This window comes from Streptomyces sp. NPDC001933 (assembly GCF_042890955.1).
In the GTDB taxonomy this organism is placed as follows: Bacteria; Actinomycetota; Actinomycetes; order Streptomycetales; family Streptomycetaceae; genus Streptomyces.
This window is the reverse complement of record NZ_JBIASS010000001.1, coordinates 1-56,392: the sequence shown is the minus strand read 5'-3', so window position 1 is coordinate 56,392 and position 56,392 is coordinate 1. Positions and strand designations below refer to the sequence as shown.

Annotated in this window: 49 protein-coding genes, 3 tRNA genes and 2 pseudogenes (1 of these 54 cut by a window edge); 21 read left to right on the top strand and 33 right to left on the bottom strand. The window is 71.8% G+C overall.

Annotated elements, in window-relative coordinates; genetic code table 11:
• Together ACFYY7_RS00270 and ACFYY7_RS00265 are read right to left on the bottom strand one after the other, a co-directional pair.
• Positions 1-546 carry the 5' portion of a spermidine synthase gene (locus ACFYY7_RS00270; RefSeq protein ID WP_388655321.1) on the bottom strand. 414 nt of this gene lie to the left of the window's left edge, so the window shows 546 of its 960 coding nt (coding positions 1-546); the start codon lies at positions 544-546; the stop codon falls past the left edge of the window.
• Between the two features lie 179 nt (positions 547-725).
• Positions 726-1,169 (bottom strand): hypothetical protein, encoded by a 444-nt coding sequence (locus ACFYY7_RS00265; RefSeq protein ID WP_266732777.1) that lies wholly within the window; start codon positions 1,167-1,169, stop codon positions 726-728.
• 244 nt (positions 1,170-1,413) lie between these two features.
• On the opposite strand from ACFYY7_RS00265, the gene ACFYY7_RS00260 reads away from it, so the two are divergent.
• Positions 1,414-2,772: a tetratricopeptide repeat protein gene (locus ACFYY7_RS00260; protein WP_388655319.1), complete on the top strand. Its 1,359-nt coding sequence runs from the start codon at positions 1,414-1,416 to the stop codon at positions 2,770-2,772.
• A gap of 3 nt (positions 2,773-2,775) precedes the next feature.
• Here ACFYY7_RS00260 and ACFYY7_RS00255 read toward each other — a convergent pair whose 3' ends face one another.
• Complete coding sequence (locus ACFYY7_RS00255; RefSeq protein ID WP_376307050.1) at positions 2,776-3,372, bottom strand: histidine phosphatase family protein; 597 nt, start codon at positions 3,370-3,372, stop codon at positions 2,776-2,778.
• A gap of 245 nt (positions 3,373-3,617) precedes the next feature.
• Between ACFYY7_RS00255 and ACFYY7_RS00250 the strand changes: the two genes are divergently transcribed.
• The 7 genes from ACFYY7_RS00250 (at position 3,618) to ACFYY7_RS00220 (ending at position 10,140) form a co-directional block, all read left to right on the top strand.
• On the top strand, positions 3,618-4,610 hold the full coding sequence (locus ACFYY7_RS00250) for a phosphatase PAP2 family protein (protein WP_388655317.1): 993 nt from the start codon (positions 3,618-3,620) through the stop codon (positions 4,608-4,610).
• On the top strand, positions 4,495-5,682 hold the full coding sequence (locus ACFYY7_RS00245) for a hypothetical protein (RefSeq protein WP_388655316.1): 1,188 nt from the start codon (positions 4,495-4,497) through the stop codon (positions 5,680-5,682). Before ACFYY7_RS00250 ends, ACFYY7_RS00245 begins: the two co-directional genes overlap by 116 nt.
• The gene (locus ACFYY7_RS00240) at positions 5,673-7,283 is read left to right on the top strand and encodes a hypothetical protein (RefSeq protein ID WP_388655314.1); all 1,611 of its coding nucleotides are present in this window, start codon (positions 5,673-5,675) and stop codon (positions 7,281-7,283) included. The genes ACFYY7_RS00245 and ACFYY7_RS00240 overlap by 10 nt, the downstream gene beginning before the upstream one ends.
• Positions 7,280-8,614 (top strand): AAA domain-containing protein, encoded by a 1,335-nt coding sequence (locus tag ACFYY7_RS00235; protein ID WP_388655312.1) that lies wholly within the window; start codon positions 7,280-7,282, stop codon positions 8,612-8,614. Before ACFYY7_RS00240 ends, ACFYY7_RS00235 begins: the two co-directional genes overlap by 4 nt.
• Before the next feature lie 246 nt (positions 8,615-8,860).
• Positions 8,861-9,202: a hypothetical protein gene (locus ACFYY7_RS00230; RefSeq protein WP_266732767.1), complete on the top strand. Its 342-nt coding sequence runs from the start codon at positions 8,861-8,863 to the stop codon at positions 9,200-9,202.
• A gap of 145 nt (positions 9,203-9,347) precedes the next feature.
• Positions 9,348-10,076 (top strand): hypothetical protein, encoded by a 729-nt coding sequence (locus ACFYY7_RS00225; RefSeq protein ID WP_388655310.1) that lies wholly within the window; start codon positions 9,348-9,350, stop codon positions 10,074-10,076.
• Positions 10,067-10,140: transfer RNA gene (locus ACFYY7_RS00220), tRNA-Lys, on the top strand. Before ACFYY7_RS00225 ends, ACFYY7_RS00220 begins: the two co-directional genes overlap by 10 nt.
• Positions 10,141-10,202: 62 nt before the next feature.
• On the opposite strand, the gene ACFYY7_RS00215 is transcribed toward ACFYY7_RS00220, so the two are convergent.
• The gene (locus ACFYY7_RS00215) at positions 10,203-11,417 is read right to left on the bottom strand and encodes a M6 family metalloprotease domain-containing protein (protein WP_388655308.1); all 1,215 of its coding nucleotides are present in this window, start codon (positions 11,415-11,417) and stop codon (positions 10,203-10,205) included.
• Between the two features lie 409 nt (positions 11,418-11,826).
• Between ACFYY7_RS00215 and ACFYY7_RS00210 the strand changes: the two genes are divergently transcribed.
• On the top strand, positions 11,827-13,695 hold the full coding sequence (locus ACFYY7_RS00210) for a putative bifunctional diguanylate cyclase/phosphodiesterase (protein ID WP_388655306.1): 1,869 nt from the start codon (positions 11,827-11,829) through the stop codon (positions 13,693-13,695).
• Positions 13,696-13,711: 16 nt separating this feature from the next.
• On the opposite strand, the gene ACFYY7_RS00205 is transcribed toward ACFYY7_RS00210, so the two are convergent.
• Positions 13,712-14,815, bottom strand: a complete 1,104-nt coding sequence (locus tag ACFYY7_RS00205; protein ID WP_388655304.1) for an LLM class flavin-dependent oxidoreductase — start codon at positions 14,813-14,815, stop codon at positions 13,712-13,714.
• Positions 14,816-14,973: 158 nt separating this feature from the next.
• Positions 14,974-15,777, bottom strand: coding sequence for a decarboxylase (locus ACFYY7_RS00200; RefSeq protein ID WP_388655303.1), 804 nt, complete (start codon positions 15,775-15,777; stop codon positions 14,974-14,976).
• A gap of 230 nt (positions 15,778-16,007) precedes the next feature.
• On the opposite strand from ACFYY7_RS00200, the gene ACFYY7_RS00195 reads away from it, so the two are divergent.
• The 8 genes from ACFYY7_RS00195 to ACFYY7_RS00160 all read left to right on the top strand — a co-directional run bounded on the left by ACFYY7_RS00195 (position 16,008) and on the right by ACFYY7_RS00160 (position 23,099).
• On the top strand, positions 16,008-16,967 hold the full coding sequence (locus ACFYY7_RS00195) for a D-2-hydroxyacid dehydrogenase (protein ID WP_388655301.1): 960 nt from the start codon (positions 16,008-16,010) through the stop codon (positions 16,965-16,967).
• Positions 16,968-17,159: 192 nt separating this feature from the next.
• Entirely contained in the window at positions 17,160-18,062 is a 903-nt protein-coding gene (gene ehuB, locus ACFYY7_RS00190) for an ectoine/hydroxyectoine ABC transporter substrate-binding protein EhuB (protein WP_388655299.1), read from the top strand.
• 49 nt (positions 18,063-18,111) lie between these two features.
• Entirely contained in the window at positions 18,112-18,852 is a 741-nt protein-coding gene (ehuC, locus tag ACFYY7_RS00185; RefSeq protein ID WP_388655297.1) for an ectoine/hydroxyectoine ABC transporter permease subunit EhuC, read from the top strand.
• Positions 18,849-19,493, top strand: coding sequence for an ectoine/hydroxyectoine ABC transporter permease subunit EhuD (gene ehuD / locus ACFYY7_RS00180; RefSeq protein ID WP_388655295.1), 645 nt, complete (start codon positions 18,849-18,851; stop codon positions 19,491-19,493). The genes ehuC and ehuD overlap by 4 nt, the downstream gene beginning before the upstream one ends.
• Complete coding sequence (gene ehuA, locus ACFYY7_RS00175; protein WP_388655293.1) at positions 19,483-20,361, top strand: ectoine/hydroxyectoine ABC transporter ATP-binding protein EhuA; 879 nt, start codon at positions 19,483-19,485, stop codon at positions 20,359-20,361. The genes ehuD and ehuA overlap by 11 nt, the downstream gene beginning before the upstream one ends.
• A gap of 166 nt (positions 20,362-20,527) precedes the next feature.
• Positions 20,528-21,286: an IclR family transcriptional regulator gene (locus tag ACFYY7_RS00170; RefSeq protein WP_388655291.1), complete on the top strand. Its 759-nt coding sequence runs from the start codon at positions 20,528-20,530 to the stop codon at positions 21,284-21,286.
• A gap of 75 nt (positions 21,287-21,361) precedes the next feature.
• Positions 21,362-21,435 (top strand) — tRNA-Lys (locus ACFYY7_RS00165).
• 131 nt (positions 21,436-21,566) lie between these two features.
• Complete coding sequence (locus ACFYY7_RS00160) at positions 21,567-23,099, top strand: MFS transporter (RefSeq protein ID WP_388655289.1); 1,533 nt, start codon at positions 21,567-21,569, stop codon at positions 23,097-23,099.
• On the opposite strand, the gene ACFYY7_RS00155 is transcribed toward ACFYY7_RS00160, so the two are convergent.
• The 4 genes from ACFYY7_RS00155 to ACFYY7_RS00140 all read right to left on the bottom strand — a co-directional run bounded on the left by ACFYY7_RS00155 (position 23,096) and on the right by ACFYY7_RS00140 (position 28,608).
• A complete protein-coding gene (locus tag ACFYY7_RS00155) occupies positions 23,096-24,847 on the bottom strand; it encodes an AMP-binding protein (protein WP_388655287.1) in 1,752 nt (583 codons plus the stop codon). The two genes, ACFYY7_RS00160 and ACFYY7_RS00155, sit on opposite strands and share 4 nt — an antisense overlap.
• Before the next feature lie 26 nt (positions 24,848-24,873).
• On the bottom strand, positions 24,874-25,464 hold the full coding sequence (locus ACFYY7_RS00150) for a lytic polysaccharide monooxygenase (RefSeq protein WP_388655286.1): 591 nt from the start codon (positions 25,462-25,464) through the stop codon (positions 24,874-24,876).
• 164 nt (positions 25,465-25,628) lie between these two features.
• Positions 25,629-27,227: an SPFH domain-containing protein gene (locus tag ACFYY7_RS00145; RefSeq protein ID WP_388655284.1), complete on the bottom strand. Its 1,599-nt coding sequence runs from the start codon at positions 27,225-27,227 to the stop codon at positions 25,629-25,631.
• Positions 27,228-27,252: 25 nt separating this feature from the next.
• A complete protein-coding gene (locus ACFYY7_RS00140) occupies positions 27,253-28,608 on the bottom strand; it encodes a peptidoglycan-binding protein (protein ID WP_388655282.1) in 1,356 nt (451 codons plus the stop codon).
• Positions 28,609-28,792: 184 nt separating this feature from the next.
• Here ACFYY7_RS00140 and ACFYY7_RS00135 point away from each other — a divergent pair.
• Positions 28,793-28,866: transfer RNA gene (locus ACFYY7_RS00135), tRNA-Lys, on the top strand.
• Positions 28,867-29,456: 590 nt separating this feature from the next.
• Positions 29,457-29,653: pseudogene (locus ACFYY7_RS00130) on the top strand (glycosyl transferase); the annotation flags it as partial.
• On the opposite strand, the pseudogene ACFYY7_RS00125 reads toward ACFYY7_RS00130, so the two are convergent.
• The 14 genes and pseudogenes from ACFYY7_RS00125 to ACFYY7_RS00060 all read right to left on the bottom strand — a co-directional run.
• Positions 29,653-30,066, bottom strand: a pseudogene (locus tag ACFYY7_RS00125) (glycoside hydrolase family 6 protein); the annotation flags it as partial. The pseudogenes ACFYY7_RS00130 and ACFYY7_RS00125 overlap by 1 nt on opposite strands.
• Positions 30,067-30,141: 75 nt before the next feature.
• Positions 30,142-30,822 carry a class F sortase gene (locus tag ACFYY7_RS00120; RefSeq protein WP_388655280.1) on the bottom strand — a complete coding sequence of 227 codons (681 nt, stop codon included), beginning with the start codon at positions 30,820-30,822 and terminating at the stop codon, positions 30,142-30,144.
• Between the two features lies 1 nt (position 30,823).
• Positions 30,824-31,417: a hypothetical protein gene (locus ACFYY7_RS00115; RefSeq protein ID WP_388655279.1), complete on the bottom strand. Its 594-nt coding sequence runs from the start codon at positions 31,415-31,417 to the stop codon at positions 30,824-30,826.
• A 127-nt stretch (positions 31,418-31,544) separates the two neighbouring features.
• Complete coding sequence (locus ACFYY7_RS00110; RefSeq protein ID WP_388655277.1) at positions 31,545-32,333, bottom strand: HAD-IIA family hydrolase; 789 nt, start codon at positions 32,331-32,333, stop codon at positions 31,545-31,547.
• Positions 32,334-32,443: 110 nt separating this feature from the next.
• Positions 32,444-33,931 (bottom strand): alkaline phosphatase family protein, encoded by a 1,488-nt coding sequence (locus tag ACFYY7_RS00105; RefSeq protein ID WP_388657045.1) that lies wholly within the window; start codon positions 33,929-33,931, stop codon positions 32,444-32,446.
• Positions 33,932-34,083: 152 nt separating this feature from the next.
• Positions 34,084-35,145, bottom strand: a complete 1,062-nt coding sequence (locus ACFYY7_RS00100; protein WP_388655275.1) for a 2-aminoethylphosphonate ABC transporter substrate-binding protein — start codon at positions 35,143-35,145, stop codon at positions 34,084-34,086.
• Between the two features lie 67 nt (positions 35,146-35,212).
• Positions 35,213-36,010 carry an ABC transporter permease gene (locus ACFYY7_RS00095; RefSeq protein WP_266732734.1) on the bottom strand — a complete coding sequence of 266 codons (798 nt, stop codon included), beginning with the start codon at positions 36,008-36,010 and terminating at the stop codon, positions 35,213-35,215.
• Positions 35,997-36,938, bottom strand: a complete 942-nt coding sequence (locus ACFYY7_RS00090; protein WP_388655273.1) for a 2-aminoethylphosphonate ABC transporter permease subunit — start codon at positions 36,936-36,938, stop codon at positions 35,997-35,999. Before ACFYY7_RS00090 ends, ACFYY7_RS00095 begins: the two co-directional genes overlap by 14 nt.
• A complete protein-coding gene (locus tag ACFYY7_RS00085; protein WP_388655271.1) occupies positions 36,931-38,031 on the bottom strand; it encodes an ABC transporter ATP-binding protein in 1,101 nt (366 codons plus the stop codon). The genes ACFYY7_RS00090 and ACFYY7_RS00085 overlap by 8 nt, the downstream gene beginning before the upstream one ends.
• Positions 38,028-38,702 carry a phosphonatase-like hydrolase gene (locus ACFYY7_RS00080; protein ID WP_388657042.1) on the bottom strand — a complete coding sequence of 225 codons (675 nt, stop codon included), beginning with the start codon at positions 38,700-38,702 and terminating at the stop codon, positions 38,028-38,030. Before ACFYY7_RS00080 ends, ACFYY7_RS00085 begins: the two co-directional genes overlap by 4 nt.
• Positions 38,703-38,809: 107 nt before the next feature.
• A complete protein-coding gene (locus tag ACFYY7_RS00075; RefSeq protein WP_388655269.1) occupies positions 38,810-39,934 on the bottom strand; it encodes a TIGR03364 family FAD-dependent oxidoreductase in 1,125 nt (374 codons plus the stop codon).
• 158 nt (positions 39,935-40,092) lie between these two features.
• Entirely contained in the window at positions 40,093-40,863 is a 771-nt protein-coding gene (locus ACFYY7_RS00070; protein ID WP_351260765.1) for a GntR family transcriptional regulator, read from the bottom strand.
• 156 nt (positions 40,864-41,019) lie between these two features.
• Positions 41,020-42,246 (bottom strand): hypothetical protein, encoded by a 1,227-nt coding sequence (locus tag ACFYY7_RS00065; RefSeq protein WP_388655266.1) that lies wholly within the window; start codon positions 42,244-42,246, stop codon positions 41,020-41,022.
• A gap of 229 nt (positions 42,247-42,475) precedes the next feature.
• Positions 42,476-43,588 carry an ROK family protein gene (locus tag ACFYY7_RS00060; RefSeq protein ID WP_388655265.1) on the bottom strand — a complete coding sequence of 371 codons (1,113 nt, stop codon included), beginning with the start codon at positions 43,586-43,588 and terminating at the stop codon, positions 42,476-42,478.
• 56 nt (positions 43,589-43,644) lie between these two features.
• On the opposite strand from ACFYY7_RS00060, the gene ACFYY7_RS00055 reads away from it, so the two are divergent.
• A complete protein-coding gene (locus tag ACFYY7_RS00055) occupies positions 43,645-44,787 on the top strand; it encodes a Gfo/Idh/MocA family oxidoreductase (protein WP_388655263.1) in 1,143 nt (380 codons plus the stop codon).
• A 160-nt stretch (positions 44,788-44,947) separates the two neighbouring features.
• Here ACFYY7_RS00055 and ACFYY7_RS00050 read toward each other — a convergent pair whose 3' ends face one another.
• The 6 genes from ACFYY7_RS00050 to ACFYY7_RS00025 all read right to left on the bottom strand — a co-directional run bounded on the left by ACFYY7_RS00050 (position 44,948) and on the right by ACFYY7_RS00025 (position 49,865).
• On the bottom strand, positions 44,948-45,808 hold the full coding sequence (locus tag ACFYY7_RS00050) for a fumarylacetoacetate hydrolase family protein (RefSeq protein WP_266732721.1): 861 nt from the start codon (positions 45,806-45,808) through the stop codon (positions 44,948-44,950).
• 136 nt (positions 45,809-45,944) lie between these two features.
• On the bottom strand, positions 45,945-46,715 hold the full coding sequence (locus tag ACFYY7_RS00045) for a YidC/Oxa1 family membrane protein insertase (RefSeq protein ID WP_388655261.1): 771 nt from the start codon (positions 46,713-46,715) through the stop codon (positions 45,945-45,947).
• A 114-nt stretch (positions 46,716-46,829) separates the two neighbouring features.
• Entirely contained in the window at positions 46,830-47,162 is a 333-nt protein-coding gene (locus ACFYY7_RS00040) for a DUF6412 domain-containing protein (protein WP_356483912.1), read from the bottom strand.
• A 165-nt stretch (positions 47,163-47,327) separates the two neighbouring features.
• Positions 47,328-48,863, bottom strand: coding sequence for a sodium:solute symporter (locus ACFYY7_RS00035; protein WP_388655259.1), 1,536 nt, complete (start codon positions 48,861-48,863; stop codon positions 47,328-47,330).
• Complete coding sequence (locus ACFYY7_RS00030; RefSeq protein ID WP_124723383.1) at positions 48,860-49,018, bottom strand: DUF3311 domain-containing protein; 159 nt, start codon at positions 49,016-49,018, stop codon at positions 48,860-48,862. The genes ACFYY7_RS00035 and ACFYY7_RS00030 overlap by 4 nt, the downstream gene beginning before the upstream one ends.
• Before the next feature lie 55 nt (positions 49,019-49,073).
• On the bottom strand, positions 49,074-49,865 hold the full coding sequence (locus tag ACFYY7_RS00025; protein ID WP_388655257.1) for a class E sortase: 792 nt from the start codon (positions 49,863-49,865) through the stop codon (positions 49,074-49,076).
• 86 nt (positions 49,866-49,951) lie between these two features.
• On the opposite strand from ACFYY7_RS00025, the gene ACFYY7_RS00020 reads away from it, so the two are divergent.
• A complete protein-coding gene (locus ACFYY7_RS00020) occupies positions 49,952-50,959 on the top strand; it encodes an SEC-C metal-binding domain-containing protein (protein ID WP_388655255.1) in 1,008 nt (335 codons plus the stop codon).
• Positions 50,960-51,055: 96 nt separating this feature from the next.
• Here ACFYY7_RS00020 and ACFYY7_RS00015 read toward each other — a convergent pair whose 3' ends face one another.
• The 3 genes from ACFYY7_RS00015 to ACFYY7_RS00005 all read right to left on the bottom strand — a co-directional run.
• Positions 51,056-51,433 (bottom strand): hypothetical protein, encoded by a 378-nt coding sequence (locus ACFYY7_RS00015; protein WP_388655253.1) that lies wholly within the window; start codon positions 51,431-51,433, stop codon positions 51,056-51,058.
• Positions 51,434-51,444: 11 nt separating this feature from the next.
• The gene (locus ACFYY7_RS00010; RefSeq protein ID WP_388655251.1) at positions 51,445-54,987 is read right to left on the bottom strand and encodes a hypothetical protein; all 3,543 of its coding nucleotides are present in this window, start codon (positions 54,985-54,987) and stop codon (positions 51,445-51,447) included.
• A 568-nt stretch (positions 54,988-55,555) separates the two neighbouring features.
• Positions 55,556-56,392, bottom strand: an 837-nt coding sequence (locus ACFYY7_RS00005) for an IS701 family transposase (protein WP_388655249.1), incomplete at its 5' end; no start/stop codon positions are given.

The following is a 56,392-nucleotide window of genomic DNA, read 5'->3' as shown; positions in this document are numbered from 1 at the left end:
GACGAGATCCGCCCAGCCGTCCTGGATCTTCCCGAGCCCGGCGCGGGCGTCGGTGGCCCTGACCCTGATCCTGGCCTGCGGGTCCAGCGGCAGTTCCCGGCGCACCAGTTGGACGAGGGCGGCGTCCACCTCGATGACCTGCTGGGTGGACCGGGGCCGGGTCGCGGCGATGTAGCGGGCGAGCGTGAAGGCGCCGCCGCCCAGGTGCACCACGTGCAGGGGCTGTCCGGGGGGTGCGACGAGATCGGCGATGTGGCCGATCCTGCGCTGGTACTCGAAGGACAGGAACGTGGGGTCGTCGAGATCCACATGGGACTGCGGGGCGCCGTCGAGCGTCAGCGTCCAGGCGTGCGGCCGCTCCCGGTCGGGCACCAGCTCGGCGAGGGAGCCGTCCACCGGTTCGGCGAGGGGCTCCGTCCTGCGCCCGGCGCGCCCGGCACCGCGTTCGGTCCTGCGCTCGGTCCTGCCATCGGCCTTGCCGTCGTCCTTGCGGTCGGACCGCTTACGGGCGCCCGCACCCCCGCCCGACGCTCCTCGACGTGCCACCGCTGCTCGTGCCTGCTCACTGCTCTTCGCTCCGGACCGGTACGGAACCGGCCGTGCCGGGGAAACCCGCCCACCTGCCCATTATGAGTGCGCGGCCGGTGGACCGGCGGTCAGCGCATGATCGCTGGACCAGGCGGACCGGCGGTCGGCTCCTGGGCACGCGGCCGGGGAGCCTGCGGTCAGCGGCAGCTGTCGGCCGCCTCGATCAGCCGGGCCGCCTGGTCGAGTGCGGCCCGCAGCACGGCCGGGTCGGTGACCGGGGCGTCGCCCTCGGGCGGCAGCAGCCAGCCGCTGCCGGTGACCGGCGGCTCGGCGGGGATGCGCAGCCCGCGGCCGGCGGTCTGCGTACAGGCGCTGCCCGGTACGTCCCACCCCTCGGCGGTCCCCGGCGGCACGAGGAAGCCGAGGGTGTCGCAGGTGCCGTCGTGCAGGACCGGGCCGATGTCCCGCTCGGCGTCCCGGCGCAGGATGTCCACGGCCTCCAGGCCCTGGCGGGCCGGGACGGTCACCAGGTCGCAGGGCTCGGCCCCGTGGCCCTCCGCGGACGCGGGTGCCGCGGCACCCGTCGCGGCCGGGGGCGTCGCAGTCGTCCGTGCGTCGGTCTCCGTGCCGGGATGCAACAAGGGACCTCTCCTCTCATCGCCGGGCGGAGTCGGATTCCGTCTCCGCATGGACCAACGCGCCGACCGCGTCAAGGGCTACGGTGCCACGCCGCCGCAAAGGGTGGCAGTTCATGGCGGATCGCGGGCGAGATGCCCGACTTCGCCCGCAAACGCCCTGTGTGCGTCCCGTCACAGCGGGTACGTTCTTGCTCCGCCGGGGACACCGGAAGCAGGAACCCCGGCTGCGGAAGAGAGGTTCCGGTCCATGGTGTCGACAGGGGCAGTTCCCAACCTCGCCTTCCGGCGGCTGCGCGGACAGCGCTCCGCCGGGGAGTTCGCTGCCGCGGTACGCAGGTCCGCCCGTGAGATCGGCGAGCAGGTCGCGTGCGACGCCCGGTACATCGGACGCGTGGAGTCCGGGGAGATCCGCTGCCCGAACTACGCGTACGAACGGGTCTTCCTGCACATGTTCCCCGGGAGGACCCTGGCGGACCTGGGCTTCTCGCCGCGCGAAACCGTGCGCGGCCGGGCGGCGCGGGCCACCGCCGAGCCCCCACCGCCCCCTGCGCTCCACAGCGACACCGACGAGGAGAGCGACGTGCTGCGTCGCGTATTCATGACGAGCGGCACCACCACGATGGCGGCCGCGACCCTGGGCCTGGGCCTGGGCGGCACGCCCGCCGCTGCCGCCGTCCTGCCCGACCCGCGCCGGGTCGGCGAGAGAGAGGTCGGCGCCGTCGAGAAGGCGGTGCGGCAGATCCGGCTGCTCGACGACCGGCACGGCGGCGACGGCCTGTACCGCAGGGCGTCCCGGCCGCTGCGGGCGGCGTACGCGCTGCTCGACTCCGGGACGGCCGCCAAGCGCTCCACCGCCGACCGGCTGCATGCCGGAGCGGGCGAACTGGCCATCTCGGTGGGCTGGCTGGCCCATGACTCGGGCCGGTACGAGGACGCCCGCTCGCACTACGCGGAGGCGCTCGCCACGGCACGGGTGGCCGGTGACGCGGCGCTGGAGGCGCACGCGTTCTGCAACACGTCGTTCCTGGCCCGGGACACCGGGCGGCCCCGCGAGTCCGTGCGCGCGGCGGAGGCCGGGCAGCGGGCGGCGCAGCCGCTGGGCTCGCCCCGGCTGCTGGCGCTGCTCGCGCTGCGCGAGGCGGGGGGCCGGGCTGGGCTCGGGGACCGCTCGGGCTGCGAGCGGGCGATCGGCCGGGCGCACACCGCGTTCGGGCGCGGGCCCCGCGACGCCGATCCGGAGTGGATGACGTTCTTCCGGGAGGCGGAGCTGGAGATGCTCCAGGCGCAGTGCTGGTCGGCGCTGGGCGACTGGTCCCGGGCGGCCGGGCACGCGCTGCGGGCCACCCGGCTCCAGGACCCGCACTTCACCCGGAACCTGGCGCTGTACCGGGCCGAGCTGACCTGGGATCTCGCGCGGGCGGGCCGGGCCGCGGAGGCCGCGTCGGCGGGCCATCAGGTGCTGGACCTGCTGGACCGCGTCCGGTCGACCCGCATCCGGGCCATGCTGGCCCAGGCGGCGGGGGTGCTGGTGCCGCAGCGGGGCGTGGCGGAGGTAAAGGAGTTCCTGGAGCGGTACGCAGAGGTGGCGGAGGCCGCCACCTCGTAGGCTTCAGCCGTCCAGGTGGCCGGTGTCGTTCCAGCGCTCGATCGCGGGTGCCCCGTACGCCCATCCCAGCACCGACAGCGACGTCGGGTCGAGCCGGATCCGCGCCGCGAACGACACGTCCTCGCCGAGCCACCGCGCCCCCAGCGCCCGCAGGATGTGGCCGTGGGCGAAGACCAGCACATCGCGGTCGGCCGAGCGGGCCCAGTCCACGATCTCGTCGGCGCGGGCGGACAGCTCGGCCAGGGTCTCCCCCTCCGGCACCCCGTCGCGCCAGATGAACCAGTCCGGGCGGATCGCCTTGATCTCGGCCGGGGTCATCCCCTCGTACGCCCCGTAGTCCCACTCCATGAGCGCGTCCCACGGCTCGGCCCGGTCCGCGAATCCCGCGATCTCGCAGGTCTCCCTGGCCCGTACCAGCGGGCTGGTGCGCACCTCCAGGCCCGGCAGGTCCGCCCACGGACCGCGCCGCAGCCGCTCGCCGAGGAGCTTGGCCCCCGCACGGCCGGTGTCGAGCAGCGGGATGTCCGTCCTGCCGGTGTGATTGCCCCTGACGGACCATTCCGTCTGGCCGTGGCGGGCGAGCAGGATACGCGGTGCCATGACGGCTCTCCCTGGACTGAGGTCTGAGGCCGGAGATCGGGACGCGGCGGATCATCCGGTTTTCCCATCATCTCGCACATGATCGCGAGGCAACCTCCGGGGCCCGGCCGACGTCCCACTCTGCGCGGAGAAATGTTTACGCGCACGGGGCTCCGGAGCGGACCCCCGGGGAACCCCGACCGACCCACGCCGTACGGTTGAACGCCCGCCGTCGGTCGCATGAACACATGATGGAGAGCTTCCGGATGCAGCATGCCAGCACCGCACCCGTGCCGCGCCCGAGGCTTCGCTGGTGGACCGAGCTGCCACTGCTCGCCCTGGTGTACGGGGCCTACTCGGCGGGACGGCTGGTGGCGCGCGGTGACGTGTCCACCGCCATCGACCACGGCCTGAGCATCCTGCGCCTGGAGCAGACGCTCCACATCAACCTAGAACATCCGCTCAACCGGCTGTTCACCGCGCACCCCTCGATAGGCATACCCGCCGACTTCGCGTACGCGTCCCTGCACTACCTCGTCACCCCCGCCGTCCTGGTCTGGCTCTTCCGCCGCCGCCAGGAGGTGTACCGCCGGGCCCGCACCTGGCTGATGACCTCCACGCTGTTCGGCCTGATCGGCTTCACGCTGCTGCCGACCTGCCCGCCCCGGCTGCTGGAGGCCCGGTACGGCTTCGTCGACACGATGGCGCAGTACAGCTCGTACGGCTGGTGGGGCGCGGAGGCCAGCGCCCCGCGCGGCATGGGCGGGATGACCAACCAGTACGCGGCGATGCCGAGCCTGCACGTCGGCTGGGCACTCTGGTGCGGCATCCTGCTGTGGCGCCACAGCAAGAACCCGTACGTCCGGGCCGCGGGCGTCGCCTACCCACTGATCACCACTTTCATAGTGATGGGCACGGCCAACCACTACCTCCTCGACGCGGTCGCGGGCGCCGCCGTGATGGGCGTCGGAGCCCTGCTGGCGCGGCCCGTGATGCGGCTCGCGGACCGGATCAAGGACCGGGTCCAGGCCCGCTTCCCGCGGGTCGCCCCGGTCGCGGAGTCCCCGATTGTCAGTGCCGGATGCAAGACTTCCGCGGGTGAGCGAATCCCTGGCCAGCGGACCACCTCCGCAGACTCCCCCGATGCCGCGGCATCGGCCGACGCAGACGCCTCGGCCGGTCGCGCACCCCGGACCGATCCCGGCGCCCGCGCAGGAGCGGGAGCGGCCGGCGACGACGCTCCGGCAGCGGCTCGCTGAGCTGCGGGGACCAGCCGTCCCACCGCGTCCGCTGGACGCCCGCGCGCTGGCCGCCCTCGCCGCCAACCCCGGCTGCCGGCGCCGCGCCCTGCTGGACGGCGCCGGGGTGGACAAGGCCGCGCTGGCCTCGGCGCTCGGTTCGCCGGCCCCCTTCGGGCAGTCGCAGTTCGCCTTCGTCCGGGGCAACGCCTTCGAGGCCAGGGTCAAGGCCGACGGCGGTACGGAGCTGATGCGGCTGCTGCACGAACGCCTCGGCGGCCCCGGCGCGGAGCCGGGCGAGGTCTCGGTGCCCGATCTGACGGCGGCGGGCCCCGAGGGCCGCGCCGCGCGTACGGCGCTCGCGCTGCGGGAGGCGACCGAGGCGGGCGGCTGGGCGCTGCTGGACCACCCGATGCTGGCCCTGGAGGTGGCGGGCTCCCCCGCCTATCTGGAGCCGGACGCGGTGGCGGTGCACCCCGACGGCACGTGGACGGTCGTCGAGATCAAGTCCTTCCCCATGATCGACGGCTCGGCCGACGCGGCGAAGGTCGGCGCGGCGGCCCGGCAGTCCGCCGTCTACGTGCTGGCACTGGAGCGGATCGCGGAGCTGACCGAGGGCGCCGAGGTCGACCACCGGGTGCTGCTGGTCTGCCCGAAGGACTTCTCCAACCTGCCCACCGCCTCGGTCGTCGACGTACGCAAGCAGCGCGCGGTCACCCGCCGCCAGCTCACCCGGCTGACCCGGATCGAGGACATCGCGGCGGCCCTGCCCGAGGGCACCACCTTCGACCCCGAGTGCCCCCGGCAGCAGCTCGACGCCGCGGTCGAAGCGGTCGGCGCGGCGTACGCCCCGGAGTGCCTGGCCGCCTGCGAGCTGGCCTTCCACTGCCGGGCGAAGGCGCGCGAGGCCGGTGCGGTGGAGGCGCTGGGGCGGAGTGTGCGCGGTGAGCTCGGCGGGCTGACCACGGTGGGCGAGGTGCTCGCGGCCGCCGCGGGCAAGGAGGGCGACCCGGCGGACCCGACGGTCGCGGCGCTGCGGCGCGCGGCGGCCCTGCGCGCCGAGGCGCTGACGGGCGGTCCGGCATGTCGCTGATCAGCACCCTGGCCCGGCTGGAGGCGGTGGAGAGCGGCCGGGCCCAGCCGATGGCCACGGTCCGGCACCGCCATCTCACCGACCGGCCGCTGGTCCTGGTCCCGCTGACCACGGCCGGCGAGGCGGGCGCCCCGCTGGGCGCGCTCGTCGGGACGGACCGGGAGGCGCCCCGGCTGCTGGCGGTCTCGCAGCCGCGCGACCGGGATCTGCGGTTCGCGTTCCTCGCCGAGCTGGCCGAGGCGGTGCTGCCGCACATCGAGTCGTACGAGGACGTCGTCGAGCCGGCCGAGCGCAACGAGACCGATCCGGAGACCGGGAAGAAGGTCAAGGTCGAGGTCGAGCTGTGCGCGGACGCGCCGCAGCTGGTCGTGCCGAGCCGGGCCGGCATCGAGTTCGTACGGCTGCTGGGCCGCTCGATGCGGTTCCGCCGCACCGCCGAGGACGATCCCGACACCCCGTACCCCGCCCCGGCCCGGGTCCCGCTGCTGGGCCGCTGGCTGACGCACTACGGGGAGCGGGCCAGGGTGCCCGGCTCCTCGCTGCTGCTCGCCGCGACCGATCTCCTCAACCGGCACTGGGCGACCGGGCAGAGCAGCCTGGAGGATCAGCATCTGGGCGCGCTGCTGGCCTGGATCGACGCCCCGGCGGGCGAGTCGGGGGCCGCGGCGGCGCTCCGTGCGGAGCTGGAGCGGGACGGCGGCGGGCAGCTGCTGTGCCCGCCGGCCGGTCCGGCCACGGACCCGGCGTTCGACAACCGGCTGCTGGCGCCCGCCATCGAGAAGTACGACCGGGCGCGCACCTCGCTCGCGGCCGCCGAGGACGGTCTGGCGGCCGATGCCCGGCTCGGCGAGCTGACCGCCGCCGAGCGGGAGATCAGGGCGCTGCTGGCCGGCGTGATGCGGCCGACGTGGGACGCGGTGTGGCGCGGGCTCGACCTGCTGCGGGAACTCCCCGAGGGGGCCAGGTCCGAGGACCGCTGGACCAGGGACCGCTGGTCGTTCACCGGTCACCGGGACCGGGTGCGCTCGGGCGAGCCGCCGCAGCCGCGCCGGGACGACGCGGTGACGGCGGCGCAGAAGCTGGCCTCGCGCGAGACGGCGCAGGCGCAGTTGGAGGCCCAGGAGGCGCTGGACGATCCGCTGGTGCTGGCCGGCCGGCGGCTGGCCGGTGAGGCGTTCGTCTCCGAGGTGGCGGAGGTGGAGATGGCGTACAGCGAGTCGAAGCGCCCCTCCCCGCGCCCACTGGTGACGGTCCGTACGGACGAGTACCCGCATCTCGGCGAGCGCACCAAGGTGTACCGCTCGCTGGACGGCAAGCCGCAGACCGCCGAGTTCGTGGCGTACGCCGAGCCGGCGGACGGGGGCGCGCCCCCGCTGGTGCTGCGGATCCTCGACCGGATGGGCCGCGGCAAGGAGCCCGCCCCGGGTTCGGTGCCGGAGCCGGGTGACCGGATCGCCTGGACGCTCTTCGAGCACGATCAGCGCGGCGGCCCGAAGCTGCCGGACCCGGAGGAGACGCCCTGGACGCACGGCGGCCCGCCGGGTTCCGCTGCCGGACATGCCGAGAGCCCCGATCCCGTGACCGCGGAGGACCTGTTGTGACGGCCGTATTCGACCCGGGCGCCCAGGCCGCGCGGGCGACCGAAGCGATCCTCGCCGACACCCTGGGCGGTACGTCGCGCGGGATCGTGGTGGACTCCCCGCCGGGCGCGGGGAAGTCGACGCTCGTGGTGCGCGCCGCGCTCGAACTCGCGGCGGCCGGGCATCCGTTGATGGTGGTCGCGCAGACCAACGCCCAGGTCGACGACCTGGTGGTGCGGCTGGCCGAGAAGGACCCGGGGCTGCCGGTCGGCCGGCTGCACAGCAACGACACCGACCCGTACGACAAGGTGCTGGACGGCCTGGCCAACGTACGGAAGTCGGCGAAGGCCTCCGATCTCGCCGGGCTCGACGTGGTCATCTCGACGGCCGCGAAGTGGGCGCATGTGAAGAACGTCGAGCCGTGGGGCCACGCGATCGTGGACGAGGCGTACCAGATGCGTTCGGACGCGCTGCTGGCCGTCGCGGGGCTCTTCGAGCGGGCGCTGTTCGTGGGCGACCCGGGCCAGTTGGACCCGTTCTCGATCGTCGGCGCGGACCAGTGGGCGGGGCTCTCGTACGACCCGTCCGCGAGCGCCGTCTCCACGCTGCTCGCGCACAATCCCCAACTGCCCCAGCACCGGCTTCCGGTGTCGTGGCGGCTGCCCGCGTCCGCCGCGCCGCTGGTCTCGGACGCGTTCTACCCGTACACCCCGTTCCGCAGCGGTACGGACCACGGCGACCGGCGGCTGTCGTTCGGCGTGGCCTCCGACGGCTCGGCCCCGGACCGGGTGCTGGACGAGGCGGCGGAGTCCGGCTGGGGCCTGCTGGAGCTCCCGGCCCGGCACACCCCGCGCACCGACCCGGAGGCGGTACGCGCGGTGGCCCTGGTGGTCCGCCGGCTGCTGGACCGGGGCGGCGCGGCGACCAGCGAGCGCTCGCCGGACCCGGTGCCGGTGACGGCGGACCGGATCGCGGTCGGCACCGCCCACCGCGACCAGGCCGCGGCGGTACGGGCGGCGCTCGCGGAGCTGGGCGTGAGCGGCGTCGCGGTGGACACGGCCAACCGGCTCCAGGGCCGCGAGTTCGATGTGACGGTGGTCCTGCACCCGCTCTCCGGCCGCCCGGACGCCACCGCCTTCCACCTGGAGACGGGCCGGCTCTGCGTACTGGCCTCGCGCCACCGGCACGCCTGCATCGTGGTGTGCCGGGCGGGCGTCACCGAGCTGCTGGACGAGCACCCGTCCACGGAGCCGGTCCAGCTGGGTGTCACGGTGAAGTTCCCGGACGGCTGGGAGGCGAACCATTCGGTGCTGGCACACCTGGCCGAGCACCGGGTGGCCTGGCGGCCGTGACCGCCGGACGGAGTCCGGCACGCCGCCGGAGGCGGCCAACAGTCGCAGCCCCGGACGGTTGGGAGGCGAACCATTCGGTGCTGGCACACCTGGCCGAGCACCGGGTGGCCTGGCGGCCGTGACCGCCGCCCCGGCTCGTGCCCCACGGGTTCACGAGCCGGGGCGCGCGGCCGGGTGCCGGGCCCTCTTGCGGGACGTTGGACAATGGAGGGTGGCCATCGGGCCGACCCGAGGAGGAAACACCACATGCCACAACCCGAGCGGAACGAGCGGCAGCGGCTGCGCCCCGCACCCCTGCTCTTCGAGCCGTCGGCGGCCGTCGCCGATCCCGAGCACTTCTTCGATCTGGAGTCGATGGACGATCCGAGGGAGTTGCTGTCCCGTGCCACCGAGCTGACCGTGGCGTTCCGTGCCGCGACCGACCGCGCGGTCGAGTTCCAGGCGATCGCCGCCGCCCAGCTCGCCGATCCGCGCCGGTTCGACCGGCTCACGACCGCGGACATCGCGCGGCGTGCGGAGTGGACCGAGGACTACGCCAAGAAGATGGTCGAGTTCGGCCGGAGCCTGCTGGGCGGTTCCACGCCCTGACGCCCCGGCCCCGGGGGCCAGGTCCTGACTCCGGGTAGAACCGCTGGCATATGCCCGAGCGCAAGATACTCCTCCCCACCCCGGCCTGTCCCAATTTCCGGCAACTCTCGGAATCCGCTCGATCACTCCCGGTAGACATGCCCGTATGACCGCATGGCTGCCCGACAACTCGTCCCTGCACCACGGCGACGCCTCCCACCACCGCGCCGACGCCTTCACCGTTCTGCGGAACCAGGCCGCGAACCAGACGGCACACGTCACGGCGGCCGGTGCCGCCTGGCTGGCCGGGGCCGCCGCGTATCCCCGCTCCACACTGGCCCAGTGGGAGGCCCATCCCTCCTCGCCCGGGGTGCTGCCGTGCGGGTCGGCCTTCGATGTGGTGAACGTGCCCACCCTCTTCGGGCGCCGGATGCTGGAACACCTGTGGTCCGACGGCCCCGGCTCCGGGCCGGTGGCCACGCACCGCGGCCGGATGCTGCTGTTCGCCTCGCCCGGCACCGCCCAGCGGCTCCCCTCACTGCTCGACTGGGAGGAGTGGGGCGGCGGGCCCGAGCCGCGGGCCGCCATGGGCCCGCGGGGACACGACGACGAGGGCGAGGGCGACGGCAAGGTGCCGCCGCTGCTCTGCCACGGCACCGGGGACGCGGTGACCGTCCCACCCCTGACCTGCACCTCCACCACGCCCGGCCCCCGCTGGCTGGTCGCCCCCGACACCCGCAGCCCCTGGCTGCCGGGCCCCGATGTGCTGCTCTGGGCCTGTGTCCGGGTGACCAGGTCGACACCCTCACCGGTGACCCCACCGGCGGCCAGGAATTCGATTTTTCCTCCCGCCGATCCGGATGCTAATGTCTACGACGTCAGCAGGCGCCGCTAGCTCAGTTGGTTAGAGCAGCTGACTCTTAATCAGCGGGTCCGGGGTTCGAGTCCCTGGCGGCGCACAGACGGAAGAAGCCCCTCGCGAAAGCGGGGGGTTTCTTCGTGTTCGGGCTCGTGGGACGCCTCACGTGCCCGTGGTGATCCGGACCGTCCAGGCGCCCGACGGGGTGCGGTCGGCGACCTCGACCTTCGCGTGCGCGTCGGGAATGCTGTAGGTCTCGCCGACCCGCAGCGGGGCGTCCGCGAGCGGCGCGTAGACCGAGCGGTCCCAGCAGGCGTCGGTGCGGGGGTGAGTGTCCATGACCTCGACCGGGCCGCCGCCGGACGGCGTCCCGTTGCGCACCCGGTAGAGCAGGACCCCCTCGGCGCAGGTCGTGCTGTCGTTGCCGGTGGCGCTGCGGGCCTCGATGGCCACTGCGCTGCTCTCGCCGGTCCTGATCACCGCGAGCCGGGTGCCGAGGGAGGCGCCGGGTGCGGGCGCGGCGGCCATCGGCTCCAGGGTGATGTCCCGGCTGCTCTGGACGCAGATCACCTGGCGGCTGTCCAGCCAGCCCAGTTTCCACTTGTGCCAGCCGAAGAAGTCCGGCGCGAGTCCGAACTGGCTGCCCATCACGTCCCAGTCACCGACGTAGGTGTCCCAGTCGCCCTTGCCGTCGGCCGGCCGGTGGTAGAGGTCCGGCAGGTCGAAGACGTGCCCGGTCTCGTGGGCCAGCACATTGTGGTCCGGCGGGTGCTGTTCGAAGACGGTGACGACGCGGCGGATCTCCGTGCCGTCGGCGCGCAGCGGCTGGTCGAAGTTGACGACCTTGGTGGCGTCGGAGTCGACGCCCGGGGCGTCCGGGTCTGCGACCAGATAGATGATGTCGTACCGGGAGAAGTCGACCTTCGGATCGACCACGGCGATGGCGTCGCGCAGGTAGGAGCTGCGTCGCTCGTTGTCCCAGTCCCGCCGTATGCCGTACTGGTCGGACGTCTTGGGCATCCGGGTCCACTGCCGCATCGGGTGCGGGCGCAGGGTGAACTTCCCGTACGAGGCGCGCTGGAAGAACTGGGTGGTGGCGGGGAAGTAGTCGGCGGTGAGCTCGGCGGGGGTGGCGGCGGGGCGGTGGTCCGGGAAGGAGAGGAAGATCATGACCGCGTCGAGGGGGTGGTCGGGCCGGGGGTAGGCGCCGTTCCAGTCGCTGACGCCGAGCGAGTGGTGCGCATCGGTCCGGGGCAGGGCGCAGGGCCCCGCCTCTCCGGTGGCGGCCACGGCGGGCCCGGACACGAGAGAGGTGGCGACGAGCGCCAGGAGGGAGGTCACGGCGGCGGCCACACCGCGCAGGCTCGGTGTCTCCACTCCCCCGGTCCTGCGCTGACGCGGCACATCCACCTCCGGGTGCGAGCTACGGTCACCCACTCACCCTGTGATGGTTCGAGGCTTTCGTCCTGTTGAGCTGGCCCGGTCGAGTCAGCGGCCGACCGGAGCCCTCACCCTCACGGAAAGTCACAATCGATCACCGAGGCATTACAGAGGAACGCAATCGCTCAGAAGTGATCTGTTACGGGCAAATCGGAACCGCGCGTGAATGGCCCATGTGGGGCGCTCTCGGGGCGTGCAAGGGTCGGACGCTGGAACGGCCGACGTACCAGCCTCTATGCTTCACCAGGCTTTCCCGCGTGGTTTCCGCCTCCGACCCAGGCGATCCGCGCGGCGGGCCAGTCCGGCCACACCTGTTCAGGACAGAACTGCACGGCGGGAGCGAACGGTGAGCGGAACCCCCGAAGGGCGCGGGCCCACGGCGGGCACACCCCGGTATTCCGCAGGACCGCAGACCACGGAACGTCACGCTCCGTGGCCTTCCGCCGGGGCCGGCGGATCCGAGCCGCACGGCTACCGCGCCGCGTTCCTGGCCGCCACGCTGCCGATGGCCGTCGTCGATCACGAGGGCCTGGTCGTCACCGCCAACGAGGCCCTCGGCAACCTCCTCGGCCGCTCCGCCGCGACACTGGCCAACCAGTCCGCCGCCGATCTGCTCGACCTCGCGGCGGACGGCCGCACCTGGCACGCGTACCGCGAGGTGCTGCACGGGCGGCGCTCACGCTTCCAATGCACCCGCCGGCTCAAGCACCCCGACGGGCGCGCGCTGTGGGCCGAGGTCACCGTCGTACCGATGCCCGAGCGGGAGGCCGGCGCGGGCGGCGGCGCCGGGCCCGGCCGGGTGCTGCTCTCCGTCTCGGACATCAGCGACCGGCGCGAGCTGCAGAAACGACTGCGCCACCTCCAGATGCACGACCCGGTGACCCGGCTGCCCAACCGGACGCTCTTCTTCGAACGGCTCTCGGCCGTCCTGGAGACCCCGCCGTACGACGACGGCTCCCCCGGCCGCGGCCGGGTCGGGCTCTGCTACCTGGACCTGGACGGCTTCAAGGCCGTCAACGACACGATGGGCCACCGGATCGGCGACCGGCTGCTCGCCGCCGTCGCCGCGCGGCTCACCGACTGCGCCGCCCAGGACGGCCCGCACCGTGACGGCGCCCATCTCGTGGCACGGCTGGGCGGCGACGAGTTCGCGATCCTGGTCGAGGACTCGGCCGGCACGCAGCAGCTCACCGATCTGGCCCGCTCGGTCCTGGCCGCGCTCCAGCAGCCCTTCGACCTGGCCGGGCACCGGATCTCCGTCTCCGCCTCGATCGGGGTCGTGGAGCGGGCCGTGGCCGGCACCTCCGCCACCGGTCTGATGCAGGCCGCCGACACCACGCTGTACTGGGCGAAGGCGGACGGCAAGGCCCGCTGGACGGTCTTCGACCCGGAGCGCAACGCCCACCGGATGACCCGGCAGACGCTCTCGTCGACCCTGCGGCCCGCCGTGGAGCGGGGCGAGTTCACCATCGAGTACCAGCCGCTGGTCGGCATGGCCGACGGAGTCGTGCGCGGGGTGGAGGCCCTGGTCCGCTGGAACCATCCCCAGTTCGGCATGCTGTCGCCGAATCGGTTCGTCGCGATCGCCGAGGAGGACGGCTCGATCGTCCAGCTCGGCCGGTGGGTGCTCCAGTCCGCCTGCCGCCAGGCCCGGCGCTGGCAGCTGGAGCACCCCACCGACCCGCCGCTGTTCATCAGCGTCAACGTCGCCGTACGCCAGGTCTGGGACTCCGACCTGGTCACCGATGTCGCGGAGATCCTCGCCGAGACCGGCCTCGATCCCTCGCTGCTCCAGCTGGAGCTGACCGAGTCCGCGGTGATGGGCTCGGCGGGCCAGCCGATCCAGGCGCTCCGGTCGCTCAGCGAGATGGGTGTGCGGATCGCCATCGACGACTTCGGCACCGGCTACTCCAACCTCGCCTATCTGAGCCGGCTGCCGGTCTCGGTGCTGAAGCTGGACGGCTCCTTCGTGCGCGGCTTCCGCTACGACGACGGCGCCCATCCGTCCCCGGCCGACGAGACGATCGTCGAGGCGATGGTGCAGCTGGCGCACCGGCTGGGCCTGACCGTCACCGCGGAGTGCGTGGAGACGGCCGGCCAGGCGGAACGGCTGCGCAGGATCGGCTGCGACACCGGGCAGGGCTGGCTGTACTCCCGCGCGGTGGCCCCGGAACGGATCGGCGAGCTGATCGGCACCCGGCCGATGCAGGGCTGATCGGGCGGGAACGCGGTCAGGCCGTGGCGGCGGGCAGTCCGTACGCGTCCGCGATCAGCTCGTAGCTGCGCAGCCTCGCCTCGCCGCCGTGGGCGTTGGCGGTGATCATGAGTTCGTCGGCGCCGGTGCGCTTGGCCAGGCCGTCGAGGCCGGTACGGACCTCGTCCGGCGTGCCGTGGACGATGTTGGCGAGCCAGCTGTCGACGAACTCGCGCTCCATCGGGCTGAAGGCGTACGCCTCCGCCTCCTCGGGCGTCGGGACCAGGCCGGGGCGGCCGGTGCGCAGCCGGACCATGGACAGGGCGCCGGAGAGCACCTGGCGGCGGGCCTCGCGTTCGTCGTCGGCGGCCAGTGCCGAGACGCCGATCAGGGCGTACGGGGCGTCGAGCACCGCGGACGGCCGGAACGACTCCCGGTACAGGTCGAGCGCCGGAATCGTGTTCTGGGCCGAGAAGTGGTGGGCGAAGGCGAAGGGCAGGCCGAGCACCCCGGCCAGCCGGGCGCTGAAGCCGGAGGATCCGAGCAGCCAGACCGGCGGGCGGGCCGGCGACTGGACGCCGCCCTCGGCCGTGGCCTGGACGGGGCCGGGGACCGCGTGGATACGGGCGTAGGGGTGGCCGTCGGGGAAGTCGTCGTCCAGGAACCGGGTCAGCTCGGCGAGCTGCTGCGGAAAGTCGTCCGCACCCTCGTTCAGCCGGTCGGTGCGGCGCAGGGCGGCCGCCGTCGCACCGTCGGTGCCGGGGGCGCGGCCGAGGCCGAGGTCGATGCGGCCGGGAGCCATGGCCTCCAGGGTGCCGAACTGTTCCGCGATGACGAGCGGTGCGTGGTTGGGCAGCATCACGCCGCCGGAGCCGAGCCTGATGCGCTCGGTGTGCGCGGCGAGGTGGGCCAGGATCACGGCGGGCGAGGAGGATGCGACGCCGGGCATGGAGTGGTGTTCGGCGACCCAGTAGCGGTGGAACCCGCGGCGCTCGGCGAGCCGAGCGATGTCCACGCTCGTGCGCAGCGCCTGGGTGGCGGTGCGGCCCTGCCCCACGGTCACCAGGTCCAGTACGGAGAGCGGAACGGTTGCCGTTCCCTCCGCCTTGCCACGGATCTCTTCGCCTCGAATCTCGTCCACGCCCTGGCCTCTCCGGTGATGCGCCTACGTCCGGCTCGTACGTCCGGCTCGTACGTCTGGCTCGTACATCCTGCTCGTACGTCCGGAAGCGAATAACGGGAGGTTGTCTCCGGTTATTCCCGTGCATCTCCGGGGGCTGTTCCCGTACGCCTCCGGGGCTATTCCCGTACGTCTCCGGGCCCCGCCCGCCGCCCGCTGTGCGCTCGCTCCCGGCCCTCGCCCCAGGAAGCCACCGGGGCCGGGGGCGCCTCCCGGGCCGCGAAGATCCGGCCAAGCCTCGGGGACCACGCGCGGCGGCCGGCCAGGCGGAGCCCTTCGCGGACCGCGACCTGGTTCCCGGTGAGGACCGGCTTGCCGAGGAGCTCCTCCAGCTCCGCCTCGTGCCCGGCGGTGTGCAGCGCGGTGTCGGGCAGCAGTACCGCGTCGGCCTCCGGCCGGTCGGCGGCGACGGCGAGCTCCTTCACCCGGTCCAGGTCCCAGGCGGCGGCCTCGGCGGCCGATCCGAGCGGGACGGCACGGGTGAAAGCCGCGTCGATGCCCGCGGCGTGCAGGAAATCGGCGAACAGGGCGGTGATGCCCTCGGGGTAGGTGGAGGCGACGGCGACCCGGCCGGCGCCCAGCTCCCGTACCGCGTGGGCGAAGCCGAACGAGGTGCTGGAGGCGGGCACGCCGGACGCCCGCGCCAGGGCGGCCGTCTGTTCATGGGCGCCCTCCCAGCCGTACAGGAAGCTGCCGGCGCCGCTCGCCCAGACGACGGCCTCGACCCCGGCGCGTCGCAGCTCCTCCACCCCGGCGGCCAGGTGCTCGGGCGAGCCGGTCCGGACCAGCGCGTCGATCCGGTAGGCGTCGTCGTCGACATCGGTGCGGTTCACCACCAGCCGGACGGCGTCGAGCAGGATCTCCATCCGCGGGAAGTCGTCCTCCGCGAAGTGGCCCGGGTAGAGAAATCCGACGGTCGTCATGTCCGCCCTTCCTGTTCCTGTCCGGTCGGCCTTCCTGCTCCCGCCCGACCTCCTGTTCCTGTCCGCCTCACTGCTCGCGACCTTTCACCCCACTTCATCCAAGTATTCCCCCATAAGTCGTGACCTCCGCTCCGACCTGTTGACGGGGGCGGAGGTGGGTGCAAGCGTGGTCGCACCCGCCTCCCGGTCGGGAGCGCCCCTCCCCAGACGCAGCGGAGCGACCGTCTCTCATGTCCGAGCCCACCCTGCTCGTCCTGGACACCGACCCGTCGCCGCGCCTCGGGCGGCTGACCGGCCGGGCCCGGATCCGGTACACGGACGAGGCCGGTCTCGCCGCCCGGCTCCCCGAAGCCGATGTGCTGCTGGTGTGGGACTTCACCTCCGACGCGGTACGGGCCGCCTGGCCGGGCGAGGGACCGCGTCCGGCCTGGGTGCACACCGCGAGCGCGGGCGTGGACCGGCTGCTCTGCCCGGAGCTGGCGGCCTCCGACACGGTGGTGACCAACGCCCGGGGCATCTTCGAGCGGCCCGTCGCCGAGTACGTGACCGGCCTGGTGCTGGCGTTCGCCAAGGACCTCCCCGGCACGCTGGAGCTCCAGCGGCGGCAGCAGTGGCGCCACCGCGAGAGCACCCGGCTCGCGGGCAGCCGCGCGGTGGTCGTCGGCGCGGGCCCGATCGGGCGGGAGATCACCAGACTGCTGATCGCGCTGGGGGTCCAGGTGGCGCTCGTGGGGCGCACGCCGCGGCGCACCATCCACGGCACCGAGGACCTGGACCGGCTGGCCGCCCTGGCCGACTGGGTGATCTGCGCGGCTCCGCTGACCGAGTCGACCCGCGCCATGTTCGACGCCCGGTTCTTCGGACTGATGCAGCCGTCGGCCCGCTTCATCAACGTGGGGCGCGGACCGCTGGTCGTCGAGGACGATCTGGCCGAAGCGCTGCGCAGGCGCTGGATCGCGGGCGCGGCGCTCGACGTGTTCGAGCGGGAGCCCCTGGAGCCGGGGAGCCCGCTGTGGGACGTACCGGATCTGATCGTGTCGCCGCACATGAGCGGCGACACGGCGGGCTGGCGGGACCGGCTGGGCGAGCAGTTCGTGGCGATGTACGAACTCTGGACGGCCGGGCAGCCCCTGCCGAACGTGGTGGACAAGCAGCGCGGTTACGTCCCCGTGCGGGAGCCGGGCGAGTGAGCCGGGCGAGTGAACCGGGACGGTGAGCCGCCACGGCCCGCCGGCCGGTCCGGCACCGGCCACCCGGAACACGGGAAGGTCACACTCCGGCCACTTTTCGGTTGCATGCCCTCGCTTCCTGCATAGACGTCCGGGATCGGGCAGGCGCCACCCCTGTCCGGACTGTTCGATCCCTCCAGGAGATTGCGAACCATGGCTGACTTCCCGAACCTGTCCCGCCGGGGCTTTCTGAACCGATCGGCGGCCGTGGGCGGCCTGCTCGTCGTCCCCGGTCTGCTCTCCGCGTGCAGCAAGACCGACGCCGGTTCCGCGGACGGTGCGGGAGCACTCGAAAAGCTCCGCAAGCAGGGCTTCGTCCGGGTCGCGTACGCCAACGAGGCCCCGTACGGCTATCTGGAGGGCAAGGAGCTCAAGGGCGAGGCGCCCACCCTGCACCGGGAGATCTTCAAGGCGCTCGGCGTCGACGAGCTCAAGCCCACACTCTCCGAGTGGGACGGGCTGGTCCCCGGGCTCCAGGCGGGCAAGTACGACGTGGTCAGCGCCGGAATGGCGATCACGCCCGAGCGCTGCGCCAACGCCCTCTTCTCCGAGCCCGAGTTCATCTCCCCGACCGCGCTGATGGTGAAGAAGGGCAACCCGAAGAAGGTCACCGACCTGGTGTCCGCGAAGGCCGCCGGGATCACCGTCGGCGTGATGTCGGGCGCTGTGGAGGGCAAGTACGCCGAGGGCGCCGGCATCGGCGGGGACAGGATCAAGGCGCTGCAGAAGCCGCAGGACGGCGCCGACGCGGTCAAGGGCGGCCGGATCGACGCGTTCCTGCTCACCGGCATCTCGCTGCGCTGGCTGGCGAAGACCAACCCGGAGACCGAGGTCACCGAGCCCTTCGTGCCGGAGCTCGACGGCACCAAGCAGTACAGCCCCGGCGGCGCCGTCTTCCGCAAGGGCAACGAGGACCTGCGGGACGCCTTCAACCGCGAACTGAAGAAGATCGTCTCGGACCGGTCGCGCTATGTGTCACTGCTCCAGGAGTACGGCTTCTCCGACACCGAACTCCCGCCGGCCACGCTGAAGACGGCCGACCTGTGCAAGGGCTGACCGTGCAAGGACCGACCGCGCAGGGGCCGACAGGGACGGACCGCAGCGCATGAGTGATTTCTTCTCCGCCTTCTTCGACGAACTCCCGCAGGTGCGCTCGGGGTTGTGGGTGACCCTCGAAGCCACCGTCCTGGGCTCGCTGGCCGCGCTCCTGCTGTCGTTCGTCCTCGGTCTGATGTCGATCAGCCGGCTGCTGGTGCTGCGCGGCACCTCGCGCGTGGTCGTGGAGTTCTTCCGCGGCACCTCGCTCTACATCCAGCTGTTCTGGCTCTACTACGCGATGCCGACGCTGACGGGGTACCAGCTGGACCCGCTGCTCTGTGGCGTCGTCGCCTTCGGCCTCAACTACGGCGCGTACGGCGCCGAGGTGGTGCGCGGGGCGATCGGCTCCGTGCCGCGCGGCCAGTACGAGGCCGCCGTCGCGCTGAACATGTCGCCGCTGCACCGGATGCGGAAGGTGATCCTTCCGCAGGCCTGGGTGCAGATGATCCCGCCCTTCACCAATCTGCTGATCCAGCTGCTGAAGTGCACCCCGCTGCTGTGGCTGATCTCCGCGGCCGACCTGATGACCGTGGTCCAGCAGCTGCGCGACCGTACCGGTGAGACTCTCACCGCGTACGTGACCCTGCTGGCCGTCTACTTCGTGCTGGCGTACGCGCTGACCCTGCTGATGAACCTGCTGGAGCGGGGCGCCAAGCGGCGGCTCGGGCTGCCCGCCGGCGCGGGTTCGCTGCTGCGCAGCCGCAGCGCCGCCGAGGCCGTCGCCGCCGTCCCGGGAGGTGCCCGGTGAACAACGGCTTCGACTGGAACGCGGCCGGTGACGCCCTGCCCCTGCTGCTCGAAGGCTTCCGGGTCACGCTGCTCGCGACGGTGCTCGGCACGCTCGTCGCCGCGGTCCTGGGGCTGGCCGTCGCGGTCGCCGGCCGGGCCCCGAGCAGGCTGGTGACGGTGCCGGTGCGGGCCGTGACGGAGTTCGTCCGGTCCACCCCGCTGCTCGTCCAGCTGGTCGGCGCGGCGGCCCTGTTCACCTCGGTGGAGCCGCTGACGGTCGGCATCGTGGTGCTGGGCATCCACTACGCCGCGTACACCTCCGAGGTGTACCGCGCCGGGATCGACGGGGTGCCCAAGGGCCAGTGGGAGGCCTGCCGGGCGCTCTCGCTCGGCCCCCGGCGGACCTGGCAGGCCGTGATCCTGCCGCAGGCGGTGCGCAATGTGCTGCCCGCGCTCGGCAACTACGCGATCTCGATGTTCAAGGAGACCCCGTTCCTCGCCGTGATCACGGTGCAGGAAATGGTCTTCGAGGCCCGTAAGTACGGCGCCGACCACTTCGCCTACACCGAGGTGTTCACGCTCGCCGGCCTCGTCTTCCTGGTCGCGAGCTACCCCACCTCGCTGCTGATGAGAAAGCTGGAGAAGCGCCTTGGCCACTGAACACCTCCCCCTGCGCAAGACGACGGGTGCGGCCCCCACGACCCCTGCGGCCCCTGCGGACGCCGCACCGGCCGCCGCGCCGGCCGCCGCGCCGGAGACCGGCCATCCGCTGGTCCGCTTCGACGACGTCGTGAAGCGGTACGGCGACCATGTGGTCCTGGACCGGCTGAACTTCTCGGTGCGGCGCGGTGAGCACGTCACCCTGATCGGGCCCAGCGGCTCGGGCAAGACCACCATCCTGCGGCTGCTGATGACGCTGGAGAAGGTCAGCGACGGCGTCATCTGGGTGGACGGCAGCCCGCTGTCCCACATCAGGACGCCCGGCGGAGCGCTGAAGCCGGCGCCGGAGAAGCATCTGCGCGAGGCGCGGAAGAAGATCGGCATGGTCTTCCAGCAGTTCAACCTCTTCCCCAACATGAAGGTGCTGCAGAACATCACCGAGGCGCCGGTCAACGTGCTGGGCAAGGACCGCGAGGAGGCGGAGACCCGGGCCCGGGAGCTGCTCGACCTGGTCGGGCTCTCCGCGAAGATCGACGCCCACCCCTCCCAGCTCTCCGGGGGGCAGCAGCAGCGGGTCGCCATCGCCCGCGCCCTGGCCATGGAGCCGGAGATCCTGCTGCTGGACGAGGTGACGTCGGCGCTCGACCCGGAGCTGGTGGCCGGGGTGCTGGAGCTGCTGGGCGACATCGCCAGGAACACCGACATCACCATGCTCTGCGTGACCCATGAGATGAATTTCGCCCGGGACGTCTCGAAGAAGGTACTGATGTTCGACTCCGGGCGGGTGATCGAATCCGGTCCGCCGGAAAAAATCTTCACCGACCCGGAGCACGAACGTACGCGCGAGTTCCTCGACGCGGTGCTGTGACCTCACCCTTTGTCGAAGGCCAATGACTTTGGCATATGTCAGACGGATGCGCCCCAGCTCACCAGGGTGGGGCGCTCCGCCGAGTCGCCAACAGCCGCCCCGGAACGGGGCCTTGGCGGCTATCGTGAGGTCAGAGCTTGCGGTAACAACCTGGTAGGGGGAAACCGTGGCGTTGAAGCCCGAACCGACCGCACCGTTCCATTCGGTGCAGTACGCCCTTCGTGTTCTCGAAACGGTCTCCAAACACGGCAACGGTGTGACGGACACCCAGATCTCCCGCGAGACGGGACTGCCCACCGGCCACCTCACGCCCCTGCTGCTGACGCTGCGCCGCGAGGGCTACGTGGAGCAGGTCACCGACGGCGCGTACGTCATCGGCGCCTCGCTCCTGCTCCTCGGTTCCGGCCCGGCCCGCAGACAGGCCCTGGAGTCCAGGCTCCAGCGGATGCTGGCGCAGCTGCGCGACTCGGTCGGCGCGGCGGTCTACATCAGCCGGTACGTCGACGGCGAGATCCGGGTCACGCAGTACGCCGACGGCCCGCTCACCCCCGCTGTCAACGAGTGGGTGGACTTCCGGTCGGCGGCGCACGCCTCGGCGGCCGGCAAATGCCTGCTGGCCCAGCTCGACCAGGACGGCCGCCGGGACCACATCGCGCGCCACAGGACACCCCGGCTCACCTCGCGGACGATCACCAACGAGAAGGTGCTCTTCTCCAAGCTGGACAGCCAGCCGGCGACGGTCCCGGTGCTCGACCTCCAGGAGTACGCGGTCGGCACGGTGTGCGCGGCGGTGCCGCTGACGGCCGGGTCGTCGGCGGGCTGTCTGGCGCTGTCGCTGCCGATCGAGGACGCGCACCGCCTGCGCTCGGCGGCGGACACGCTGAACCGGCGGGCGGCTCCGGTGCTCCTGTCGATGGCGCTCTAGGCCCACCCGGCGGGGGCTCCCGGCGGGGGTGTCATCAGCACCCCTCCGGACCAGGTATTATTTTCGAGTCAGCAAGCGCCGCTAGCTCAGTTGGTTAGAGCAGCTGACTCTTAATCAGCGGGTCCGGGGTTCGAGTCCCTGGCGGCGCACAGACAACGCACTGGGCGGTTCACGTACACACGTGGACCGCCCAGTGCGTTTTTTGCTGCCCATCGAGATGTACGAACGTTTTACACACTCGTGCTAGACAAGCGTTTTAAACGCTCGTACATTTCCTGGCATGACGAACGCTACGAGCACCACCGCCGAGCGCGGCCACCTCGCCGGCCGCCGGGAATGGACCGCCTTCGTGGTCCTCCTGCTGCCCCTCCTCCTCGTCTCGATGGACATCTCCGTCCTCTTCTTCGCGATCCCGTCCATCGACCGGGACCTCGCCCCCAGCGCCACCCAGCAGCTCTGGATCTTCGATGTGTACGCCTTCGCCCTGGCCGGCCTGCTCATCACGATGGGCTCGCTCGGCGACCGGATCGGCCGTCGCAAGCTGCTGCTCCTGGGCGCGCTCGCGTTCAGTGCCGCGTCCGTCGCCGCCGCGTACGCCGACAGCCCCGAGATGCTGATCGCGGCCCGCGCCCTGCTCGGGGTCGGCGGGGCGACGCTGATGCCGTCGACCATGGGGCTGGTACGGAACATGTTCCGCGACGAGCGGCAGCGCGGCCGGGCCGTGGGGATCTGGTCGGGCGCCATGGCGGGCGGGATCGCGCTCGGCTCGGTGCTCAGCGGGGTCATGCTGGAGCACTTCTGGTGGGGCTCGGTCTTCCTGATCAATGTGCCGGCCATGGTGCTGCTGCTGGTTCTGGTGCCGGTGCTGGTCCCGGAGTTCAAGGACCCGGACCCCGGACGGTTCGACTTCCTGAGCGTGCCACTGTCGATGGGGTCCGTGCTGCCGGTGGTCTACGGCGTCAAGGAGAGCGCCGCCCATGGGCTCGATGTGCGAAACGCGCTGATCATCGCCGCGGGGCTGGTCGTCGGTCTGTTCTTCGTCCGCCGCCAGCGCGGCCGCTCCGACGCGATGATCAGCCGGGAACTCTTCCGCCACCGCGGCTTCGCCGCCGGGATCGGGCTGAACGCGCTGGCCGCGTTCGCCATGATGGGCTCCTCGTTCTTCACCACGCAGTACCTCCAGTCGGTGCTCGGCATGAGCACGATGGAGGCCGCGCTGTGGAGCCTGGCACCGTCCCTGGCGGTGGGCGCCGCGGCCCCGACGGCCACGGCGATCGCCCAGCGCACCGACCGCGCCCGGGTGATCTGCGCCGGTTTCGTCATCGCCGCCGCCGGCTTCGCCGTCCTCGCCCTGACCGGTACGGACTCCCTGTGGCTGCTGCTCGGCGGCTGCGCCGTGATGAGCAGCGGCATCGTCACCGTGATGGCGCTCGTGTCGGACCTGGCGCTGTCCACGGCCCCGCCGGCGAAGGCCAGTTCGGCGGCCTCGCTGCTGGAGACCGGCCAGGAGTTCGGCGGTGCGATGGGCATGGCCCTGCTGGGCGCGGTGGCCACCGCGATCTACACCGCGGACATGCCGGACTCCGCCCCGGAGACCGCCCGCAAGACCCTCGCCGGTGCGGTGGCCACGGGTGACGGTTCGCTGATCTCGGTCGGCCGGGAGGCCTTCGTGCACAGCATGCAGTACGCCTCGGTCGCGGGAGCGGCGCTGCTGCTGGCGGGGGCGGTGCTGGCCGCGGTACTGCTGCGCAGGACGGGGGACGCGGGGGTCGCGGAGGCGGCCGCGCAGAAGGAGCCGGCCCTGGCGAACTAGTGCGGGCCCACCCTCCTCGCCGCTGTGTCCTCGATCGCCGGACGGGCCTGCGCCCCGGGCCCGTCCGGTGCATTCGGTCCGTCCGGCGGCCGGGAACAGAAATCGGCACGCCCGTGTGCCTCGTACTCACGCAGCAGAGCGCTCAACTGCCCGTCGCCGAACGGCTCGTACCCGGCGCCGGCCCCGTTCCACCACACGGGTCCCACGGACCAGAACCCCTCCTGGCGCAGCCGCACGCGGTGCACCTTGTTCGTCGCCGTCACCGGCATCGCCGGGACGATCCGTACGAAGCGGGGGGCCATCTTCGTACCCAGGTCCGGCTGCGCGGCGAGGAACGCGGCGAAGGCGGACGGGTCGAAGGCGGCCCCCTCCCGCAGGGCGAGCGCCGCCATCACCTGGTCCCCGGCCACCGGGTCCGGCACCGCGTAGACCGCAACGGCGGCCGCGTCCTCCCAGCGGGCCAGGATGTTCTCGATCATCGCGGCGGCCAGGTTCTCGCTGTCCACCCGCAGCCGGTCGTCGGTGCGGCCCGCGAAGTAGAGGAAGCCTTCGGCGTCCCGGAAGAAGAGGTCCCCGGTCCAGTACCAGCCGCCGCGCACCCGCTGGGCCTCCGCCTCCTCGTTGCGCCAGTAACCCTCGAAGGGCGTGTGCCCCCGGTTGACCAGTTCACCGATCGCCTCGGCCCCGTTGGTCAGCCGGCCCGCCCCGTCGAAGACGGCGGCGGGCCGCTCCTCGCCGGTCTCCGGGTCCACGACCGCGAGATCGTCGCGGGCCGACGCCTTCCCGATCGCCCGCTCCGGGGTGTCGGGGGTCCGCTGGACCGCCGCGCCGCCCTCGGAGGAGCCGTAGCCCTCGACCAGCCGCACCCCGAACCGCTCCCGGAACCGGGCCGCGTCCACCGCACCGGCCTCGGTGCCGAAGCCGAGCCGCAGCGGGTGCTCGCGGTCGTCCGGGCGCTCGGGGGTGGCCAGCAGGTACTGCACGGCGCGGCCGACATAGGTGAAGTACGTCGCCCCGTGCGCCCGTACGTCGTCGAGGAATCCGGAGGCCGAGAAGCGGCGGCGCAGCGCGACGGCGGCCCCGGCTGCCAGGGCGGGCGCCCAGTCGGCGATCACCGCGTTGCCGTGGAACATCGGCATGCAGATGTAGTGGACGTCCTCGCGCCGGACGCCGAAGTGGTCGACGAGCGACTGCCCGGCCGCCGCCAGCCGTCCCTGGGTGCAGATCGCCGCCTTGGGCGCGCCGGTCGATCCGGAGGTGAAGTAGAGCAGCATCCGGGTCGTGGGCCCGACGCCCGTGCGGGCCGTGTCGCCCGGTCCGGCTCCGGCGTACGGGGCCAGGAGTTCGGCGTACGCGTCGGTGTCGGTCACCAGCATCCGGACGCCCGGCAGGTCCAGGCCGTCGAGCAGCGGCAGGTGGGCGCGTTCGGTGACCAGGACCCGGCAGTCGGTGTGCAGGATGTCGCGGGCCAGTTCGGCGCCGCGCCGGGTCGGGTTGATCCCGGCCACGGCGGCCCCGGCCAGGGCCGCCGCGCTCAACCAGAGTGGGAATTCAGGGGTGTTGTCCAGCAGCACCCCGATGTGCGGTTCGCCGCCCGCCGACAGCAGATCCGCCAGGAGCGCGGCCCGTGCGGCAGCGCCGGAGGCGACCTGGTGATGGCTGAGAACGGTGTCCTGGTATCTCAGTCCGGGCCGGCGGTCGCCCCATTGGCGCTGTACGAGCTCCGCAACGGTGCCTGCGCTCCTCATGGCGCCGCACGATAATTGACTACACGTCAGAACTGAACATCGGAGCAGGCATAGAACGCGTTCGATGTGTCAGCGATGTTCCAGACGCTCAGGATGATGTGCTTCCCGCTCTTCTGGGTGGGGATGGTGCCCTGCTGGGTCAGGGTCGCCGGGGGCTGCTTGCCGCCGTACGGCACCGTCATGAAGGGCTGCGATTCCAGGTCTGCCCTGGTGAGCGGCTTGGTGGGGTCCCAGCCGTCCTTGGTGATGTAGTAGCGGAAGTCCGTCGTGGCGTGGCGCGCGGTGAACTGCCAGCGGAAGCTGAAGCCCTGGCCGGCGGTGACCTGGGTGGCGGGCCAGTTGCCGCCGCGCGGGTCGTCCAGCTGCGCGAACTCGCCATGACCGCCGGAACAGATCTTGCCGTCGGCCGGACCCGCCGCCGGGAAGCCCTTCGGGCCCTCGACGCTCTGCGGCTCCCACTGGATGTTGCCGCAGCCCGTCACCGTGCCGTTGGCACAGAGCTTCTGGCGGCTGATGGGGTTGTCGGTGTAGCCGTGGCTGCCGGCACTGCCGGTCGCGAACATCGAGACGCCCGCGATGGCCAGGCCGACCACGGCCGCGCTTGCCCTTTTACGCATTGCTGTGCTCCTCAAGAACGTGGGGGAGGTTCCATGAGCCGTGCTGCGCGCGCTTCTTGCGGTTCTGCGGTCTAGACCAAGACTTAGATTATTGACGGGATATGAACATGTCCAGACCAATGAGAGTCGGATTCCGCTTGGCCGCACGGCCTCCCCCGGGGCCCTCAGGCGCCCTCCCCGCCGCTGCGTCCGGTGTAGAAGGCCACCGTCAAGTCCTTGACCAGGGACTTCCGTTCGTAGTCGTCCAGCTCCACGATGCCCCGCGCGGTCAGCCGGTTGACCGTGTCGTCGACCGCGTCGACCACCGAAGTCAAGACGCTGTCCCGGTGCCTGGCGTCGATGGCCGCGATCCGGCGGCGCTGCATGGCTGCGGCGACCTCCGGCGCGTACTCGATCCCGGTCGGCTGGGCCGAGTACACCTCGATGCCGACCGGCTCGCAGTCCGCCTTCAGCATCCGGGTCAGCGCGTCGCCGACCGCCTCGGCGTTGCGCAGGGTGTGCGCGTCCTCGTGGAAGGCGTCGGCGGGCAGCTGCGAGAGGACCCGGGCCATCGCCGCCTCGACCTGCTCGCGCAGATACGCCTCGTGGTCGGCGACCCCGAGCGCCGCCCGCACGGTGTCCTTGATCCGCCACACCACGAGGACGACGACGCGCAGCGCCGTGCCGTTGGCGTCCACGGCGGGGAGCGGTTCGCTGCGCCAGTGCCGCAGGCGCACGTCGACCCGGCGGCGCAGCAGCAGGGGGCTGATCCACATCAGCCCGGTCCGCCGCACGCTCCCCCGGTACTCGCCGAACAGCGTCAGCACCCAGGCGTACCCCACCCGTCCGCGGCTCAGGCCGCCGAGTGCGAAGAGCACCACCGACGCCAGCGCGGCGAGCGCCGCCCAGGCGCCGAGGCCGATCCCGTCGTACGGGTGCGAGCCGATCCCGAACCGGGCGAGCACGGCGGCGGGCAGCACGCCGATCCGCCAGAGCACGGCGCCGCAGGCGGCGGACCCGGCCAGTGCGACGAGCAGCGCGAGCCAGCCGGGGAGGGCGGGGCCCGGCCGCTCGGCGAGCCGTGGATCACCGACCGGTGCCGGCCGGGTCGGGGGCCGCACCTGGGGCCCCTTGGGCACCGGCGGGCGCCGCACCCCCGGCTGCGGCCGGTCGCCACCGGCTCCCCGTCGCAGCACACCGGCGGGGAGCGCGGTCGTGTCGGCAGGAAACGCCGTCGCGTCGGCGCGCTCGGCGCCCTCGGCGTCCTCGCGGAAGAGCAGATGCACGGGGATGGACGCGGTCCGCTCGTTGACGATGACCGCGTGGTACCGCCCCCCGGCCCCCCACAGCGGGTCGCCGGACTGTTCGGCCCCGCCGCCCCCGGAGACGGGGAGCGAGTCGAAGACGGCGTCGGGGGCCGTGCGGCGCCGGGGAGGCGTATCAGTGCCCGCCACCGACCCACCCGGCACCGGCGCGGATACGGCGCCCGCCACCGGGAGCGACACCGACACCGCGGCCGATGTCGCGCCGAGCCCCGGATCCCGGTCCTCGCCCGGGACCAGATCCAGCACGAGGTCGACCACGGAGTCCGGCCCGGGATCCGGCCCCGTGTCCGGCCCCTCACCGCCCCCCGTGTCCGGCCCCTCACCGCCCCCCGGGGCCGGAACCGGATCCGCCGCCCCGGCGGGCTCGTCCGGGCCCGTCGCCCGGACCGGTCCCCGCTCCTTCTCCCGCCGCCCGCCGTCCTCCGGGGTTCCGGAGCTGTCCGACACCGTGGATCGCATACCCGCCTCCGTCATGTGCGTCGTGTCACCCGAAGAGTCGCCGCCAGGTCTCCGGGCCGGGGTAGCCGTCGGCCGCTCCGCCCCGCCAGCCCTGAGCCCGTTGGAAGGCCTCGACGTTCCGCCGGTCCGCCTCGGTCCACCGGGGCCCCGGCCCCGAGGTGTAGTGCTTGCCGAAGCCCTTCTTCACCAACTGCTTGCCGAGCCTGTCGACATGGCTGTTGGACTGACCGGGCCGGAAATAGCCCCGCCCGGGGAACTTCGAACCCGGTTTCGACTCGCCGTGGCCGGCTCCCGTTCCGCTTCCGCCCCCGCTCCCCTTTCCGGTGCCGGGGATGTCATGGCCGGTTCCGTTCGCCAGGAGCCGCCAGGTGTCGGGGCCGGGGATGCCGTCCGCCTCCTTGCCCTTCCAGCCCTGGGCCTTCTGGAACGCCTGGGTCGCCCGCCGGTCGGCATCGCCCCAGCCGGGACCGGGGCCGACCTTGTAGAAGCGCTTGCCGCCCCGCTCCACGAGCATCCTGCCGAGCTCGGTGACATACGTGTTGCTCGTACCGGGGCCGAACTTCGCGGCGCCCGGGAACGACTTCACAGACGAACCGCTGCCGGCGCTCCCGCTGATGAGGCCCTTGTAGCGGTAGGCGACGTAGTTGCCGGAGTTGGTCCAGTACGCCATGGGCGTCTTCTTCTTGCGGGCGTGCGGCTTCGTCTGCTCGTACGCCGTGTAATGGGTGTGCGTGTAGTCGGTCCAGCCGCCGAAGATCGTGACGTGGGAGCCCTTCGAGGGGTCGGCCGGATTGTGGAAGAGCAGGATGTCGCCGGGCTGGAGCTTCTCCCGCGCGATCTTCTTGCCGAACTCGGCGAGGCTGCCGGTCCACTCGTTGCCGGGCAGGTTCCAGGCCATCGAGACGTAGCCGGAGCAGTCCTGCCGGTAACCGTCCGCCCAGTACTTGGTCATGCTGTACGGAACCTTCGCGGACACCCACTTCTTCGCGCGGTTGACGATGTCGGTCCGACTGCTCTTGCGCAGCTTGGGCGTGGTGGTCGTGGACGAGGGCGGGCCCGCGGCGCCACCGCCGCGCAGCGGTCCGGGCCCGCCCTGCGGGCTGTCCCCGTCCGTGTCGGCCGGGGCGGTTCCGGTCGCCTCCGCCGTCCGGTCGCCCGTCGCACCCGTCGCGCTCGCGGCGCTCGCCGCCTCGGCTACGCCGCTGCTCAGCACCACTCCGGCGGCGGTGGCCAGCACCAGGGCGCGGCGGGCGCCGTGTGCGGCCGGATGACCTCCGTACCGCATGGGCAGTGCGCTGGCGGCGGTCCGCCGCTGCGCGGCGCACCCCGCACAGGTGCAGTTGATGGCGGGCACGTACTCCTCGAAAGCCGGCACAGTCATGCGATTCCCCTCCGCACTCGTCAAGATCTTTGGGCGCATCTGCACGGGCGCCAGTGTCTCAACTCTCCTGACATATCGCATTTTGACGGACAGAAGAGAAAAAACGACCATCCGACAGGCCGCGATGGACGGTAAATGGTCAGGAGCACCCCCCGGCTTCGGGTAGAGTTCTCCAGGTCAGCAGGCGCCGCTAGCTCAGTTGGTTAGAGCAGCTGACTCTTAATCAGCGGGTCCGGGGTTCGAGTCCCTGGCGGCGCACGCAGGGTCAAAGCCCCCTCACCACGCGTGAGGGGGCTTTGCTCGTTCGCGAACCCCTCACGCCGAAGCTTCCCGCACCGAAGCCTCGCGCCGGGCCTCCACTCCATGACGCCGCCCACGGCGCCACCTTTAACCACTACCCGCACAGGCGCCGCACAGTCTTCGCACAGCTGCCACAGCGTCACCGTCCGGTCACCCAGCGGCGCGAAGTCCGTTTTCATGCGCCCTCGCACGCCCCCTCCGCAAGGGGGCCACAAATCGTACGCATGACTGGCAACCCACCCGTTTCACCCTTGCGGTCGGGACCGGGGTCGGACAACCTGCCCATGGGCCATCGGCCCCAACCAGGCTGATGAGCCGTGCAGTTGGGGCTGCAGAGAGGGAAGATCCGGTTGTCCGCAACGCGGGGTGGGGCCCCGCTCGGGGACTGGTGTCGAGGGGGGCATCAGAGACGGACCGGAAGGGCGGCGTTCCGTGGCCGAGCGGATGACCGCCCGCCAATCATGTCGGCCGCGGCGACCGACGGGGAATCGCCGCGGACGAGACGACCGACCATTCACGCACCGACCATGCGTGCAGGGGGATGACCCATGACGTCGACGCCGACAGGCGCCCGGCAGAACAACGACTTTCCCGGACCACCCTGCCCCGGATACCGGCACAGCCGACACCCGGGAAACGACGCCGGCAGCCGGAGGAGACGCTGCCGCGTTACGACTACGAGCACTAAAGCCGGCTCGCCGGGCCACTGACCGGGCCCGGCCCCGGCCGGCCGTACCGGGTGCGGTAGGCGTCGACCAGTCCGTCGCCCGTGTCGGTGGTCGGCGCCTCGCCCAGCGCCCGGCCGGGCGGGTTGCACCAGTTCTCCCCCGGAGCGCCGCCCCGGTAGGGGCCGTTGCCGTTGCGGCTGACGTCGATGACGAACGGCTTGCCTCCGACCTTCGCCGAGAGCTGCTTGCCGGACTCCGTACTGGCCCGTGTGGTCTGGAAGTTGGAGACGTTGACGGCGAAGCCGTCGGCCGCCCCGATGCCCACGCGGCGCAGCGACTCGTGGAGCGCGTCGGGGGTGCGCCAGCCGGCGTTGCCCCTGGAGAACTGTCCGCAGTCGCGGTGCGGGATGTTGTAGAGGACCAGCAGCGCCTCCCGGCCCGCCTTCCCGGCCGCCTGCGTGAGGCCCCTCGCCTCGGCCTCTAGGGTGTCCGCATCTCCCGAACGCCAGGAGTGAGCGGCTATCGACGCTCCGTCAGAATCCGTCCACACCAAGGGGGTTCGGCTTCAGTCGTGGTCGCCCGTGGACTTCTCGCCGGTCAGGTAGGCCGAGACGACGACATTCGCGTCGTACGAGTGCGTCGCCCGGTCGAAGGTGCCGCCGCAGGTGATCAGGCGGAGCTCCGCCCGGCCGGCCTTGCGCGGGCCGTACGCCTTGTCGGCGTCGAAGCGCGCCCGGGTGAAGACCTGGACGTCGTCGACGGTGAATTCGGCGACGGTTCCGTCGGCGCGGGTGATCTCGACCTTGGCGCCGGGGCGGGCCGCGCTCAGCCCGTAGAAGACGGCCGGCCTGGTCTCGGTGTCGACATGGCCGACCATGAGGGCGGGGCCCTTCGCGCCGGGCTCGGCGCCGCCTTCGTACCAGCTGACGGTCTGGGCCTTTTCGAACGAGGGCGGTTCGATCGCCCCGTCCTTGTCCAGGCCACGGGCGACCACGGGTGCCTCGACGCCGATCGACGGGATCTCGATCCGCTCCGGCGCCGCGCCCTCGATCGGGTCGTGCGGCGGGGGCATCGGTACGCCGAGGGGGCGCCCCACCGCGGCGATGTCGCCGGTGGTCGGGGCGGAGCCGGCGCCGGAGCCGTCGGTGATGCCGCGGCCCCAGAACCACAGGCCGAGCAGCAGGACGGCCCAGACCACTCCGGCGAGCAGCCTGCCGTGGCCCGCGGTGCTGTCCGGGGCGGACATGTCAGTCCGAGACCGGACGGCGGCGGCGCGCGCTGCGGAACGCGACGGCGACGGCCGCGACGGCGGCCAGGGCAAGACCGATCAACGCGTGGACGGTACCGGGGCCCTGCTGCTCGGCCTCCCGGTCGGTGAACAGGGCGGTGCCGCCGCCGCCCGCGGCGACCGGGGCGAGCGGGGTGGCCCGCCCCCGGTCGATGACGGTGACCGTGCCGGCGGCCTCGGCGCCCTTGTCGGCCTCGCCACCCTTGTCGGCCTTGTCGTCCTTGCAAGTGATCCGGATGCCGTGCTCGCCCGGGGAGGCGTCCGAGCTGATCCGGGCCTCTGCGAAGAGGCCACCGTCCGCGGCGGGCGAGAAGCGCGCCTCGGAGACGAAGACCTCGGACTCGCCCGTGGCCTCACGGCCCTCGCAGCCCTCCAGCCGCAGATCCATCTCACCGCCCGGCCCGACGGAGGCCGGGGTCACCGTCAGGGAGGTGCGGCCTTTCTCCTGGGCGGACTCGGAATCGGAGTCGGAGTCGGCCAGTGCGGCGGAGGCCGGCACCAGGGTCGCCGCGATCACCGCGGCGGCACAGAACGTGAGGGTTGTGGAACGCATCGTGAACCTCCTCAGTGCAGGTTCACGCCTCCGGAGGGATTCCGCATCCGCAGGAGCTCGGGGGACGGGTCCGCGCGGACCGCCCGGAACCCTCCCCCGCCCCCTTGGCGGCCGTGCCCCGCCGGGCTCAGCCCGCGTCGACGAGACCGACCAGGTCGGCGATCGAGTCGACGACCGTGGACGGCCGGAAGGGGTACTTGTCGATGTCGGCGACCGTGGTGAGACCGGTGAGGACCAGGAAGGTCTGCATCCCCGCCTCCAGGCCGGCCAGCACATCGGTGTCCATCCGGTCGCCGATCATGGCGCTGGACTCGGAGTGGGCGCCGATCGCGTTGAGCCCGGTGCGCATCATCAGCGGGTTGGGCTTGCCCGCGAAGTACGGGGCCTTGCCGGTGGCCTTGGTGATGAGGGCGGCGACGGACCCGGTGGCGGGCAGCGGGCCCTCGGCGGACGGGCCGGTCTCGTCGGGGTTGGTGCAGATGAAGCGGGCGCCGCCGTTGATCAGCCGGATCGCCTTGGTGAGCGCCTCGAAGCTGTACGTGCGGGTCTCGCCGAGGACCACGTAGTCGGGTTCGTGGTCGGTGAGGACGTAGCCGATGTCGTGCAGGGCGGTGGTGAGGCCGGCCTCGCCGATGACGTACGCCGTGCCGCCGGGCCGCTGGTCGTCCAGGAACTGGGCCGTGGCCAGGGCGGAGGTCCAGATGTTCTCCACCGGCACGTCCAGGCCCATGCGGTTCAGCCGGGCGTGCAGGTCGCGGGCGGTGTAGATGGAGTTGTTGGTGAGGACCAGGAAGGGCAGTCCCGAGTCACGCAACCGCTTGATGAAGGCATCCGCTCCGGGGATCGGTGTCCCCTCGTGGATCAGGACTCCGTCCATGTCGGTGAGCCAGGACGAGATCGGCTTGCGCTCTGCCATGTGTGGGACTCCTGCCGTACGCCGTGTGCGGGGACGCCGGCGGCACCGCGTTGTGCAGCGCCGACGCCCCCGATTTTAGGCCGTTCGTTCGACATGCCGGAACGGCCGGATCACGCGGGTGCGAGGGTCACTCCGTCGACCGCCCAGAACCAGTTGTTGCCGCCGGTGTACCGGAAGCGGACCCGTGCGGTGGTGGCTCCGGCCGGGACCTGGAGGGTGAGCGATTCGGTCTTCGCGACGGTGTCGGAGGTGTACGTCTTCACGACGGCCGGGGTGCCCCCGTCGTAGGAGACGAGGACCTCGCCCTTCTGCGGGGCTTCCTGACGGTAGTGGGTGGTGTAGGCGAGGGTGGCGGTGCGGCCTCCGGTGACCGGCCAGGCCGGGCTGACCAGGGTGGAGTCGAAGGTGCCCGTGAAGCTCTTGTCGACCCATTCGTCGCCGTCGGCGACCGCGAAGACGTTCCGGGCCCGGACGTTGGTCTCGCGCCACTGGTCGCGCTCGGCGGAGGTCCAGAACTCGTCGGTGGTGAAGGTCCAGCCGCGCCATTCGGTGACTCCGCCGGTGCCCATCGCGCTGTTGTCGATCGACCAGCCGGGCGGCGGGGTGTGGGTGAAGCCGACGACCGCGGCGCCGATTCCCGTCTCGTCGACGCGGGTGCCCAGCTGCGGGCGCAGCGCGTCGAAGGCGTCGGGGACGGGCTGCTGGAGCGGGCGGCCGTCCAGGCCCCAGGCCGGGTCGACGGCTATGCCGAGGTGGGCGAGGGCGGAGGCGGCGACGTCCGGCATCTTGATGTCGTACCGGGTGGAGCCCGGGGTGACGGAGCCGCCGCTCGCGATGAGGAAGGTCTGCCGTTCGGCCGCGCTGGAGCCTCCGTGACCGCCCGCGTCGGTGTGCCCGTGGTCGGCGGTGATCATGATGAGCCAGTCCTCGGAGGCGTGGGTGGCGCGGCCCCGTACGGCGGCGACCAGCTGCCCGACCTGGGCGTCGACGCCGTGGATGGCGTCCAGGTACTGCTTGCTCGCGGCGCCGTGGCTGTGTCCGGCGTGGTCGACGTTGTCGAGGTGGACGAAGACCGCGTCCCGGTTGCCGCCGGCCAGTTCGGCGACGGCTCTGCTGGTGGTGCCGGTGTCGTACTCGGCTTCCGGGGTGGAGACCCGGGTGTCGACCTTCGCGGAGAAGATCGTGTCGGTGACCGGGTTCCAGGAGGCGACGGCGTACGTCGACAGCCCCGGCTTCGCGGTCTCGATGCGGGTGAGGAAGTCGGGGTACTGCGCGAAGGCGTGGCCGGTGAAGGCGTTGTCCTTGACGCGGTGCTTGTCGGGCCAGACGCCGGTGATGATCGTGGACCAGCCGGGGCCGGAGAGGGTGGGCGCCATCGGGTTGGCGTAGAGCGGGCTGACCGAGGTGAGTCCGGAGGCCATCAGGGCGTCGAGATTCGGTGCGTCCGCGTCCTTGATCCGGTTCAGCAGGGCTCCGTCCAGGCCGATGACCAGGACCTTGGGGGTACGGACCGCGGCCCGTGCGGTGGTGGCAGCGGCGAGCGGTCCGGCGGCGGCGGCGAGGGCGGCCGCGCTCATGAGGAGGGTGCGGCGGGACATGCCTGTGGTCACGGGGTCCTCCGTCGAGGCGTGGGGGCACACGCCCAACTCCCCGCCCTGGGACGGGGAGTTGAACGCGGGACTAGACCCGTTATCTTTTCGCGATGATCCGTCGGAGGTCCATACCCGCGCCGTGAATCCTCCGGCAACGGTCAGCTGCCGGTGGCCGACTTCCAGGCCTCGACGTAGCTGTCCAGGTTGGTGCCGATGTCCGACCAGTCGGGCTCGAAGACCTCCACCCCATCCATCAGCTTCGCCAGCTCGATGGCGTTGGCGTCGGCGCCCTTGACGTCCTTGCGGGCGGAGAAGCCGCCGCCGACCGCGCTGACGTCCTTCTGGGCCTGCTCGGAGAGCATGAAGTCGAGCAGCTTCTTGCCGTTGGCGCTGTGCGGGGCCTTGTTCACCAGCCCGGCGGCGTACGGCAGGGCGAAGGTGGTGGACTTGCCGCCCTGCTTCGCGGGGAACCAGATGCCGAGGTTCGGCATGTCCTTGGACTGCGCGAAGTTCATCTGGACGTCGCCGTTGGCGGCGAGCAGCTCGCCCTTGTCGACCTTGGGGGCCAGCTTGCCGGTGGAGGCGGACGGGCCGACGTTGTTGGCCTGGAGCTTCTTCAGGTACGCCATCGCCGGCTCCTTGCCGCCGAAGTCGTGCATGGCCTTGATGAGTACGGCGGTGCCGTCGCCGGCGACCCCGGGGGTGGAGTACTGGATCTTGTTCTTGAACTTTCCGTCGAGCAGCTCCTCCCAGGTGGCGGGCGCCGACTTCAGTTCCTTCTTGTTGTAGATGAAGCCGAAGTAGTTGTTGACGACCGAGGTCCACTTCGAGTCGGACGCCTTGTCGGCGCCGTCGACCTGGTCGGAGCCGGCCGGGGCGTACGCGGCGAGGAGGCCCTTGCTGTCGGCCTGCTGGATGAACGGCGGCAGGGTGACCAGGACGTCCGCCTGGGTGTTGGACTTCTCGCGGACGGCGCGCTGCACCATCTCGCCGGAGCCGCCCTCCACGTACTTGACCTTGATGCCGGTCTTCTTCTCGAAGTCCTTGAACACCTTGTCGTACCAGCCGTCGCCGTTCTCGCCCTTGAGGCCGTCGGCGCTGTAGACGGTGACGACCTTCTCGTCGGAGGCGGCCGAGGAGCCGCCGCAGGCGGAGAGGGTGGCGGCGAGGGCGAGGCAGCCGGTGACGGCGGCTATGGGCTTGAGGTGGTTCTTGCGCATGGCAGTCGTATCTCCTGGATGTCGGCCGGAAGCCGGCCGGAGGTCGGTACGGGGAGGTATTGGCGGATCAGCGGTACGAGGCTCTGGTGCGGATCCGGGAGACGCCGAGCAGCACGAGCAGCGTCGTTCCCATCAGGACCACGGCGACGGCCGCGCCGGTGAAGAGCGAGCCACGGTCGGTGGCCGCGAAGATCTGCACCGGGAGCGGTGTCCAGTCCGGCGGGTAGAGCATCATCGTGGCGCTCAACTCGCCCATGGACAGCGCGAAGCAGAGCCCCGCCGCCGCCGTGAGGGACGGCAGCAGGAGCGGCAGCTTGATGCGCCACAGGACGTAACCGGGGCGGGCGCCCAGACTGGCCGCCGCCTGCTCGTACATCGGGTCGAGACGCACTATTGCCGCCGAAACCGACGAATAGGCGAACGCCGTGACAAGAATGGTGTGCGCCAGGATCACGATCCAGCTCGTCCCGTTCAGCAGCATCGGCGGCTTGCTGAACGCGACGAGCACGGCGAGCCCGACGACCACCGACGGCACGGCGACCGGCAGCATGAACAGCGCGTCGAGGAACCTCCTGCCGCGCCTGCGCAGCGAGGCGGCGGCCAGCGCGGCCCAGGAGCCGATGGTCAGGGCGAGCAGACTGGCGCTGACGGCCGTGATCAGGCTGGTGGTCAGCGCCTGGAGCGAGTCGCCGCCGGTCGCCGCCGCGTAGTGCTCGGTGGTCGGCCCGGAGGGGAAGGCGCCGGACCAGTTGGTGGTGAACGACGCGGCGAGGATGACCAGCAGCGGCACCGCGAACAGCGGGACGAAGAGCACGAAGAACACGGCCCAGGTGGCCCATTTCCCCGTACGGCTATGCACCAACACGGCGGCTCACCATCCGATACAGGCTGTAGAGGCCGACGGAGATCGCGATGTTGACGACGGCGACGACACAGGCCGCCGGGTAGTCGGACTCCAGGATCGCCTTGCTGTAGACGAGCATCGGCAGGGTCGTGACGCCCTTCGCGCCGGTGAACAGCACGATGCCGAACTCGTTGAGGCACATCACGAGGACGAGGCTGCCGCCGGCGGCGAGCGCGGGGAGCGCCTCGGGGAGGATCACCTGCCGCACGATCCGGGCCGGCTTCGCGCCCAGCGAGGACGCCACCTCCAACTGCGCGCTGTCGAGCTGCGAGAACGCGGCGAGCAGCGGGCGCATCACGAAGGGTGTGAAGTAGGTGATCTCGGCGAGCAGCACGCCCCATGGGGTGGTGAGGAAGTCGAAGGGGCCACTGGCTGCCCCGGTGAGGTCCGTCCAGACGCCGTTGGCCATGCCGACGTTGCCGTAGATGAACAGCAGGGCGAGCGTGATCAGGAACGACGGGAAGGAGAGGAAGACGTCGATGAACTTGGCGACCGCCCGGCCGCCGGGGAACGGCACGAACGCGATGATCATGGCCAGGACGAAGCCCAGCACCAGGCATCCGACCGTGGAGCCGACCGCCAGCCAGACGGTGGTGGTCAGCGCCGAGCGGAACGATTCGGAGGCGAACACCTCGCCGTACGGGGCGATCGAGGTGCCGCCCTCGTCCGGGCTGACGGACTGCTGGACGACGAGGGCCAGCGGGTAGAGGAAGACGAGCGCGAGGACGGCGACGGGCGGCAGCGCCCAGACGAAGCGGGGGACGCGGCGGGCCTCGCGGGCCGGGGCCTGCGGGCCGGACGGGTCCGGCTGCTTGCTCCCGCCGGTGCGCTGACGGGGGGCCGTCGCGCCGCCGATGACCGGTGCGGCGGACTGCGCGGTGCTAGCCATCGGCCCCTCCCCCGGCTCCCGGCGCCGCGCCCGCGGGCAGCAGCACCGCGTCCTCGGCCGCGAAGTGCAGCGTGACCCGGTCGCCGAGCGCCGGTGTCTCGCGCAGCTCCTTCAGGTCCGCCTTGACCCGGTGGCCGTCGACGTCGACGTACAGGCGGTGGGTGGAGCCGCGCCACTGGACCTCGGCGATGGTGCCGTCCAGCGCGTTGGGTCCGTCGCCGAGCCCGACCAGGTGGGGCCGGACGCACAGGGTGGCGGTGGCGCCCCGGGACACCTCGCCGGTCGGTACGTCGAGTGCGCGGCCGGCGAAGTCGACGGTGCCGGCGCCGTCGGCGACGGTGACCGGCAGCAGGTTCGCGTTGCCGACGAACGAGGCGGTGAACTCGGTGCGCGGGCGGCGGTACAGGTCCTGCGGGGTGCCGCAGTCCTGGAGCCTCGCCTTGTCCATGACCGCGATCCGGTCGGCGAGGGTGAGCGCCTCGACCTGGTCATGGGTGACGTACAGGATGGAGACGTCCGGCAACTCCCGGTGCAGCCGCGCCAGTTCGGCGAGCATTCCGGAGCGCAGCTGGGCGTCGAGGGCGGAGAGCGGTTCGTCGAGCAGCAGGACACCGGGCCGGATGGCGAGCGCGCGGGCGATGGCCACGCGCTGCTGCTGGCCGCCGGACAGTTCGCGCGGGTAGCGCTTGGCGTAGGCCGCCATGCCGACCATTTCGAGGGCCTCGGCAACCCGTTCGGGAATCCCGTCCTTCGCGGCCTTGCGGGCCTTGAGGCCGAAGGCGACGTTGTCCTGGACCCGCATGTGCGGGAAGAGGGCGTACTGCTGGACGACCATGCCGATGCCGCGCTGGTGCGGCGGCAGCCCGGTGACGTCGCGGTCGCCGAGGTACACCCGGCCCGAGGCGGGCCGCACGAATCCGGCGACGGCGCGCAGGGCGGTGGTCTTGCCGGACCCGGAGGGGCCGAGCAGGGCCATGACCTCGCCGGGTTCGACGGTCAGATCGAGCCGGTCGAGGACGATGTTCCCGCCGTACGCGACGCTGACCTGGTCGAACCTGATTCCGCTGCGGACGGACCGCTCTCCGCCGGTCATGCCTCGGCCCGCGCGATCAGGTCCGGGAGCTCGGCGACCGAGCCGAGCACATGCGTGGCGCCGTTGCGGGCCAGCTGGTCCTTGCCGTGGGCTCCGGTGAGCACCCCCGCGACGATCCCGGCCCCGGAGCGCACCCCGCTGAGCATGTCGTACGAGGTGTCGCCCGCGACGACGACCTGCTGGACGCCGTCGACGGCGCCGGTGCGCAGGAAGGCGGCGAGGACCATGTCCGGGTAGGGGCGGCCGCGCCCGCCCGCGTCGGCCGGGCAGAGGGTCAGGTCGACCAGGTCCTGCCAGCCGAGCGCGGCCAGGATCGCGTCCTGGGTGGTGCGGGCGAATCCGGTGGACAGGACCACGGTCCGGCCCTCGCCCTTGAGCCGTTCGATGGCCTCGCGGGCGCCGGGGAGCGGGGCGATGCGGCCGCCGTCGACGAGTTCGCCGTACGCCTCCTCGAAGGCGGTGTTGGCCTGCTGGGCCCGGTCCTCGTCGCCGAAGAGGTGCCGGAAGACGGAGATCTTGGACTCGCCCATGGTGGCTCGCACGTAGTCGAGCTTCTCGGCGTGGTCGGCGGAGCCGGGCTCGACGCCGAGGCGTTCGGCGGCGGCGGAGAACGCCTGCTCGACGAGGCCGCCGTCGGCGACGGTGGTGCCGGCCATGTCGAGGACGATCAGGTTGAAAGGGGCCCCGGAGTTCGCAGGGTTCGCGGAGGTGTTGGCGGGGCTCTCGGGATTCGCGGAGGTGTTGGCGGGGTTCGTGGGGTTCTGCGTGGTCAACTTCTTCACCAGCCCAGTTCGTCGGCGGTCGTTTCGGCAATGGCGGGCGAGCAGGTCATGCCCCGGCCGCCCGGCCCGGTGACCAGCCAGACGCCGTCCCGCACCTGCTGGCGGTGGACGACCCGGCTGGTGTCGGTGCACTGGGCGTAGACCCCGGCCCAGCGGTGGCGGATCCTCGGCAGCGGGCGGCCGAGGAAGGACTCGACGACCCCGGTGAGGTGCTCGTACGGCTCCTCGACGGTGTCGAAGGAGAAGGGGTGCTCGTACTCGTGGGTGTCGCCGATGGTCAGTCCGCCGTCCCGGCGCTGCACCATCAGCAGCTGCATCCTGTGCGCCGCCGCGGTGGGCGCCTGCGCCTGCTCGGCGTTGAGGGTGTCCAGCGCCGCGCTCCGGTAGGCCGGGTAGTAGCGGAAGCTGTCCGCGTCGGCGACGGAGGTGGTGAGCGGCTCGCCCAGCGGGTCGGTCTGCATCATCTGGAGGCGGACGCGGCGGACCGGCAGATCGGGGCCGGCCAGCTCGCGGACGAGGCCGCCGAGCCAGGCGCCGGTGGCCAGGATCACCGCGTCGCCGGTGTGCACGTCGCCGTGGTCGTCGCGGACGGAGGCGGTGCCCACCACCTCGCGGACCTCGCGGCCACCGAGGAAGGTGTACCGGCCGGACCTCAACAGCTCCCGCTTCAGCGCGAGTTGTGCGGTGCGCGGCTCGACCGCGGCGTCCCGCTCGCACCACAGGGCGGCGGTGAACTCCCCGCGCAGCGCGGGGTTGATCGCACGGGCCTCGCCGGCCGTGAGCAGCTTGTAGCCCCGGGCCGCCGCGTCGGGCCGGGCGACGGCCGCCTCCGCGACGGCGGTCTCCAGCTCGGTGCGGAGCGGGGTGAGCGAGCCGCAGGCCCGGAAGCCGAGGTCCGGGACCTGTGCCCCGATGCCCTCCCAGAGCTCACGGGCGCGCAGCGCGGTCTCCAGCTCCTCGCCGCCGGCCCGGCCGCTGACCCATATCTGTCCGAAATTGCGGAGCGATGCCCCGCGCGCCTCGCTCTCGCGCTCGATCTGTACGACCTCGTGGCCGCGGTTCACTGCGTGCCAGGCGTGCATGGTTCCCACCACGCCGGCTCCTACGACGATGACTCTCACGACGGCTACGCTCCTCGGGGCGGGTGGCCCGCACGGATCCTTACGGCAACGGGACGGTGAACTGGGCCCCAAGCTTGGCCTAGACCCGTTACATTCCCGTTATCGAAGTAAGTCGATTCGCGGAGCTGTTGCGATCGGTCGCGTGTGTGGGCGGTTGTTCAGCGACCGTCCTGCGGGCCCAGGTGCGCGGTGAAGGAGAAGCGGTCGCCGCGGTAGAGGGTCCTCACGCGCTCCAGCGGCTTCCCGGCGGTGTCGCGCGAGATCCGGTGGATCAGCAGCATGGGCAGTGCGGGCGGCGTACCGATGAGCAGCGCCTCGCGCGGTGTCGCGAGCACCGTCTCGATCCGCTCGTCGGCATCGCCGAAGGGGATGCCGAGCCGGTCGCGGAGGTAGGCGTAGAAGGACGAGTCGGGGTCGAACCCGGTGTCCAGATCCGGTACGCGGGCGACGGAGACGTACGTGCTCTCCAGCCCGACCCGGTCGTCGTCGGCGAGCAGCACCCGCTCCAGGTGCCAGACCGGCTCGCCGCGCTCCACCCCGATGTCGGCGGCGAGCGCCTCGGGGCAGGGGAACCGCTCCAGCCCGATGAGGTGACGGCCCGGCGTGCGGCCCTGGCGGCGTACGCCTTCGGTGTAACTCGCCAGCGAGAGCGGCTGCTCCAGCTTGGGGCCCGCGACGACGGTGCCGCGCCCCTGGCGGGCGAGCCGCCCCTCCAGCAGGAGTTCCCGCAGCGCCTGGCGCACCGTCTCGCGCGAGACCTCGTAGCGTTCGGCCAGATCGCGTTCGGTGGGCAGCATGCCGCCCTCGCCCAACTCCTCTATGAGGACGGAGACATGGGCCTTGACCGCGTAGTACTTGGGAATACGGCCGTGCTCCGGGATGCCGGAACGGATGGGTGCGCCAGGTGCCTGGTCGTGCGGGTAGTCCACGGCCCGATGGTGGCAGACGGACATGAACAACGGTGAACGTCCGGGCGGGGGAAGGGCGGTTCGGGGTGGGTTCGGGGTGGGTTCGGGGGGCCCAGGGCTCGGGTTCGGGGGTGGCCCAGGGCTCGGGTTCGGGGCGTGGGGGCGCGGGCCCTGGGTTCAGGGGTTCGCGCGGCGCGATCGCCGGGCCCTGATCACCATCGCCCCGCCACCGATCAGGAGCCCGGCGACGGTGATACCGGCTGCGGGGACGCTGCCCGAGCCGGTCTCGGCCAGCTCCGGGCGGCCGCTCTGTCCCGGGGTCCGGCCGGGGCCGACCGGCCGGGGCTCGCGCGGGGTGTCTCCGGTACCGCCGACCTCACCGGTCCCGGCCGTCTCGCTGCTCTCGGGCGCATCACTGGCACCGGGCGTCTCACCGGTCTCGGTGGTCCCGGCCATCTCATCGGTTTCGGCCATCTCATCGGCATCGGAGGTCTCTGCGCCGTCGCTCTCGTCGACGACGACGGTGAAGGGGTATTCCTCGGACTCGCCGACCCAGGCCCCGTCGTCCTTGCCCGCCTTGTCGGCCGTGCCGCTCGCGGCGCGCTGGCGCTGGACGATGGCGGCGTTGACGGTCATCCGGCCGGGGCTGGTGTCGGAGGTGAAGGCCATCCGGACCTGGACGGTGACGGTACGGCCTGCCGGGACGGTGAAGCCGTCGAAGGAGTCGCCGCCCTCGCCGCCGAAGACGCCGATGTGCTCGTGCTGGTCGGTGGTCTCCCAGGTGACGCGGTGCTCCGTGCCGGGGCTGCCCTGCTCCGAGAACTTCAGCTGGATCTGGTCGGCGGTCAGCCTGCGGTCCTCGTCGGTGAGGACGAGCACGGGGTGGATGCCCCGGCACGACTCGGTCGTGGTGTTGGTCAGGTCCAGGAACCAGGTTCCGTAGCCGCCGCCGGACGCGTACGTGTCCGGGCCCCCGTGGATGCGGGTGCTGATCGGGAAGTCCTTCGCCTCCGGATCACCGCAGGCGGGTTGCTGGTCGGCGGTGGTGGAGTCGGGCGACGAGACCGGGGTGGCCGAGGACGCGGCGGAGGCGGGTGCGACGGATGTGCCGCCGAGGACGACGCTCGCCGCGACCAGCCCGAGCGCGAATCCGTGCCGGGTCCGCCCGGGGGGCGGCGGGGGTGAGGGCGAGGGAGGGCGCGCGTGGGCGGTGAACACCGGGATGGACGCGGCCGTGGCCAGCGGGATGGACGTGGGACTGGCGGTCGGGACGGACACGGGGCCGGCGGTCGGGACGGACACGGGGCCGGCGGCGGGGATGGAGTCGGCGACGCGGCCCGGTGTCGAACCGGCCGGTGCGGCGGCCCTGGAAGGCGGTCCGGCCGGGGGCGGGGTGGGGGACATCTGGGGGGATCATCCTTCGCTGCTCGCGAAACGGTCGGCTCACCCCGTGCGCCGGAGTTCACCCGGTTCTGGGCCGCGACGCTGCCACGCACGCGCGAGACGGCTTGCTCCGACATGCCGAGGGACCGCCCGGTCGGCCCCCGGATTCCGCCCGGTCGGCCCAGCCGCCCCGCTCTCGCCCCGCCCCCACCCCGCGCCTCCGCGCCCGTTCAGGCCCCGCCCACGCCGCTCACGCGCCGCCGGCCCGCCCGAAGAGCGGGGCCAGGATCAGCTGGGCGGCCCCTTCCGCGACCGGCCGGTCGCCCCCTCCGGCGGCGGTGACCGGCACCGGTGCGTCGATGCCCCCCAGCCCGGCGCGCTCGTCGATAACGGCCCGGACGCCCCGTACGTAGGCGTCGGGATCGGCGGCCACCGTACGGCCGCCGAGCACCACCCGGTCGATGTCGAGCAGCCCGACGAGGTTGGCGGCGCCGGTCCCCAGCACCCGGGCGGCCTCCGCGGCATCCCCCCGGGCGACCGCGGCGAGACAGAGCGCCTCGATGCAGCCGCGTCCCCCGCAGCCGCAGACCGGCCCGTCCAGCTGGACGGTCTGGTGCCCGAACTCACCGGCCGCGGTCCGGGCCCCGCGATGCAGCGCCCCGCCGAGGACCAGCCCGGCGCCGAGCCCGGTCCCGAGATGCAGGTACGCGAAGTCGCCGCCGTCGCCCGCCGCCCGCAGGGCGAGCCCGAGGGCGGCGGCGTTGGTGTCCTTGTCGACGACGACGGGCAGCCCGGTCCGTACCGCGAGCGCGTCCCGCAGCGGATAGCCGTCCCACTGCGGGAACCCCGTGACGCGGTGCAGCACCCCGCCCCGGTGGTCGAGCGGGCCCGGCACCGCGACGCCGACCCCGAGCACCTGCCGCACCCCCGGCTGCCCCTGGCCCCCGCCCCGTACCGCGGTCACCGCGTCCGCCGCCGCCGCGAGCACCTCGTCCGCCGGGGCGCCGAGGTCCAGCGGGGCGGTGCGGCTCGCGGCGACCGCGCCGGACAGGTCGACGAGCACCACCGTCAGCTCGTCACGGTCCAGGTGCAGGCCGACCGCGTACCCGGCGTCCGGCACCAGCCGCAGCACGGTGCGCGGCTTGCCGCCGGTGGAGGCCCGTTGGCCGGCCCCGGCCGCCAGGCCCTCGGCCCGCAGCCGGGCGGTGATCTTGCTGACGGCCTGTGGCGTGAGCCCCGTGCGCTCGGCGAGTTCGAGCCTGCTGATGCCGCGCTCGCCCGCCGCCCGCAGCAGATCCAGCACCAGCGCCGCGTTGTGGCTGCGCAGCGTCGGCAGGTTCGCGCCGCTGTTGCTCCTGTTCACGGCACCATTGTCGCTGTCGCTTGCACTATGGCAACAGCGTTGCTTAAGTGGCGGACATGACTGGCATGACTGGCACGACCGGCAACGCGACTCACGAGACGCCCGGACCGTCCGAGACCCCGCTGCGGGTCGGGCTCGTCGGCTACGGTCTGGCGGGTTCCGTCTTCCACGCCCCGCTGATCGCCGCGACCGACGGTCTCGTCCTCGACACGATCGTCACCTCGAACGAGGAGCGGCGGGCGCAGGCGCGCGCCGAGTTCCCCGGCGTACGGTTCGCCGCGTCGCCGCAGGAGCTGTGGAAGCGGGCGGACGGGGACGGCCCCGGCGCGCTCGATCTGATCGTGATCGCCTCGCCGAACAAGACCCATGTCCCGATCGCGACCGCCGCGCTGGAGGCCGGTCTACCGGTCGTCGTGGACAAGCCGGTCGCCGGTACGGCGGCCGAGGCACGGGGGCTCGCGGCCCTGGCCGAGGAGCGCGGGCTGCTGCTCTCGGTCTTCCAGAACCGCCGCTGGGACAACGACTTCCGCACTCTCGCCCGCCTGCTCGCGGACGGCGCGCTGGGCGACGTACAGCGCTTCGAGTCCCGCTTCGAGCGGTGGCGCCCGCAGCCGAAGGGCGGCTGGCGCGAGTCGGGCGACCCGCAGGAGATCGGCGGACTGCTGTACGACCTGGGCAGCCATGTGGTCGACCAGGCGCTCACCCTGTTCGGACCGGCGGCGCTGGTGTACGCGGAGTCCGACGTACGCCGTCCGGGCGCCGCCGCCGACGACGACACGTTCATCGCGATCACCCATGTGAACGGGGTGCGCTCGCATCTGTACGTCAGTGCCACGACGGCCCAGCTCGGCCCGCGCTTCCGGGTGCTCGGCCGGAGTGCCGGCTATGTGAAGTACGGGCTCGACCCGCAGGAGGCCGACCTGCGCGCGGGGCTGCGTCCGGCGCCGGACCGGCCGTGGGGCGAGGAGCCCGAGGGACTGTGGGGCCGGATCGGCTCGGGCGAGTCCCCGCTGACGGGCGGCGGCACCCCGGTCCGCACGCTGCCCGGCGACTACCCCGCGTACTACGCGGCGGTCACCGCGGCGCTGCGCGGGAAGGGTGAGAACCCGGTGACCGCCCTTCAGGCGGCGGCGGCCCTGGATGTCCTGGAGGCGGCCCGCCGCTCGGCGAGCGAGGGCGCCACCGTGAACCTCTCGTAACGGCAGCCGCGCAACGGAAGACGCGGCGGGGCGGGGCTGGGACACGGCGGGGGCGGCGGGGGCGGCGCGGCCACCGGCGGCCAGCCCAGCGGCCCAGCCCGGCGGCCGCACCGCACCCACCGCACCGCACACCGGGCCCCGCCCCGCCCCCGCGCACCCGTTACGCGTCCTTGAGCTCCTGCCGCTGCCGTCCCAGCCCGGTGATCTCCAGCTCCACGACGTCACCCGCCCGCAGATACGGCTTGGGCTCCGGCTGGCCGAGGGCGACCCCGGCCGGCGTGCCGGTGTTGATCACGTCGCCCGGGTAGAGCGTCATGAAGTGGCTCAGGTACCGGACCACCTCACCCACCGGGAAGATCTGGTCGGCCGTGGTGCCGTCCTGCTTCAGCTCGCCGTTGACCCAGAGCTTCAGCGGCAGCGCCTGCGGGTCGGCGACCTCGTCCGCCGTCACCAGCCAGGGCCCCAGCGGGTTGAACGTCTCGCAGTTCTTGCCCTTGTCCCAGGTGCCCCCGCGCTCGATCTGGAACTCGCGCTCGGAGACGTCGTGCGAGGTCGCGTACCCGGCGACGTGCGCGAGCCCCTCCTCGGCGGATTCCAGGTAGCGGGCGGTGCGCCCGATGACGACCGCGAGCTCGACCTCCCAGTCGGTCTTCACGCTGCCGCGCGGCACCAGCACCGTGTCCTCGGGCCCGACGACGGTGTCCGGCGCCTTGAAGAACAGGATCGGCTCGGCGGGTATCGCCGCGCCCGTCTCGGTGGCGTGGTCGTGGTAGTTCAGCCCGATGCACACGATCTTGCCGATCCGGGCGAGCGGCGGCCCGACCCGCAGCCCCTCGGCGTCGAGCTCGGGCAGCTCGCCGGGCGCGGCCGCGGCGGCCCGTACCCGGGCGAGCGCCGACTCGTCGGCGAGCAGGGCACTGTCGATGTCGGTGACGATTCCCGACAGGTCGCGCAGGGTTCCGTCCCCGTCCAGCAGTGCCGGTCGTTCAGCGCCTGCCGTACCCACACGAAGCAGCTTCAACGGTCTATCTCCCCTTGTTCGAGATCGGGCCCGTCGGATGGGTGGCGGCCATCGCAGGCTTGTCCGATCGTCCAAGACGTCCGATCACTCCGCAAGACCCTGTTCACACACTGGACCGGCGCATCCGCCGCCGCGATTACGCCGCGGTGGCCATGGCGGCCCCGGCGGCCGGCATGTCGCGGTACAGGACGGCCCGTTCGACCGCGGTCCAGGTGGTGCTGGTGACGACGTACAGCGCGGCGGCGAGCGGCACCACGGCCACGGTGAAGAGGGTGGCGAACGACAGCAGCGGCATCAGCTTCGTCATCGCGCCCATGCCGGGCACCGGCTGCCCGTCGGGGCCGGCGGCCGGGGTGACCGGGTTGGCGGCCATCTGCCGCTTCGTCCGCCGGTAGTTGAACGTGGCCACGACGGCGACGATCGCGAACAGCCCGATGTAGACCAGGCCCTGCGCGCCGAACAGCCCGCCGTGCGCGAGGGCGTCCTGCCAGCGCTCGCCGAGCGGTGCGTCGAAGAGCTGGTGCCCGAGGAGCTCGTTGGGGTCGCCGCCGATCTTCTGGCTGGAGAAGAGGTGGTAGAGCAGGAAGAAGGCGGGCATCTGCAACAGGCTGGGCAGGCAGCCGGAGAGCGGCGAGACCTTCTCCTCCTTGTGCAGTTCCATGAGCGCCTTCTGCATGCGCTCGGGGTTCTTGCCGTGCTTCTTGCGCAGCTCGGCGATCTGCGGCTGGAGCCTGGTGCGGGCCTTCTGTCCCCGCGCCGCGGCCCGTGACAGGGGGTGCACGGCGAGCCGGACGAGTGCGGTGAACAGCACGATGGCGGCGGCGGTGGAAGCGGTCTGGAAGAGCGGGTGCAGCACATCGGCGAGCGCGCCGACCAGGTCGGCGAATGCGGACATGAAGACGGACATGGATGAGCCCTCCGGGGGTCTCGTCGTGCCGGGAGCAGGAACGGACTCGGCATGACGAACCGCGCGGGGCGCCCATGGCGCACCTACTGGGGAAGTGGCTGCTGCTGCGAGCCCCTACGCGGCCGTCGGAAGGGCACGGCCGGGGGCTCGGGGGCGCCTGCGCCCCTTGGCGTCCGGATCCCGCTGCGGCAGGAACGCGGTGCGTTTCTCCCGGTCGCGGATGGCGGTGCGGACCCGGGTGCGGGGTACCGGGGCGGCACAGCGGGCGCTGATGACCGAGGCGACTGCGAGCGCGGAGCCGGCGGCGGCGGTCGCGGCGAGCGCGACCGCGGCGGAGAGGCTGCCGCCCTCGGCGAGGAGGACCTCGGTGATGAGGAAGAGCAGCAGTCCGGCGGGGCGGAGCAGCCGGGCGAGGCCACTGCGCAGACGGCTGGTGTCGCCGCTCATCGGCCCCTCCCTTCTTCCGCTCGCGGCCGGTCGGCCGGCCTCGCGCGCCCGTGCCATTCGCACAGACGCGCGCCTGATGCTCTCCAGCCGTTATACACGATGGGTCCGGCGCACCGGACCGCCCGAGGTGGGTCGGTGGCCGGTGAACGGTCGGTCAGCGGCCGGTCAGCGACTGGCCCCCACGGGAGCGCCGTCGGGTTCCGCCACCTGCTCCGGGGCCCCGATCTCGTCCCGCGCGAGCACCTCGTCGTCCGGCCGCTCGTCGCGTTCGCGCGGCCCCGCGTACGTCACCGCGAGCGCGACGGCGAGGTTGGCGCCGAGCGCGACGATGCCCGCGTTCACCCCCCACACCGGATCGTTCTCCGTGAACACGAACCCGCACACCACACCCACACCGACGACCAGCCCGCTCATCGCCCCGAGCAGGGTCAGCCGCCGCCACATCAGCCCCAGCAGCACCATGGGGAGCAGCTGCGCCATTCCCTCGTACGAAATGAGGGAGAGCCGCACCAGGGTGTTCGGCGCGGTGTACGTGAGCACCAGCGCGATCACGCCCGCCACCACCACGACGGTCTGCGCGGCACCCTTCTGCCGCCGCTCCAAGCGCGGTACGAGCGAGAGCACGCTGCGTCCCCACATCGTGCCGATGACCAGCATGAAGACGGCCATCGGCACGATCGAGGAGAGCGCCGCCGCCACCCCGATGACACCGACCGCCCAGGCCGGCAGCGAGTCCACGACCAGCTTGAAGAGGGCCAGGTTGGACTCGGCGCCGACGAGCCCCGGCACGACGAAGAGGGCCGCCATGCCGAGCAGCATCGGCACGAAGAGCAGCACGTTGTAGGCGGGCAGCAGCATCGCGTTGCGGCGCAGCACGTCGGCGTTCTTCGCGCCGAGGTAGCCCGCGACGGTCGTCGGGAAGATCACCACGGTGAGCGAGTTGAGGAACGAGGTGGTGATGAACCATGCCTGTCCGAGCCCGCTGTCCCCGTGCCCGGGGAAGGTCAGCCACTCGCTCTTCTCGGTGACGATCCGGTCGAGGAAGGGCCCGTACCCGTCGAAGTAGTGCATCGGTACGTAGATGGCGAGGAAGCCGAGCGTGGCGATCACGAGGACGTCCTTGAGCACGGACACCCACGCGCTGCCGCGCAGCCCGCTCACCACGACGAAGCCGGTGGTGACGGCGAAGGCGATGAAGTAGGCCTGGTTCAGGCTGATGGCACCGTAGGAGATGGTCGAGACGACCACGCCCATGCCGGTGATCTGGAGCTGGATGTACGGCAGCAGGAACACGGTCGCGAGGACGGCGACGAGCGCGCCGAGCCAGGGCCGGCCGAAGCGGTGCGCCACCATGTCGGTGATCCCGACGAGCCCGTGCTTGCGCGCGTACGCCCAGAGCATCGGCCCGACTACGTAGCCGATGGCGTACCCGCAGGACATGTACGCCACCACGTAGAGCACCGGCGCCCCGTAGTTGTAGCCCCAGCCCGCGGCGCCCAGGTAGCTGAAGCTGGTGTAGCCCTCGCCGGCCATCAGCACCCAGATGAAGACGGTCCCGAGGCTGCGCCCGCCCACGGACCACTCGGCGAGCCCGCCGCCCTCGCCGTTCCCCTTCCGCCGCCCGCGCGTCGCGAGCAGCCCGAGGGCGACGGTGGCGACCATGAAGACCGCGAAGACGGAGGTCGCGACGGTGGCGTTCACCGGCGGTCCCCCCGACGGGTCAGCCATACGGCGACGGGGGTCAGCAGGGTCGCCCCGAGCAGCCACACGAAGAGGAACGGCAGCCCGAGGATCACCGGGTGGACCCGGTTCACGAGCGGCAGCACTCCCAGGTAGAGCACGTAGGGGACCAGCAACCACAACAACTGCGGACGTCGTCTGAGCACGTGAGGGAACCTTAGTGCGACGCCGCTACCGCGACCGGACGTCCACGAGTTTTCCCCATACGACAAGCCGGTACCGGGAGGTGAATTCGGGCGTGCAGGTAGTGAGCGTCACATAGGAACCGGCCTCGTTGTATCCGGTGTACGGCTTCACGTTGCTGCGCGGGATCGCGGCGATGACACCGCCGTCGCGCGGGCTCGTGCGCGCGAGCGTCCGGTCGACGGTGTACGTGTACACGGCGTCCCGGGTCTCGACGGTGATCCGGTCCCCGCGCCGCAGCCGGTTGATGTACCTGAAGGGTTCGCCGTGCGTGTTGCGGTGCCCGGCGAGCGCGAAGTTCCCGGGCCGGCCGGGCTGCGCGGTGCGCGGGTAGTGCCCGACGTACCCCTTGTCGAGGACGCCGCTCTTGCTGATGCCCTGGGCGACGGGCGCGGCGAGCCCGATCCGGGGGATGCGGATGACGGCGTACGCCTGGTCCCACCGGGGCGCGGAACGGGCGGCATGTCCCCCGCCGGTCGCCCCACCGGACCCACCGGACCCACTGGGCTCACCCGAATCCCCGGACCCGCCCCCGGGATCAACGCCGGGCACCGCCCCGGCTCCCCCGCGCTCCTCCCCCCACTCCCGCTGAAGGGCCCGCACCTGGTGCTCGGCCCCGGAGCGGGCCTGCCGGTTGGTCCACCACAGCTGATGAACAACGAGCAACAACAGGACGACGCCGAGGGTCACCACCAGCTCGGCACCCGTCCAGAGCCCGCGCGCGGCGACCCTGCGCCCTCGCGAGTTGCGCTGCACCACCACCGGTATCCGCTCCCGCACGGCCGCACGATAGGCCCCCGGCCCGTAACTCACCAGGCCTGGAACAACTCTCCGCCCCGGAGCCGTACAGCAGTACGGTGTGGTCCATGCGCCCCGACACGCCTGCCGACCACACCACCGAAGCCGAGCGCCTGCTGCGCGCCGCGGCGCGGTACCCCGAGGACCGTGAGCCGCTGCTCCTCCAGGCCGCGGCCCATCTGGAACTCGCCGGCGACCGCGCCCGCGCCACCACCCTCTACGACGAACTCCTCGGCTCCCCCGACCTCGATCTCGACCACCCGCACCTGGTCAAGGCCCTCAACGCGGCCAACCTGTGGGAGTACGGCCACGAGGCGGAGGCCCGCGCGATCATCGAAGGCATCCGCGCCGCGGGCCCGCTCGACCCGGGCCCCTGGGAGATCGCGGCCGAGACCCTCGAAGCCCACGACGAACTCGAAGCGGCCCACGACTACTTCTCGACCGCGCTGACGCTGCTCCTGACGCCGGGCGAGGAGGTCCCGTACGCCGTCCAGTCACTGGTTTTCGGCCGCCACCGGGTACGCAGGCTGATGGGTGTCGACCACGACTCCTGGGACGAGCTGGCCGACACCCTGCACACCGCCGCCGTCCCGCTGGACGAGCTCCACGACCCGAAGCGCCTGTGGTCGCTGGGCTCCTCGGACCCGGGCGAGCTCCGGGCCGAGATCACCCGCCTCCGCGCCGAGTTGGGCACGTACCGCACCGCGCTGTCCCGGCCGTTCCCGGTCGCGCTGCTGCACTGGCCGGCCGCCGAACTCACCGAACTCCTCGCCGCCTACCCGGACCTGCGCGAGGAGTACCCCTCCCACACCGAGCACCTGGCCCGCCTGGAGTCCGCCCTCCGCGACCTCCACCAGGCCGGTACCCCGAACCTGGGCATCGTGACCGGCACGGTCCCCTCGTACGAGGCCTTCGCCGCCTCGGAGGCCGCGTCCCCGTCCGACCCGGGCCTCCTCCCCCAGTACGCCACCACCCTCGCCGCCCGCGGCCGCGCGATCCCCTGGCCCCCGGCCCGCAGCGCGGCCTGCTGGTGCGGCTCGGGGCGGGCGTACCGGGAGTGCCACGGGGGCGACTGAGCGTCGGCGGTGCGGGGGCTTGTTCCGGTCAGGACGCGGGCCCCCGTACCGCGACAAAACCGCGTCGGCGGCTCGGGAAGAACCCGGCGCGGAGCCTCACGCAGGTCCTCTGCGCACCTCATCGAGCGCGCTGCGCAGTTCAACGGCCCGTTCGGCCAGCCAGTCGAGGTAGGGCTCCGGTGTCTCCTCCGCCGGGCTGCCGAACCAGAGGTCGGCGGAGTGCTCCAGCGTGCGGGCGGCCCAATCGGGTCGGTCGGCCACGACCCTCTCCACGCAGTCGACGACATCGGAAGCCCACCAACCGGCGTTCCTGACCCGGATCTTGAAGACCTCCAGCGCTTCGTCGTCGGGCGTCGTGCGCCAGAGGTCGTCGCAGAGCTCCGCGAAGAAGAGCGCGGGATTCTGCTCACGCCACTCATGGTCCTGCTCGATCTCGCGGAGAATGCGCCAGCCCAGTTCATTGTTGTCGGTCATCGGTCCCCTGCTCAGATCGTCGGCCAAGCGCTGTGGACGAACCACCCCTGAGGTGCCGACTTGTCGAGCAGGATGCGGACTTCGGTGCCGCCCGGAGATCCTCTGTCGGCGAGGGGCGGAGATGTGGACGCATTGGCGTCCTGGGGATGGAGTTTTCGATTGGTTGAACCTCCCAGCCACGTGGGAAGCTGACTCGCGGTGGCCGCATGACTGTCCATGCGCAGAAAACAGACTCCGGCACCTACGACAGGAACAATGGTCTGAATTTTACCCTTTTTGAGAATTTCAACCCTGAACGCCATCCAATCCTGCATGACGTCCGAAACTGCGTTCTGTATGCAGGTGCTCGCATCACCGCTTCCGGCGAACGCCCCCGCCATCCCGCCGCACTTGGGAATGTTGGTGGCTGCGCGGTATGCGACCCAGTCCTCGCTGACGGTGGAACCGAGCACCGCGGGAGCCACGGCTTTCAAGTCCCGCGACTGGCCCAGAACATGCCGCCCCGCAATGTGGCCGCTCTGGTGACCTGCGGCGTCCTCTCCGGAGGCGCCTCTGGTCCGCCGCGGGTCCTTCTTGGCGAGATGGCCGACGAGATCCTTGTCCGCAACGCCGCCTATGCGCCGAGCCAGCTCCGCTCTGGCCGCATCACGATTCACGCGGCCTTCCGCCCCCTTCTGCCCCTTGAGCCGAATCCCCTTCTGCGCGTGTTCCCACAGCTCGACATCCGAGTACGCACCGGGGTCGTAGACGGGCTCGGGCGGGAGTGTGTGCGTATTGGTCTTGATGGCCTGCACGTGGACGTGAGCGCCGTCGGCATTCGTGGATTCTTTGATCAGCCGGAGCGGAACTCCGTGGCTTCCCGATATGGGGGCGAGGCGGGCCGGCACGGATCCTAGGGGCGGCTTCGACGAAAGGAGGCGGTCGGCGGCTGCTATGGCCTGCCGTTTCTTGCCGTCTTCCGACTTCCCGGAATCCCCCTCACCCACCTTGTTCTTATTATTCGACTTTCCGGGGAATTTATTCTGGAGCCTACGCCACAGCGCCTTCCCCTTCTTCGCGATGAAGCCCACGATTTTGTCGATGGCACGGTTGACCGGTCTGGCGACGGCATGGAAGACGGATTTGACCTTGTTGGCCAGGCTGCCGATCCCGAGAAGCGAAGCGAGAAACCCGATCAGCAACGGCACACTTGCGGCAAGGGCGGCCTCGACCATCTTCGGGACGCCTGCCGAGCCGCCGTTGGCGATGGCGATGACGGCGTCCAGGACGGCGTTGACGAACTCCACGATCTGGGCGCCCTGGTTCACGATGAACGTGACGATGTCGATGATTCCCTTGACCGCGCGGACGAAGGCGGAGGCGGGGTTGAGGAGGGAGATGATCCAGGTGATCCCGGCGATGATGACGGTGGGGATCAGGTAGCTGGTGAGTTTTTCGAGGATGGTGGCCTTGAGGTCGCCGGCCTCCTCGGTGATCTCCTTGACGGCCCCCGCCGGACCTTCGCGGGCAAGGGTCTGGGCGACGGGGACGGAGGACTCGACGGCGGTCATCGCCTGCTCGGGGATGCCCTTGCGGGTGATGCGGGCGCGGATGTTGTCCCAGGTCAGGCCGAGGAGGGAGGCGATGAGCTGGATGATGCCCTTGAGGTCGAATTTCTGCGGGAGTTCGAGACCCGCCTTGACCGCGGTGCCCAGCAGCCAGGACACGACACCGGTCTTGAGGTGGGTGGCGATGTTGGTGACGAAGAGCTGAAGCCCGGCGCCGACCGCGCGCACGAGGTTGCCGAGGAACCCGATGGGGTCCTTGATGATCTTCATGATGGCGGAGGCGGCCTTGGCGAGGATGCCGAGGAGGAGGTTCTTCAGTTCGTTGATCGTCTTGATGGCGCCGACGATCGCGTCCTTCGCCTTGTCGATCAGCCCCTTGTTGGCCTCCTGGAGCTTCTTGATCTCCTCGTCGATCTTGTTCAGAGCAGCGGTGTACTTGTTGGCGAGGTCCTGGACGAGCTGCTCGGACTTCTCGTTGACCGTGGCTTCGAGATCGTCGAACTTCCCCGCGAAGTCCTTCGCCGCGTCCTCGCCGAACTGCTTCAGGTCCGCGGGGAGCTTGTCGACCTCGGCCTTCAGCTCCGCCCGCCCCTTCGCGATACGAGCCTTCGCCCTGCCGAGCTCCGCGCCGATGATGTCGGCCACCGACGAGATGACCGTCTGCATCTTCGCGACGTAGAGCTTGCGGGCCTCCTGATAGAGGTTGTTGGCCTCCTTGGGCAGGCCCGCGAACTTGTCCTTGACCCACCGCGCCTTGCCCGTCCACCCCGAATACCGCTTGTCCTTGTACGCCTTCATCCGGCGCTTGTGGTCGGCGGTGAACGCGTCGCGGGCCGCCTTCTCGCCCGAGGTGAATGCCTCGTCGACCTTCTTGTCGAGACCGGACAGAGTGGTCTCGACGTCCTTCTTCGTCCCGTCGTAGACCTTCTGGAGCTTCGCCGTCACCTCGGCGCGCTTCTTCTCGTCCTTCGACTTCGTCTCGCCCTTGCCACCATCGACCTGCTTGCCCGCGGAGGCACGGGTCGCGGTCAACGCGTTCATGGCCTGCGCCCCGGAAGCCGCCGCCCCGGCCTTCGCGGTGCTCAGCTGCTGGGCCTCGGCCGCCTTGCCCTTCGCGGGAGCCTTCGCGGAATCGGTCTCGGCGGTCTTCTTCGCCGAGAGAGCCTGGTCGAATTCCGGCTCATTGCCCCTGGCGAGCTGGTCCTCGGTGACCTCCGCGTCCGCCATCGCCTGGTCATTGGCGGCCGGCCCCTCGGAGAAGTCCGTCACGGACGCGGGCTGCTGGGCCGGCACGGCATCCACCGCGGACGGAGCGCCGGGGTTGCCCGGCGCCTGATCCGGAGTCATCGGGGTGACCGGCTTGTCCTTCGCCGCGGCCGTGTCCGGCGGAGCCTTCGTCGCGGTGTCGATGTCCTTGGCCGAGGACTCCTTCCCGTCCCTGACCTTCCCGTCGACCTCGCCCTTGATCTTGTCGGCCTTGCCGGACTTGGAGAACTTGTCGGCGTCGTCGAGGTTCTTCGGCGCCTGCGCGTCGATCGCCTTGTTTACCGCGTCGACGAACGCCTGCTTGTCGAACTCCCCGGGCTTCGCCGCGTTCATCTTCTCCGCGTTCGCCGCCTTGCCCTGCGCCTCCTTGTCGTCCGGCGGCGCGACCGCCGCGTCCTGCGCGGACTTCGACTCCGCGGCAGCAGGCGCATGGTGGGCCAGACGGACCTTCTTCGCCGCCACATCCGCCTTCACCTTGCGGAAGCCGGGCGCCTGCGCCGGGGACGGCTTCACCGGAGCCGTATACCGCTGCGCGACCAGACGGGAGACAGCCGCGTTGCCCGCCGCACGTTGCAGGCGCTGCAGGCTGCGGGGGTCGGGAGCGGGGCGGTCACCCCGCGGGCGGTGGGGTGGGGGTGCTTGCGAACGTGACACTTCGGGCTTGAGTGTCACGTTCTCCTGAAGGGGGGTACCCCTGCGGCCGGACTCGGAGGCGGGGCCCATCCCCGGAACCGCCTTCATCCGCCCTCCCGGCCCGTCGCTGCCGCGTACCCCACCGTTTCGGCCAACACACCAAGGAGAAACATACGAAGCCCGGAAGGCCCTACGGAAGACCAACTCCGTTATGTACCACCGGACTTGCCCCAACGGGCACCCTCACTGCGCGAACGGGAACACGGAAGCGCACACCCCCGACGGCCACGCGGCCACCACCCCTCCCGAAGCCCCGCCAACAAAAGAAATCCACCCCACGGCCCGAAATCCATAGGGTTGCCCCATGCCCGAACTCCAGCGCCTCCGCCCCGACCACGCACGATGTGCCCCAGGCGGGGCGATCAGGCCGGGCAGTGGCACCGCCACGGCACACCACCTCGGAGGCAGCGTCACGATTCCGTGCAGAGACAAGATCGCGGCTACCTTGTCCGAGTTGCTTCTGTTACGAATGAAGAGGTCAGGTGTGCTGTCAGTGAGCAACTAGTAGGGCTTGGTCATGTTGGTGCGGGGTCTGGCATGTCGCGGTGACAAGTGGGGCAGGCGCCGGTCCAGGTCGCGATGAGTATCTGCAGCTCGCGGACAACTCGGTAGAGGCTCAGGCCGACGCCGTCTCTTTTGGGGATCGGGTCAGTCGCTGCAGGGTACAGAAGGCGTGGGCGACCGAGACGAGGGTGACGTGGTGGTGCCAGCCTGGCCAGGTTCGGCCTTCGAAGTGGGCCAGGCCCAGGGCCTGTTTCATCTCGCGGTAGTCGTTCTCGACGCGCCAGCGGAGCTTCGCGGTGCGCACGAGGACGGGCAACGGGGTGGTCTCGGGCAGGTTGGAGAGCCAGAACTGCACGGGCTCGTCCCGGCCGGCGGGCCATTCGGCCAGCAGCCAGCGGACCGGAAGCTCGGTGCCGGCCGTGGCCTTGCGGACCTCACGTCCGGCGGGTCGAACCCGCAGGGCCACGAAGCGCGAGTACATGCGCTTGTACCCGCTGCTGCCGCTGCCCGGCCGCGATCCCTCCCTCCACTGCACCGGCCGCGCGGAGTTCTTACCGGCCGCGATGGCCAGGCTCCTCACCCGCTGGGCCACCTCGGGGTAGGCAGGAACCGGCCGTGGGCCGCGGCCGGAGTAGGCCGGGGTGCAGGGCTGTGCGTCTTCGGGGTGCGCGGTGGTCGTGGTCGAGATGCCCACCACGTACTCGAGGCTGCGTTCTTCCAGGCCGAGCCGGAAGGCTGCGGTGTCCCCGTAGCCGCCGTCGGCGATGACCTGGGGCACCTCGATGCCCCAGGACCGCGTTTCGTCGATCATGTCGAGGGCCAGCTGCCACTTCTCGACATGGCCCACCTGGACGGGGATGGCGCACTTGTCGCGGCGGGCTACCTTGGCCGGGTCGGCCTTGGGCGAGGCGGGATCCCAGCTCCCGGGCAGGAACAGACGCCAGTTCAC

What these genes read in the sequence shown, in the direction of transcription:
- ACFYY7_RS00140 (WP_388655282.1), bottom strand. Translation starts at nt 28,608, where the DNA reads ATGACTGTGCCGGCTTTCGAGGAGTACGTGCCCGCCATCAACTGCACC.
- ACFYY7_RS00240 (WP_388655314.1), top strand. Translation starts at nt 5,673, where the DNA reads ATGTCGCTGATCAGCACCCTGGCCCGGCTGGAGGCGGTGGAGAGCGGC.
- ACFYY7_RS00200 (WP_388655303.1), bottom strand. Translation starts at nt 15,777, where the DNA reads ATGACGACCGTCGGATTTCTCTACCCGGGCCACTTCGCGGAGGACGAC.
- ehuC (WP_388655297.1), top strand. Translation starts at nt 18,112, where the DNA reads ATGAGTGATTTCTTCTCCGCCTTCTTCGACGAACTCCCGCAGGTGCGC.
- ACFYY7_RS00145 (WP_388655284.1), bottom strand. Translation starts at nt 27,227, where the DNA reads ATGCGATCCACGGTGTCGGACAGCTCCGGAACCCCGGAGGACGGCGGG.
- ACFYY7_RS00120 (WP_388655280.1), bottom strand. Translation starts at nt 30,822, where the DNA reads ATGTCCGCCCCGGACAGCACCGCGGGCCACGGCAGGCTGCTCGCCGGA.
- ACFYY7_RS00085 (WP_388655271.1), bottom strand. Translation starts at nt 38,031, where the DNA reads ATGACCGGCGGAGAGCGGTCCGTCCGCAGCGGAATCAGGTTCGACCAG.
- ACFYY7_RS00040 (WP_356483912.1), bottom strand. Translation starts at nt 47,162, where the DNA reads ATGAGCGGCGACACCAGCCGTCTGCGCAGTGGCCTCGCCCGGCTGCTC.
- ACFYY7_RS00260 (WP_388655319.1), top strand. Translation starts at nt 1,414, where the DNA reads ATGGTGTCGACAGGGGCAGTTCCCAACCTCGCCTTCCGGCGGCTGCGC.
- ACFYY7_RS00110 (WP_388655277.1), bottom strand. Translation starts at nt 32,333, where the DNA reads ATGGCAGAGCGCAAGCCGATCTCGTCCTGGCTCACCGACATGGACGGA.
- ACFYY7_RS00015 (WP_388655253.1), bottom strand. Translation starts at nt 51,433, where the DNA reads ATGACCGACAACAATGAACTGGGCTGGCGCATTCTCCGCGAGATCGAG.
- ACFYY7_RS00045 (WP_388655261.1), bottom strand. Translation starts at nt 46,715, where the DNA reads ATGTCCGTCTTCATGTCCGCATTCGCCGACCTGGTCGGCGCGCTCGCC.
- ACFYY7_RS00115 (WP_388655279.1), bottom strand. Translation starts at nt 31,417, where the DNA reads ATGCGTTCCACAACCCTCACGTTCTGTGCCGCCGCGGTGATCGCGGCG.
- ACFYY7_RS00250 (WP_388655317.1), top strand. Translation starts at nt 3,618, where the DNA reads ATGCAGCATGCCAGCACCGCACCCGTGCCGCGCCCGAGGCTTCGCTGG.
- ACFYY7_RS00230 (WP_266732767.1), top strand. Translation starts at nt 8,861, where the DNA reads ATGCCACAACCCGAGCGGAACGAGCGGCAGCGGCTGCGCCCCGCACCC.
- ACFYY7_RS00010 (WP_388655251.1), bottom strand. Translation starts at nt 54,987, where the DNA reads ATGAAGGCGGTTCCGGGGATGGGCCCCGCCTCCGAGTCCGGCCGCAGG.
- ACFYY7_RS00225 (WP_388655310.1), top strand. Translation starts at nt 9,348, where the DNA reads ATGACCGCATGGCTGCCCGACAACTCGTCCCTGCACCACGGCGACGCC.
- ACFYY7_RS00255 (WP_376307050.1), bottom strand. Translation starts at nt 3,372, where the DNA reads ATGGCACCGCGTATCCTGCTCGCCCGCCACGGCCAGACGGAATGGTCC.
- ACFYY7_RS00160 (WP_388655289.1), top strand. Translation starts at nt 21,567, where the DNA reads ATGACGAACGCTACGAGCACCACCGCCGAGCGCGGCCACCTCGCCGGC.
- ACFYY7_RS00105 (WP_388657045.1), bottom strand. Translation starts at nt 33,931, where the DNA reads ATGTCCCGCCGCACCCTCCTCATGAGCGCGGCCGCCCTCGCCGCCGCC.
- ACFYY7_RS00100 (WP_388655275.1), bottom strand. Translation starts at nt 35,145, where the DNA reads ATGCGCAAGAACCACCTCAAGCCCATAGCCGCCGTCACCGGCTGCCTC.
- ACFYY7_RS00195 (WP_388655301.1), top strand. Translation starts at nt 16,008, where the DNA reads ATGTCCGAGCCCACCCTGCTCGTCCTGGACACCGACCCGTCGCCGCGC.
- ACFYY7_RS00150 (WP_388655286.1), bottom strand. Translation starts at nt 25,464, where the DNA reads ATGCGTAAAAGGGCAAGCGCGGCCGTGGTCGGCCTGGCCATCGCGGGC.
- ACFYY7_RS00245 (WP_388655316.1), top strand. Translation starts at nt 4,495, where the DNA reads ATGCCGCGGCATCGGCCGACGCAGACGCCTCGGCCGGTCGCGCACCCC.
- ACFYY7_RS00065 (WP_388655266.1), bottom strand. Translation starts at nt 42,246, where the DNA reads ATGTCCCCCACCCCGCCCCCGGCCGGACCGCCTTCCAGGGCCGCCGCA.
- ACFYY7_RS00090 (WP_388655273.1), bottom strand. Translation starts at nt 36,938, where the DNA reads ATGGCTAGCACCGCGCAGTCCGCCGCACCGGTCATCGGCGGCGCGACG.
- ACFYY7_RS00155 (WP_388655287.1), bottom strand. Translation starts at nt 24,847, where the DNA reads ATGAGGAGCGCAGGCACCGTTGCGGAGCTCGTACAGCGCCAATGGGGC.
- ACFYY7_RS00055 (WP_388655263.1), top strand. Translation starts at nt 43,645, where the DNA reads ATGACTGGCATGACTGGCACGACCGGCAACGCGACTCACGAGACGCCC.
- ACFYY7_RS00020 (WP_388655255.1), top strand. Translation starts at nt 49,952, where the DNA reads ATGCGCCCCGACACGCCTGCCGACCACACCACCGAAGCCGAGCGCCTG.
- ehuB (WP_388655299.1), top strand. Translation starts at nt 17,160, where the DNA reads ATGGCTGACTTCCCGAACCTGTCCCGCCGGGGCTTTCTGAACCGATCG.